Source organism: Pseudomonas grandcourensis (assembly GCF_039909015.1).
GTDB classification, from domain to species: Bacteria; Pseudomonadota; Gammaproteobacteria; order Pseudomonadales; family Pseudomonadaceae; genus Aquipseudomonas; species Aquipseudomonas grandcourensis.
Map to the genome: position 1 here is coordinate 3768114 of NZ_CP150919.1, position 56533 is coordinate 3824646.

Annotated in this window: 52 protein-coding genes, 1 tRNA gene and 2 pseudogenes (2 of these 55 only partly in view); 28 read left to right on the forward strand and 27 right to left on the reverse strand. The window is 60.7% G+C overall.

What is annotated here, in order from left to right; genetic code table 11:
- Together AABM52_RS16780 and sohB are read right to left on the reverse strand one after the other, a co-directional pair.
- Positions 1-2460 carry the 5' portion of a DUF6543 domain-containing protein gene (locus tag AABM52_RS16780; RefSeq protein WP_347906967.1) on the reverse strand. Its footprint begins 1428 nt before the window's first position, so only the first 2460 of its 3888 coding nucleotides appear in the window; the start codon lies at positions 2458-2460; its stop codon lies off the left edge, out of view.
- A gap of 185 nt (positions 2461-2645) precedes the next feature.
- Complete coding sequence (gene sohB / locus AABM52_RS16785) at positions 2646-3668, reverse strand: protease SohB (protein WP_347906970.1); 1023 nt, start codon at positions 3666-3668, stop codon at positions 2646-2648.
- Positions 3669-3869: 201 nt separating this feature from the next.
- Between sohB and AABM52_RS16790 the strand changes: the two genes are divergently transcribed.
- The 5 genes from AABM52_RS16790 (at position 3870) to AABM52_RS16810 (ending at position 8295) form a co-directional block, all read left to right on the forward strand.
- A complete protein-coding gene (locus AABM52_RS16790) occupies positions 3870-4580 on the forward strand; it encodes a histidine phosphatase family protein (RefSeq protein WP_347906972.1) in 711 nt (236 codons plus the stop codon).
- 64 nt (positions 4581-4644) lie between these two features.
- On the forward strand, positions 4645-4959 hold the full coding sequence (locus tag AABM52_RS16795; protein WP_007976511.1) for an SCP2 sterol-binding domain-containing protein: 315 nt from the start codon (positions 4645-4647) through the stop codon (positions 4957-4959).
- Positions 4960-5103: 144 nt separating this feature from the next.
- The gene (locus AABM52_RS16800; protein WP_347906974.1) at positions 5104-5967 is read left to right on the forward strand and encodes a LysR family transcriptional regulator; all 864 of its coding nucleotides are present in this window, start codon (positions 5104-5106) and stop codon (positions 5965-5967) included.
- 106 nt (positions 5968-6073) lie between these two features.
- Positions 6074-7219 carry an SRPBCC family protein gene (locus tag AABM52_RS16805; protein ID WP_347906976.1) on the forward strand — a complete coding sequence of 382 codons (1146 nt, stop codon included), beginning with the start codon at positions 6074-6076 and terminating at the stop codon, positions 7217-7219.
- Positions 7216-8295, forward strand: a complete 1080-nt coding sequence (locus tag AABM52_RS16810; protein WP_347906978.1) for an SMP-30/gluconolactonase/LRE family protein — start codon at positions 7216-7218, stop codon at positions 8293-8295. Before AABM52_RS16805 ends, AABM52_RS16810 begins: the two co-directional genes overlap by 4 nt.
- A 182-nt stretch (positions 8296-8477) precedes the next feature.
- On the opposite strand, the gene AABM52_RS16815 is transcribed toward AABM52_RS16810, so the two are convergent.
- Positions 8478-8711 carry a hypothetical protein gene (locus AABM52_RS16815; protein WP_223514375.1) on the reverse strand — a complete coding sequence of 78 codons (234 nt, stop codon included), beginning with the start codon at positions 8709-8711 and terminating at the stop codon, positions 8478-8480.
- Here AABM52_RS16815 and AABM52_RS16820 point away from each other — a divergent pair.
- A complete protein-coding gene (locus AABM52_RS16820; RefSeq protein WP_347906980.1) occupies positions 8710-8886 on the forward strand; it encodes a hypothetical protein in 177 nt (58 codons plus the stop codon). The two genes, AABM52_RS16815 and AABM52_RS16820, sit on opposite strands and share 2 nt — an antisense overlap.
- Here AABM52_RS16820 and AABM52_RS16825 read toward each other — a convergent pair.
- Together AABM52_RS16825 and AABM52_RS16830 are read right to left on the reverse strand one after the other, a co-directional pair.
- Positions 8876-10987, reverse strand: a complete 2112-nt coding sequence (locus AABM52_RS16825; RefSeq protein ID WP_347906981.1) for an ATP-binding protein — start codon at positions 10985-10987, stop codon at positions 8876-8878. The genes AABM52_RS16820 and AABM52_RS16825 overlap by 11 nt on opposite strands.
- A gap of 177 nt (positions 10988-11164) precedes the next feature.
- On the reverse strand, positions 11165-11854 hold the full coding sequence (locus AABM52_RS16830) for a GntR family transcriptional regulator (protein ID WP_007973313.1): 690 nt from the start codon (positions 11852-11854) through the stop codon (positions 11165-11167).
- A 140-nt stretch (positions 11855-11994) separates the two neighbouring features.
- Here AABM52_RS16830 and AABM52_RS16835 point away from each other — a divergent pair, with 140 nt between their 5' ends.
- From AABM52_RS16835 to AABM52_RS16865, 7 genes are all read left to right on the forward strand, one after another.
- Positions 11995-13080 (forward strand): ABC transporter ATP-binding protein, encoded by a 1086-nt coding sequence (locus tag AABM52_RS16835; protein WP_347906984.1) that lies wholly within the window; start codon positions 11995-11997, stop codon positions 13078-13080.
- 1 nt (position 13081) lies between these two features.
- On the forward strand, positions 13082-13999 hold the full coding sequence (locus tag AABM52_RS16840; protein WP_007995937.1) for an ABC transporter permease: 918 nt from the start codon (positions 13082-13084) through the stop codon (positions 13997-13999).
- Positions 13996-14784, forward strand: coding sequence for an ABC transporter permease (locus AABM52_RS16845; RefSeq protein WP_057714357.1), 789 nt, complete (start codon positions 13996-13998; stop codon positions 14782-14784). The genes AABM52_RS16840 and AABM52_RS16845 overlap by 4 nt, the downstream gene beginning before the upstream one ends.
- 16 nt (positions 14785-14800) lie before the next feature.
- Positions 14801-15871, forward strand: coding sequence for an extracellular solute-binding protein (locus tag AABM52_RS16850; protein ID WP_347906986.1), 1071 nt, complete (start codon positions 14801-14803; stop codon positions 15869-15871).
- A 131-nt stretch (positions 15872-16002) separates the two neighbouring features.
- Positions 16003-17199: an amidohydrolase family protein gene (locus AABM52_RS16855; protein WP_347906987.1), complete on the forward strand. Its 1197-nt coding sequence runs from the start codon at positions 16003-16005 to the stop codon at positions 17197-17199.
- Positions 17196-18683 carry an amidohydrolase family protein gene (locus AABM52_RS16860; protein ID WP_347906989.1) on the forward strand — a complete coding sequence of 496 codons (1488 nt, stop codon included), beginning with the start codon at positions 17196-17198 and terminating at the stop codon, positions 18681-18683. The genes AABM52_RS16855 and AABM52_RS16860 overlap by 4 nt, the downstream gene beginning before the upstream one ends.
- A gap of 12 nt (positions 18684-18695) precedes the next feature.
- Positions 18696-19358, forward strand: a complete 663-nt coding sequence (locus tag AABM52_RS16865) for a flavin reductase family protein (protein ID WP_150723605.1) — start codon at positions 18696-18698, stop codon at positions 19356-19358.
- 187 nt (positions 19359-19545) lie between these two features.
- Here the strand turns inward: AABM52_RS16865 and AABM52_RS16870 are convergent, their stop codons facing one another.
- Genes AABM52_RS16870 through lexA form a run of 4 tightly spaced genes read right to left on the reverse strand, consistent with a single transcriptional unit; the run spans position 19546 to position 25277 of the window.
- Complete coding sequence (locus AABM52_RS16870) at positions 19546-22644, reverse strand: error-prone DNA polymerase (protein ID WP_347906991.1); 3099 nt, start codon at positions 22642-22644, stop codon at positions 19546-19548.
- A complete protein-coding gene (locus AABM52_RS16875) occupies positions 22620-24035 on the reverse strand; it encodes a DNA polymerase Y family protein (RefSeq protein WP_347906993.1) in 1416 nt (471 codons plus the stop codon). Before AABM52_RS16875 ends, AABM52_RS16870 begins: the two co-directional genes overlap by 25 nt.
- 7 nt (positions 24036-24042) lie before the next feature.
- Positions 24043-24660 carry a translesion DNA synthesis-associated protein ImuA gene (gene imuA / locus AABM52_RS16880; RefSeq protein ID WP_056724376.1) on the reverse strand — a complete coding sequence of 206 codons (618 nt, stop codon included), beginning with the start codon at positions 24658-24660 and terminating at the stop codon, positions 24043-24045.
- Positions 24660-25277, reverse strand: coding sequence for a transcriptional repressor LexA (gene lexA, locus AABM52_RS16885; protein WP_347906995.1), 618 nt, complete (start codon positions 25275-25277; stop codon positions 24660-24662). The genes imuA and lexA overlap by 1 nt, the downstream gene beginning before the upstream one ends.
- Positions 25278-25904: 627 nt before the next feature.
- On the opposite strand from lexA, the gene AABM52_RS16890 reads away from it, so the two are divergent.
- Positions 25905-26648 (forward strand): ABC transporter permease, encoded by a 744-nt coding sequence (locus tag AABM52_RS16890; RefSeq protein ID WP_347906997.1) that lies wholly within the window; start codon positions 25905-25907, stop codon positions 26646-26648.
- Positions 26648-27367, forward strand: coding sequence for an AAA family ATPase (locus AABM52_RS16895; RefSeq protein WP_347906999.1), 720 nt, complete (start codon positions 26648-26650; stop codon positions 27365-27367). Before AABM52_RS16890 ends, AABM52_RS16895 begins: the two co-directional genes overlap by 1 nt.
- Before the next feature lie 69 nt (positions 27368-27436).
- Here the strand turns inward: AABM52_RS16895 and AABM52_RS16900 are convergent, their stop codons facing one another.
- The 11 genes from AABM52_RS16900 to AABM52_RS16950 form a co-directional block, all read right to left on the reverse strand.
- Positions 27437-27715: a DUF971 domain-containing protein gene (locus AABM52_RS16900; protein WP_347907001.1), complete on the reverse strand. Its 279-nt coding sequence runs from the start codon at positions 27713-27715 to the stop codon at positions 27437-27439.
- Positions 27712-28674, reverse strand: coding sequence for a HEAT repeat domain-containing protein (locus AABM52_RS16905; RefSeq protein WP_347907003.1), 963 nt, complete (start codon positions 28672-28674; stop codon positions 27712-27714). The genes AABM52_RS16900 and AABM52_RS16905 overlap by 4 nt, the downstream gene beginning before the upstream one ends.
- Positions 28671-29519, reverse strand: coding sequence for an ABC transporter ATP-binding protein (locus tag AABM52_RS16910; RefSeq protein WP_347907005.1), 849 nt, complete (start codon positions 29517-29519; stop codon positions 28671-28673). Before AABM52_RS16910 ends, AABM52_RS16905 begins: the two co-directional genes overlap by 4 nt.
- A complete protein-coding gene (locus AABM52_RS16915) occupies positions 29519-30301 on the reverse strand; it encodes an ABC transporter permease (protein WP_347907007.1) in 783 nt (260 codons plus the stop codon). Before AABM52_RS16915 ends, AABM52_RS16910 begins: the two co-directional genes overlap by 1 nt.
- A 135-nt stretch (positions 30302-30436) precedes the next feature.
- Entirely contained in the window at positions 30437-31843 is a 1407-nt protein-coding gene (locus AABM52_RS16920; RefSeq protein ID WP_347907009.1) for an ABC transporter substrate-binding protein, read from the reverse strand.
- Between the two features lie 169 nt (positions 31844-32012).
- Entirely contained in the window at positions 32013-32258 is a 246-nt protein-coding gene (locus AABM52_RS16925) for a ferredoxin family protein (RefSeq protein WP_008050632.1), read from the reverse strand.
- A 26-nt stretch (positions 32259-32284) separates the two neighbouring features.
- Positions 32285-34015 (reverse strand): fumarate reductase/succinate dehydrogenase flavoprotein subunit, encoded by a 1731-nt coding sequence (locus AABM52_RS16930; RefSeq protein WP_347907011.1) that lies wholly within the window; start codon positions 34013-34015, stop codon positions 32285-32287.
- On the reverse strand, positions 34012-34764 hold the full coding sequence (locus AABM52_RS16935; protein WP_347907013.1) for a GntR family transcriptional regulator: 753 nt from the start codon (positions 34762-34764) through the stop codon (positions 34012-34014). Before AABM52_RS16935 ends, AABM52_RS16930 begins: the two co-directional genes overlap by 4 nt.
- 212 nt (positions 34765-34976) lie before the next feature.
- Positions 34977-35945 carry a Gfo/Idh/MocA family oxidoreductase gene (locus tag AABM52_RS16940; protein WP_347907015.1) on the reverse strand — a complete coding sequence of 323 codons (969 nt, stop codon included), beginning with the start codon at positions 35943-35945 and terminating at the stop codon, positions 34977-34979.
- Between the two features lie 16 nt (positions 35946-35961).
- Entirely contained in the window at positions 35962-36849 is an 888-nt protein-coding gene (locus AABM52_RS16945; RefSeq protein WP_347907017.1) for a Dyp-type peroxidase, read from the reverse strand.
- Positions 36850-37100: 251 nt separating this feature from the next.
- Entirely contained in the window at positions 37101-38141 is a 1041-nt protein-coding gene (locus AABM52_RS16950; protein ID WP_347907019.1) for an AraC family transcriptional regulator, read from the reverse strand.
- Between the two features lie 208 nt (positions 38142-38349).
- Between AABM52_RS16950 and AABM52_RS16955 the strand changes: the two genes are divergently transcribed.
- A complete protein-coding gene (locus AABM52_RS16955; protein WP_347907021.1) occupies positions 38350-39294 on the forward strand; it encodes a transporter in 945 nt (314 codons plus the stop codon).
- Between the two features lie 105 nt (positions 39295-39399).
- Here AABM52_RS16955 and AABM52_RS16960 read toward each other — a convergent pair whose 3' ends face one another.
- The 3 genes from AABM52_RS16960 to AABM52_RS16970 all read right to left on the reverse strand — a co-directional run bounded on the left by AABM52_RS16960 (position 39400) and on the right by AABM52_RS16970 (position 42486).
- On the reverse strand, positions 39400-40608 hold the full coding sequence (locus tag AABM52_RS16960) for a DSD1 family PLP-dependent enzyme (RefSeq protein WP_347912640.1): 1209 nt from the start codon (positions 40606-40608) through the stop codon (positions 39400-39402).
- A gap of 74 nt (positions 40609-40682) precedes the next feature.
- Positions 40683-42071: a D-arabinono-1,4-lactone oxidase gene (locus tag AABM52_RS16965; protein WP_347912641.1), complete on the reverse strand. Its 1389-nt coding sequence runs from the start codon at positions 42069-42071 to the stop codon at positions 40683-40685.
- Between the two features lie 28 nt (positions 42072-42099).
- Positions 42100-42486, reverse strand: coding sequence for a c-type cytochrome (locus AABM52_RS16970; RefSeq protein WP_347907022.1), 387 nt, complete (start codon positions 42484-42486; stop codon positions 42100-42102).
- A gap of 264 nt (positions 42487-42750) precedes the next feature.
- Between AABM52_RS16970 and AABM52_RS16975 the strand changes: the two genes are divergently transcribed.
- On the forward strand, positions 42751-44376 hold the full coding sequence (locus tag AABM52_RS16975; RefSeq protein WP_347907024.1) for an NADP-dependent glyceraldehyde-3-phosphate dehydrogenase: 1626 nt from the start codon (positions 42751-42753) through the stop codon (positions 44374-44376).
- A gap of 44 nt (positions 44377-44420) precedes the next feature.
- Positions 44421-45461, forward strand: coding sequence for an FUSC family protein (locus AABM52_RS16980; RefSeq protein WP_347907027.1), 1041 nt, complete (start codon positions 44421-44423; stop codon positions 45459-45461).
- A 15-nt stretch (positions 45462-45476) separates the two neighbouring features.
- Here AABM52_RS16980 and AABM52_RS16985 read toward each other — a convergent pair whose 3' ends face one another.
- Positions 45477-46370, reverse strand: coding sequence for a DMT family transporter (locus tag AABM52_RS16985; protein WP_347907029.1), 894 nt, complete (start codon positions 46368-46370; stop codon positions 45477-45479).
- Between the two features lie 136 nt (positions 46371-46506).
- Between AABM52_RS16985 and AABM52_RS16990 the strand changes: the two genes are divergently transcribed.
- On the forward strand, positions 46507-46944 hold the full coding sequence (locus AABM52_RS16990; protein ID WP_007987480.1) for an Lrp/AsnC family transcriptional regulator: 438 nt from the start codon (positions 46507-46509) through the stop codon (positions 46942-46944).
- 56 nt (positions 46945-47000) lie between these two features.
- On the forward strand, positions 47001-47330 hold the full coding sequence (locus tag AABM52_RS16995; protein ID WP_347907031.1) for a YceK/YidQ family lipoprotein: 330 nt from the start codon (positions 47001-47003) through the stop codon (positions 47328-47330).
- Positions 47331-47390: 60 nt separating this feature from the next.
- Here the strand turns inward: AABM52_RS16995 and AABM52_RS17000 are convergent, their stop codons facing one another.
- Positions 47391-48062: a Bax inhibitor-1/YccA family protein gene (locus AABM52_RS17000; protein WP_223456995.1), complete on the reverse strand. Its 672-nt coding sequence runs from the start codon at positions 48060-48062 to the stop codon at positions 47391-47393.
- Positions 48063-48185: 123 nt separating this feature from the next.
- Between AABM52_RS17000 and AABM52_RS17005 the strand changes: the two genes are divergently transcribed.
- Positions 48186-48273 (forward strand) — tRNA-Ser (locus AABM52_RS17005).
- Between the two features lie 535 nt (positions 48274-48808).
- On the opposite strand, the gene AABM52_RS17010 is transcribed toward AABM52_RS17005, so the two are convergent.
- Positions 48809-49741 (reverse strand): AraC family transcriptional regulator, encoded by a 933-nt coding sequence (locus tag AABM52_RS17010; RefSeq protein WP_347907034.1) that lies wholly within the window; start codon positions 49739-49741, stop codon positions 48809-48811.
- A 586-nt stretch (positions 49742-50327) separates the two neighbouring features.
- On the opposite strand from AABM52_RS17010, the gene AABM52_RS17015 reads away from it, so the two are divergent.
- The 4 genes from AABM52_RS17015 to AABM52_RS17030 all read left to right on the forward strand — a co-directional run bounded on the left by AABM52_RS17015 (position 50328) and on the right by AABM52_RS17030 (position 54257).
- Positions 50328-51677: an MFS transporter gene (locus AABM52_RS17015; protein WP_347907036.1), complete on the forward strand. Its 1350-nt coding sequence runs from the start codon at positions 50328-50330 to the stop codon at positions 51675-51677.
- A gap of 98 nt (positions 51678-51775) precedes the next feature.
- Positions 51776-52468 (forward strand): fumarylacetoacetate hydrolase family protein, encoded by a 693-nt coding sequence (locus AABM52_RS17020; protein ID WP_347907038.1) that lies wholly within the window; start codon positions 51776-51778, stop codon positions 52466-52468.
- A gap of 40 nt (positions 52469-52508) precedes the next feature.
- The gene (locus AABM52_RS17025; RefSeq protein WP_347907040.1) at positions 52509-53267 is read left to right on the forward strand and encodes an SDR family oxidoreductase; all 759 of its coding nucleotides are present in this window, start codon (positions 52509-52511) and stop codon (positions 53265-53267) included.
- Positions 53268-53300: 33 nt separating this feature from the next.
- Entirely contained in the window at positions 53301-54257 is a 957-nt protein-coding gene (locus tag AABM52_RS17030; protein ID WP_347907042.1) for a 2-hydroxyacid dehydrogenase, read from the forward strand.
- A 45-nt stretch (positions 54258-54302) separates the two neighbouring features.
- Here the strand turns inward: AABM52_RS17030 and AABM52_RS17035 are convergent.
- Positions 54303-55373 (reverse strand): annotated as a pseudogene (locus AABM52_RS17035) (NRAMP family divalent metal transporter); the annotation flags it as partial.
- On the opposite strand from AABM52_RS17035, the gene AABM52_RS17040 reads away from it, so the two are divergent.
- The 3 genes and pseudogenes from AABM52_RS17040 to AABM52_RS17050 form a co-directional block, all read left to right on the forward strand.
- The gene (locus AABM52_RS17040; RefSeq protein ID WP_347907044.1) at positions 55351-55599 is read left to right on the forward strand and encodes a hypothetical protein; all 249 of its coding nucleotides are present in this window, start codon (positions 55351-55353) and stop codon (positions 55597-55599) included. The pseudogene AABM52_RS17035 and the gene AABM52_RS17040 overlap by 23 nt on opposite strands.
- Complete coding sequence (tnpB, locus tag AABM52_RS17045) at positions 55596-55931, forward strand: IS66 family insertion sequence element accessory protein TnpB (RefSeq protein ID WP_347907046.1); 336 nt, start codon at positions 55596-55598, stop codon at positions 55929-55931. Before AABM52_RS17040 ends, tnpB begins: the two co-directional genes overlap by 4 nt.
- A gap of 129 nt (positions 55932-56060) precedes the next feature.
- Positions 56061-56533: pseudogene (locus AABM52_RS17050) on the forward strand (group II intron maturase-specific domain-containing protein) (it continues 222 nt past the right edge of the window).

Here is a 56533-nt window from a genome sequence, read left to right on the forward strand (position 1 = left end):
CGTGTTCGGAAAGCCGCCACCGCGCAATCCCCCGGTTTCAAAGGGCAACCGCGAATCCATTCGATTCAAGCCGGGTATCAGCTCGGAGCGAGACAAGGCGTGCCCGCCGATGCGCAGGCGCAACTGGCCGGCCGCGTCGGGCGAGCCTAGCGACATCGCCGTGCGTTCCTCCCCTGACAACAGGTCCACCAGCGCGGCAAACAGATCCGAACCTTCACTGTCGGTAGCCGCCATCGTCGTATACCGATAGCGATCACCGACCTTGATCAAGCGCCGGCAATCCGCGGAATCAAGCGGGCCGCAGCGGTCCAGGACCCGGCCACTGATCGACCCGTCGAGCACTTCGATGCGCAAGCCTCTCGGCCAACCGGGCAGACGGCGCAGGGAATGCAACGCCAGGACATCGGAGTCGCGATGGCTGACCGAACGCAAGTACAGGCCCTCGTAGGCCCGGTTGAGTCGTACATGCTGCTGATACTCGCGTGCCTTGTTGTCGAGGCGCTTGAACAGTTGCAGCGCCTCGTCAGCATCGACGGGCCGATCTATGTCGACCCCGGAACGATCGAGGATCTGCTCCACGGCACTTTTCGGCAAACCCTGGTACTCGCGCTGAAACAGGCGAATCCAATCCTGGTCCGAGTGTTGGAGCGCTTGATAGCGGGCGTTGAACAATCCGGCCCGTGCTTGCGGATCGGTGACGGCTTCGAGTTCCTGATCGAGCTTGAAGCGAGTGATGGTGTCGGCAAGCGCCGGAGTTGGCGCGCGGCCGGCCTGCATCAGGCGCAACATATCGTCGTCGACCGCGCTGATCCGTGCGATTTGCGCCAATACCTCATCACTGAAGGCCGCACGCGGTGCGCAAACGCCTCGCATCAGCTCCACGCGTGTCGACACCGGTGCCGAAACCGATCCGGGTATGGGATCGATCGGCGTTTCGGGATGCGGCTCGCTCCCTGGCTCCCCCGGCTCGTGCAGCGTTCCGGCGATTTTCTCTTCGCCCTTGAGTGTCGCCACCGCCCCGACCAGGGGGAGCGCATTGAGCAAGCCGAACACCGTGCGCGTCACGCCCTCGGAGCGCTGCCCCGGTGTTTTACCGTTGACGGCCTGATCGAGGCCGTAACCGGCGTCGATCAGCCCGGCCAGCACCAGGACACCCTCACCTCCCGGAATGAACAATGCCAAAGGCCCCAGCCGGTTGATCCACTGCACGAGCGGCTCAACCACCGCGCTCAGGTTGTCGCGATTGACCTGGGCATCGTCGCGGATGGTTTTGACGCTGGCCATGGAAGCCTGCTTCATGGTCAGTACCAGTTGCGCGAACGGGTCGGTGTCGGTTGGTGCACGCTCAAGGTCGATGTAGTCCTGCGGGTCCCAGAAACCGTCGTTGTTGAAGAACCCCGCGTTCTTTGTCAGCCAGTGTTCCTTCGGGTAGGCCGCCATGCCTTCCAACGCCGTCGAAACGCCCGCATGGAAAGTGCCGTCTTCACGATCGTCCTCGGCAAAATGCGCGACCAACGTTTGCCGCGTGGCGGCAACCCGGCCTTGGGCCACGATCCATCGGCGCAGGTGCGGCCAGTCGGCGAATTCATGCAAGGGTGAGGAGTTGCCGGGAATATTCAACAAGACCCGGCCGCTGCGGCGGTGGCGGTAACACCAGATATCGTCCGAGGTGTAGCGATAGATCGTCAGCCGCCCGACCTCGATCGGCGCGCTGACGCGAGTGGACGCCTGCACCTGATCGATGGTCAACGCACTCCAGGCCTGCTCCGCTGGCAAACCGGCGGCCTGCATGGCCAGGGCCAGGCCTTCCTGACTCAAGCTGCCCTCCTGATGTTGCAGGCAGGCGCTCATGATAAAGGCGGCCTTGGCCGAGGTTCTCAGGTCAAAGGGCGCCATCTGGAGGATTCGCTTATCGGAGGGCCAGGCGTTATCAAGGTAAGCCTGATAGCGGGTTTGCAAATCCAGATCCCAAACCCACTGTTTGAACGCCGCCGGTTTCAGGGCAATTTGCGTTGCCGGCCCATACACCTGGGGGCTGGTCTGGCGATAGATGCCTTCGTAGGTATGGTGGTTGCCATTGCCGTGGTCGGCGAACTCATCGACATGTTCCACGATACGAATGGTCGGGCCGACATCGGGCGGTGTGAACAAGCCCAACAGGCTTTCGGCAAAACGCCCGTCGCCGACGGCCTGGTAGTTCGCCAGCAACGCCTGCACCAGGGTTTGCGAGTTCGCCACCTGGCCTTGCTCGATACCGTCCTGCGGCGGGTGCCCGCGGTAGCGGTAATCCAGGGTGACCAACAGGGCGTTTTGCGGGTCGATGTCTTGCCCCCACTTTTCCTTGATCAACTGTGCAGCGAACTGCTCGGGAGACTGCGGCAAAGCCGCGCTCACCACAGACTTCAGTGTTTCGCGCAGCGGCAGATGTTCGGTATCAAGCGGTGTCCAATGGTCGTTCATGTGCGTTCCATGGCAATTATTCCGGAACACCAACATAACCAGCCGCTGCCTTGCCGAAAGCAGGAAGGGTCGCCTGTTGCCTACAGAGATTTCGCCGGGCCATGGAGGACATCGGACAGGCATTCGCAGGCAAAAAAACCGGGGCAAATGCCCCGGCTGGATGTTTTGTTGTAGCTCCTGGTCCGTTACCAGAAACGCTGCTGGGTCAAACGGCTCCACCAGCTCAGCAGCACGCGATCGACCGAGCCGCTGGCGGCCATGCCGATACGTTCCGGCAGGCTTTTGCGTTCGGCGTAATGCAAGTGATAGAGCTCGGACTTGCTGGCCCGCTCGGCGAGGTATTCATCGCTGGTCTTGAGTTCGTCGACCAGTTGTTTTTCCAGCGCCGCGACACCGAGCCAGATTTCACCGGTGGCCACTTCATCGATCGCCAGTTGCGGGCGATAGCGCGACACGAAGTTCTTGAACAGTTGATGGGTGATGTCCAGGTCTTGCTGGAACTTCTCCCGGCCCTTCTCGGTGTTTTCGCCAAACACGGTCAGGGTGCGTTTGTATTCACCGGCTGTCAGCACTTCGAAGTCGATGTCGTGCTTTTTCAGCAGGCGGTTGACGTTGGGCAACTGCGCCACCACGCCAATCGAGCCGAGAATCGCGAACGGTGCACTGATGATCTTCTGGCCGATGCACGCCATCATGTAGCCACCGCTGGCCGCGACCTTGTCGATGCACACGGTCAAGGGCACGCCGGCCTCACGGATACGCGCCAGTTGCGAGGAGGCCAGGCCGTAGCTGTGAACCATGCCACCGCCGCTTTCCAGGCGCAGCACCACTTCGTCCTTCGGTGTGGCCAGGGTCAGCAAGGCGGTGATTTCGTGGCGCAGGCTTTCGGTGGCCGAAGCCTTGATGTCCCCGTTGAAATCCAGCACGAACACCCGGGGCTTGGCCTCGGGTTTTTTCTTCTGTTTCTTGTCGGTTTTAGCCTGGGTCTTGCGCAGGGCCTTGAGCTGGTCCTTGTCGAGCAAGGTCTGCTCCAGGCGTTCGCGCAGCCCTTTGTAGAAATCATTGAGTTTGCTGACCTGCAACTGGCCCGACGACTTGCGCCGCCCCTTGCTGCGCAAAGCCGCAAAACTGGCCAGGACCACCAGAATGGCGATCACCAGGGTCACGGTCTTGGCCAGAAAAATGGCGTACTCGGAAAAAAACTCCACAGGGACTCCTCAAACGATGCGCGGCTTGAACGCGCGCGGGATACCTCCAGCATACCCATGCGCCGACCTTGCGACCAGCCGTGAAACCTCTGGCAACAGGCCTGTAACATGCATTTCAAACAAGCGTATGTTTTTTCATTGACAGCACACCGTCATCCTCATAACCTCGCCAAACCTTCAACGTACCGGGAAGACGCGGACGTGGGCAGCATCTATTTGATTCGACATGGCCAGGCCTCCTTTGGTGCGGACGACTACGACGTCCTGTCGCCGACCGGTATTCGTCAGGCTGAAATCCTTGGCCGTCACCTGGCCGAACTGGGGATCAGCTTCGACCGCTGCCTGGCCGGCGACCTGCGCCGCCAGCAGCACACGGCCAACAGCGCGCTGGAGCAATTCGCCGCGGCGGGCTTGCCGGTGCCGCTGCTGGAAACCGACTCAGCCTTCAACGAGTTCGACGCCGACGCGGTGATCCGCGCGCTGTTGCCGGCCATGTTGCCCGACGAACCCGAAGCCCTGGACATCCTGCGCAACGCCGCGCAAAACCGTGGTGAGTTCCAGCGTATCTTCGCCCTGATCATCGAGCGCTGGCTGGCCGGCACCTATGACACACCGGGTCTGGAAAGCTGGCTGGGGTTTGTCGAGCGGGTCCAGGCCGGCTTGCATCGCATCCTCGACCAGGCCGACAACACCCAGAAAATCGCCGTGTTCACCTCCGGCGGCACCATCACCGCCCTGCTCCACCTGATTACGCAAATACCTGCCCGGCAGGCCTTTGAATTGAACTGGCAAATCGTCAACACCTCGCTCAACCAGCTTAAGTTTCGTGGTCGCGAGGTGTCCCTGGCTTCCTTCAACAGTCATGCCCACCTGCAACTGTTGAAGGCCCCGGAACTCATCACGTTTCGCTGAGTCCGGACTATTGTGACCCTGGCTGTAATCACCCAGCTCTTATTACCCAAGAAAGGATCGAACCATGACCTCCGTAGCTGATGCCGTACAAGCAATGAAAGCCAAGTTCAACCCAGCCGCTGCTGCCGGTCTGGACCTGGTCTTCGGTTTCCGCATCGACGACACCAAGAACTTCTCGCTGATCGTCAAGAACAGCACCTGCGAACTGCAGGAAGGCGAGAACCCGGACGCCCAGGTGACCCTGGTGATGGACGGCGAAACCCTGGAAGGCATCGTCGACGGTTCGACTGACGGCATGCAAGCGTTCATGGGCGGCAAACTGCGCGCTGAAGGCGACATGATGCTGGCGATGAAACTGTCCGAACTGTTCCCGTCGTAAGCACCCGGCTCCCGATCTTCGGGAGCGTGCCTGCTGCAAACGAATCCCGCCCTTAGTGGCGGGATTCGTCGTTTTTGCCTGCCCGCCGCTGAACCTTGTGGCAAGGGGGCTTACAATGCCTGAACCTCCCACACCGGCCACCCCATGGACATCGACCTCGCCCGCACCTTCCTCGAAATCGTTCGCCATGGCAGCCTGGCTGCCGCCGCGGAAAAACTCCATGTCACCCAGACCGCGATCACCGCGCGGGTGCAAAAACTCGAGAGCCATCTGGGCAGCACCCTGTTCGTGCGCAATCGTGCCGGTGCCCGCCTGACGCCCAACGGCGAAGCGTTCGTGGTGTACGCCAATCAACTGGTGCAAACCTGGGAAGCCGCGCGGCGTGACTTGCCGTTGCCCGAGGGGTATCGCAATGTGCTGCACATCGGCGGTGAGGTGAGCCTGTGCAACCCGCTGATGCTCGGCTGGGCCGGTGAAATCCGCAAGAACATCCCCAGCCACGCCCTGCGCATGGAAATCCGCGACGGCGAAAACCTGCTGCGGCAACTGGAACTGGGTGTTCTGGACGCCGCGCTGGTGTATCAGCCCGAGTATTGGCCGCGTTTGCAAGTCGAGCAGATTCTCGAAGAAAAACTGATTCTCGTGCGCCAGGCCGACAAGCCCGATCCTTATGTGTACATCGATTGGGGCGCTGATTTCCGGCGCCAGCACGACGCCGCCCTGCCGGAAAAAGCCAAGGCTGCGCTGAGTTTCAATCTCGGCCCACTGGGCTTGCAGTACCTTCTTGAAAACGGCGGCAGTGGCTACTTCCGCACCCGCGTTGTACAGAGTTATCTGCAAAGCGGCGCTTTGGAACGGGTGCCCAAGGCGCCGGAATTCAACTACCCGACCTATCTGGTCTACTCGCGCGATCGTGACTCGCCGACGCTGCAAAACGCCTTCGACCTGCTGCGCAAGGTCATCGACTCCGACGAAGACTGGTCACAGCGCTGGGATCCGCTGACCTGAGACCGGTTTGCACCGGATCATGGCCGTTGTGTCCTCAAGGTTCGGTCCGTCAAATCACCGGGATCGGCTAATCTGAAAGGGATAACAAAAACGACAGGTGATTGCAGTGAGGCAGACCACCGAAGGATTCCGCAGCCGTTACCGCGCCGACATCCATCCGCTCTACAACCCCTGGCTGCACGGCGCGTTTGTCCTGGTGTTCGGGGTGGTAGCGATCAGCGCTTTCTGGAGCAACGTACATCAGGTGCGGCCAGCGCAATGGCTGGCGGTGCCCGTCACGCTGCTGTTGTTCAACCTCGGCGTGTACATGGTGCATCGCCACCTGGGACATCAAAAAAAGAGCTTCGCCCGGCTGTTCTATGCTCGTCACGCAGTCGACCACCACAGCTTTTTCACCCCCGGCCACATGACCTACGACAGCGCCCGCGACTGGCGGGTGATCCTGTTTCCGGCGTGGCTGATCGTGCTGCACACCCTCGTCGTCGCCCTGCCCCTCTGGTGGCTGCTCAAGCACATCAATACCAATGTCGCCGGATTGGTCGGCGGCCTTCTTGTCCTCGGTTACCTGACTTACGAAGTGTTTCATGCCTGCGAGCACCTGCCGCCGCGTAACCCGCTCACACGGCTGCCGTGGATCCGCCAGATGCGCCGGCTGCACGAACTGCATCACCGCCGCGAACTGATGCAGGAGCGTAATTTCAACATCGTTTTCCCGCTGATGGACTACCTGTTCGGCACCCTCTATTGGGAGCCGGAACCTGCGCCGCTCAACCCGACGAGAACGCCCATGACCCGCATGCAGCATCAGATTGTCATTGCCGGAAACCCGGTCCAGGTACTTGCCTACGCCAGCACCGTGAGCCTTTGGCCGCAATGGCATCCGTCGTCGCTGCGCATCGATGGGCCAAAAGGTCCGCTGCATGCCGGCGCACGTTTCGAGGAAGACATCCGTGCCGGCGGGCGCGACGGCCACTTGCGCTGGGAGGTGGCGGAGTATCTGCCCGGGCGGCGCTGGAGCGCCGAGGCCCGGGGTGATCACGGCCTGTCGCTGGTAGTGACCTATGAATGCGAAGCCACAGGCCAGGACACACGCTTCGTCCGCACCCTGGAGTATCAATTCAGCGGCCTGGCAATGCGGATTGCCAACCGGTTGATGCTCAAGCGGCGCATCGATCGGGAATCGGCGGCGTCTATGCTGGCGTTGCGCGACATGGCGCAGAAGTATCTGGCCGCGACGGGGGTCGGCGCGTGAGCAGAATATTCAAATGTCTGTTGCTGGTCATCGTCGTTATCGGCGCCTTCCTGTTGCTGATGCCGACCAAAGTGCGACCGGTGGCCTGGACGCCACAACCTGCGCCGTCCCTCACCAGCGGAATCTACGCCGACAATCAGCGGCTCAAGGAAGTGGAACGCGTGGGTGCCGCCAACATTGATGGACCGGAAGCCTTGTTACTGGAAAATGACACGCTCATCACCGGCCTGCACGACGGTCGCCTGATCCGCACAAGCCTGGACGGCAAGACCACCAAAATCCTGACCGATACCGGTGGCCGGCCACTGGGCCTGGCCCGGCATCCCAATGGCCTGCTGGTGATCGCCGATGCCGTCAAAGGCTTGTTGTCCCTCGACGCCCAAGGGCGTCTGGTGGCCTTGACCACGGAGGCCGACGGCGTTCCCTTCGGTTTTACCGACGACGTGGCCATCGATAAACCCGGTCACTACGCTTATTTCAGCGATGCTTCGAGCCGCTTCGGCTATGGCCACGACGGTGAGGCCGTGATCGAACACGGCGGCGACGGTCGACTGCTGCGCTACGACTTCCAGACCGGCAAAACCTCCGTTGTGCTGGACAAGCTGGAATTTGCCAACGGCGTGACCCTGGGACCGGACGATGCCTATGTCCTGGTCAATGAAACCGGGGCCTACCGCATCAGCCGGTATTGGCTCAGCGGTCCGAAGGCCGGCACCCACGACCTGTTCATCGACAACCTGCCGGGGCTGCCGGACAACCTGTCGTTCAATGGTCACGACCGGTTCTGGGTGGCCCTGTATGCCCCCCGAAACGCCTTGCTCGATGGCACGGCCGCACATCCGTTCGTGCGCAAGATGATCGTGCGGGCCATGACCGTCTTGCCCAAGCCCGTGGCAAAACGCGGATTTGCCCTGGGCCTGGACCTTGATGGCAAAGTGATTTCCAACCTGCAGGACGGCAGCAGCGACAACTACTCACCGATCACCACCGTGCGCGAGTATGGGGACTGGTTGTATTTCGGTTCGCTGAAAGCGCAGAACATGGTGCGATTGCCGTTAAGCAAGGCGTTGCAATGAGCAGTACACCTGTCTGAACTCAACGCTCCCACAGGGACAGCGTTCAGTTCACCGGGATATTCGGGCTGGGTCATGAGGCACCTCGTTGAGAGCCGTAACAGCGGTCCCTGAACATTCGAGGTGCCGGTTCTGGTTGCCGTTCCAACTTTCCCGCCACCGATCGTCGGTGGCAGCACGCTGGGTCAGGACGACGCGCCAAGTTGCTTGACGATCTTGTCCTTGACCAGCAGGCGAGCCTCCTTGAGTTTCCTTACGGTGTCATCGTTGGACTTGGCCTCCTCTGCTTTCACCACTTCGGCATCCGCCTGGGAATACTTGTTAAGCAGTGAATCCAGTAACGGATCCTTGGTGCGTTTCTGCTGGACTTCTTCCTTTGAGCGTTTCAGATCCTGATAAAGGTCATGGGGCACCGGCATGGAACACCTCCGTTTGTTGATCGGCAGCGAAACGCGATCAATTGCGTTCACCAACTATCAGAATGGCCTCGGTTCGCCCGTTCTGTCGACCACCTGTCAGACCAGCGGTGCCCGTTCGTCGTCCGGTCCCACAGGCGCTAAAACCTTTGCCTGCACCAGCGGATTCAGCCGTTGAGCACCATGCGCACCATCTGCCTGAGCGCTTCGGGATTGTAGGGTTTGCTCAGCAGGTGGGTGTCGGAGCTGAGCTGGTGATTGCGCGAGATGATGTCGCGGGTATGCCCCGAAGTGAACAGCACGGCCACCGGTGGCTCCTGCACTTTCGCCCAGGCCGCGAGGTCCGAACTCTTGATCAGGCCGGGCATGACCACGTCAGTGAATATCAGGTCCACCGGCAGCCCTTCCAGCAACATTTGCATGGCGACGTCACCGTTGGTGGCCGTGAGGACCTGATAGCCCTCTTCGCGCAACAACTCCACCGCCGCCACCCGCACGGCCTCATTGTCCTCGACCACCAGGATCCGTTCGTGCCCGCCCCGTTGTGGCACATCAGGGCCCGGCGTTTCGCTGGGTGCCGCGCGCAAGGTGCGCGGGAAGTACAACTGCACCCGGGTCCCTCGCCCTACCTCGCTGGCGATTTCGATATGACCGCCACTCTGCTTGACGAAGCCAAACACCATGCTCAGGCCCAAGCCGGTGCCCTGCCCGTCGGCCTTGGTGGTGAAGAACGGCTCGAACGCCTGGGCCAGCACCTGCGGCGGCATGCCGACGCCGGTATCCGTCACGGACACCCGCACATAGTCCCCGGGGGCAATGCCCTTTGCAGCGCAAAATCTGCTGTCGAGGACGATGTTTTCCGCGCAAAGGTCAATCCTGCCCTCGCCTTGAAGGGCGTCACGGGCATTGATCGCCAGATTGAGAATGGCGTTTTCCAGTTGATTGCGATCGACAAACACATTCCAGGAGTCTTCGGGGGCCGTCATGCGAACCTGAAGGGTTTCACCCAGGGCACGCAACAACAGCTCCGCCAGGCCATCGAAAATCTGCCGCAACGTGAAGACCGCGGGCGACAACGGTTGGCGACGGGCGAATGCAAGCAATTGCGAGGACAGCTTGGCACCGCGCTCGACGGCGGCGATCGACGCCGAGACCCGGCGCTGCACATTGGCGTTGCCCGGCTCATGGCGCGCCAGCAGGTGCAGGTTGCCGGCGATCACTTGCAGCAGGTTGTTGAAGTCATGGGCCACACCGCCGGTGAGGCCGCCGATGGCTTCGAGTTTCTGTGACTGGCGCAGTTGTTCTTCCGCCGCCAGCCGCGCCTCGACCTCATCGGCCACCCGCTGTTCCAGGTTACGGGTGAACTTGAGCAGGGACTCTTCGGCGTTCTTGCGTTCGTGAATATCGATCAACACGCCGGGGAAACGAAACGCCTCGCCCTGCTCATTGAACTCGCAACAACCACTGGCGAGTACCCAGAGGTAGCTGCCGTCAGGCCGCTGGATCCGGTATTCGACGTTGTAGGGCTCGCCCGTCTCTACCGACAGTCTGACCCGCTCCTGAACCCAACTGCGGTCATCCGGATGGATCCGGCTTTCAGCAATTTCCTGAGACAGGTTTTGCAGGTCTTGCCCGGGTGGATAAGAGAACGTGCGGGCGTAGCGCTCGTCACCCGACAGCACGTTGGCCTTGATATCCCAGACAAAGGAACCGAGCAAGGCGCCGGCGTTCAGCGCCAGGCGTACCCGTTCGTTGTCGGCGCGGTAGGCGTCTTCAGCCACTTGTCGCCGTTGCTCGGAGATCACCCGCTCCGTGGTTTCCACCACCATGGACATGACCCCGGCCGGGCGCCCGTCATCATCAGCCACCGGGCTGTAATAGAGGTCCATCCAGACATCTTCCGGAACCCCGTCACGCAGCAGCACCAGCTCTTTGTTGCGATAGGACAAGGTGCCGCCCGCCAGGCAGGTGTCGACCACATGGCGATTGAATTCGGCGACTTCCGGCCAACCCAGTTCTACAGAGGAGCCGAGCAGATATGGATGACGCCCACCGGCAAACTTGGAGTAAGCGTCGTTATAGATCATGTACCCGGACTGGCCCCAGAGCATCACCATCGGCAGCGGGGACGCGAGCATCAACTGCACCGCGCTGCTCAGGCTCCTGGACCAGGAATCGAGCGGACCAAGTTCGGTCAGGCTCCAGTCGAACGCGCGAATGCGCCCGGCCATTTCGCCGTTCCACCCGGAGCACCCGTGGCTATCCTCTAGAAACTGCATCGGCTGGCTCTATTCCGGTAAGTTGCACCCGTTTGTTTCGAGCATCCTGCACGCTATTCGTTTCATAGAGGTATAGCTGATTCTGGCGGGCCACTGTAATGAGAAGGCCTCAGAGGTACGGGGTTAAAAATGTGGCGAGGGAGCAAGCTCCCTCGCCACAAAGTTTACCCGGGGAAACTACACCTCGATCAAGTGCTTTAGCGGGTTGTAACTGCTTTTCAGCGTGGCCGCGACGTCGAGAATGGCCTTCTCGATGCCATTCAAATGCATGCACGTCAGCTCGATGGCCGCGCTCTGGTTGCCCGCTTCGATGTATTCGATCAGCCGCAGGTGTTCGTCGTCGCGGCAGGCCTCGTGGCTGTCGTCATCCAGTGCGGCGGCATACAGCGACGCCCGGGAAATCAGCTTCTGGAACCAGTCCAGCAGCACCGGGTTGTTGAGGCTGCGGGCCAGTTTGATGTGGAACTCACCGAGCAGGTGAATCAGTCGTTCGTGATCACCGCTCTGATGCGCTTCATCTTCCAGCAGCAAATGATCGCGCAGGTCCTGGGTCACCGCCGTATCACGCCGACGGCACAGTTCGCTGACGATACCGATCTCGACCAGACGCCGGGTTTCGAACAGCGAACGGATCTCTTCGTCACTCGGCAACGACACCGACGCACCTTTATTGGGCTCGGTGGTGACCAGTCCGTCGGCCTCCAATTGCTTGAGCGCGGCCCGGACAGACGTGCGGCTGACATTGAACAGCTCGGCCAAAGAGGCTTCGCCGAGTTTCATGCCCGGACGCAACGAGCGTTTGCTGATCGCCTCGTAAACCCCTTGGTAGACGCGGTCGACCGTGGTTTCCAGTTTCTTTTCCGTCATTCATCAACTCCTTGCGCCCTGTGCAACCAACCCTGGCGAATGAACAGCCATTGAAAAAGGGGCTTGCACGGGCAGATTAATCCAGGTATTTCTAAATTGCATCCAGAATTTGCATACAATAATTAGAGGAATGCACCATAATGGGTCATCCAACAGCAATCGAAGTGCGAAACGTCTCAAAGCGCTATTCCGACGATCCGGGACTGGCGCCAGCCCTGGACAACGTCTCGGTCGACATTGCCGACAACGAATTCTTTACCCTGCTCGGCCCCTCCGGCTGCGGCAAAACAACCTTGCTGCGCACCATCGCCGGCTTCGAGCACGTCAGCGAAGGTGAGATCCGCCTTGCGGGCGAGCCGGTCAACGATTTGCCGCCGTTCAAGCGTCGGGTCAACACGGTGTTCCAGAGTTACGCGCTGTTTCCGCACATGAGTGTTGCGCAGAATATCGCCTTCGGCCTCGAGATGCAGGGTCTTGATCGCAAACTGATTCCGCAGCGTGTCGACGAGATGCTGGCGCTGGTGCAAATGCAGCACCTGGCCAGGCGCAAACCGGCCGAACTGTCCGGCGGCCAACAGCAACGGGTGGCTCTGGCCCGGGCCTTGGCGCCAAAACCCAAAGTGCTGTTGCTGGACGAACCGCTGTCGGCCCTGGACCTCAAGCTGCGCAAGGAAATGCAGGTCGAACTCAAGCGCGTGCAGAAAGAAGCCGGGATCACCTTCATTTTTGTCACCCACGATCAGGAAGAAGCCCTGACCCTGTCCGACCGCATCGCCGTGATGTCCGCCGGCAAGATCCTGCAAATCGGCTCGCCCAACGAAATCTACGAGCGTCCGCAACACCAGTTCGTCGCGCAGTTCATCGGCGACATCAACTTCCTTCCCGGCCACCTCAAGCGCGGCCAGCAGAACGAAAAGCTCTTCGTGCCCAACGGCATGCCCGTGGAAATCCCCTGCCCGGCCCAGGGCTTTGACGGCAGCAAGGTGCAACTGGCGTTCCGTCCCGAGCGCTCGCAACTGGTGGAGCCGACGCAGCCGCATCACCTGCGCGGTGTGATCGAGGCTGTGCTGTATGTCGGCACGGCCACGCTCTATCAATGCCGCCTGAACAACGACATCAAGGTCATGCTGCGCGAGAACAACGAAGGCCTGAACCACGGGCGGGTGGTGGGCGATCGCGTCGCGGTCAACCTGCCGCCCCACGCCTGCCTGTTGATGGAGGCCTGAGATGAGCGTCAGCAGCACTTCCCCGGCCCTCAACCGCGCGCTGTTGCTCAGCCCAGTGGTTCTGACCCTGCTGGCCCTGATCGCCATTCCGCTGGGCATCATGGGCTACATCAGCCTGTTGCCGCGCAACGTCTACGGTGGCGTCGACTGGCAGGCAAACTGGCAATTGCAAAGTTACGTGCAGCTGTTTTTCCAGGAAGGTTTCGACGGCGAACTGGAACTGAACTGGGTCTACGCCCAGGCGTTGCTGCGTTCGGTGTTCCAGGCCGGTGGCACCACGGTCCTGTGCTTCCTGTTCGGCTTCCCGGTGGCGCTGTGGATGTCGAGTCTGACACCGCGCCGGCGCAACCTGATGGTATTGCTGATCACCATCCCGTTCTGGACCAACCTGCTGATCCGCAACTACGCGTGGCTGATCATCCTGCGTGAACACGGCTGGGTCGCCCAAAGCCTCAATGCGCTGTTTCCCCAGGCCGGTGGCATCACCCTGCTCTACAACGACTTCGCGGTCAGCGTCGGCCTGGTCTACAGCTTCCTGCCGTTCATGATCCTGCCGATCTATTCGACCCTGGAAAAACTCGACTGGCGCCTGGTGGAAGCCGCTTACGACCTGGGCGCCAACCGCTGGCACGCATTGCGCCGGATCATCCTGCCACTCTCGATGCCGGGTGTGATCGCCGGTGCCTTGCTGGTGTTCGTGCCGAGCCTGGGCGCCTTCATTACCCCGGCAATCCTCGGCGGCGGCAAGACGCTGATGATCGGCAACCTGATCCAGCAGCAGTTCGGCACCGCGCGCAACTGGCCGTTGGGCAGTTCGCTGTCGTTCCTGTTGCTGGGGATCATGTTGCTGTCCCTGGTGCTCTACGCCCTCTATAGCCGCAATGCCGCCAAGACCCTACGTCGGGGAGCCCAAGCATGATCGCCCTGCACCTGAAAAAACTGCCCCTGACCCGTGAAGTCAGCCTGTTGATGCTGGCCTATCTGTACCTGCCGATATTCGTGCTGATCGCCTACAGCTTCAACGCCAACCGCTCGGCGACGGTGTGGACCGAGTTCTCGTTCGACTGGTATGGACGAATCCTGGCCAACCCGTCGATCCAGACTGCTGCGCTGAACTCGATCATCGTCGCCAGCATCGCCACGGTCTGCGCCACGGCGATTGCCCTGCTCGCGGCGCTGGCGACGTACCGTCCGTTCTACGGGCAGAAGATGGTCGAGGGCGGAATCAACCTGCCGCTGATCCTGCCGGAGATCGTCACCGCCGTGGCCACCCTGCTGCTGTTCATGGCACTGGGGATCAAGCTCGGTCTGCTGACAGTGATCGTCGCCCACATCGGCTTCTGCATCCCCTTCGCCTACCTGCCGATCCGCGCGCGGCTCAACGACCTGGACAAGAGCCTGCTGGAAGCGGCGAACGACCTGTACGCCAACCCCTGGCAGGTGTTTCGCCGGGTGACCTTGCCGCTGCTGTGGCCGGCGGTGCTGTCCGGCTCGGTGCTGGCGTTCGTGGTCAGCCTCGACGATTTCATCATGACCTTCTTTGTCGCCGGGCCCGGCTCGACGACCCTGCCGGTGTACATCTTCTCGGCGATCAAGGCCGGGGTGACGCCGGAAATCAACGCGATTTCGACCCTGATGCTGGTGATTTCCATCGTGCTGGTGGTGCTGGCCTTCTGGCTGGGACAGCGCGGCAAACAACAATAAGCCTGGAGACTTCCATATGAGCAAGAAAGTGAAAAGCACCCGTTTCGCTGCTGCCAGTTTCGCCGTTGCCGGTCTGGCCTTGAGTTGCTTCACCGCGTTCGCCCAAGCTGCCGAGCCCAAGGAGCTGTTCTTCTACAACTGGACCGACTACTACCCGGTCGAGCTTTTGGCCAAGTTCGAAAAGGAGACCGGGATCAAGGTCACCATGGATGGCTACGACAGCAACGAAACCCTGCTGGCCAAGCTGCAGGCCGGCGGTGCCGCGTATGACGTGATCGTGCCGTCGCAATCGATCATGCGCACCCTGATCAACCAGGACCTGCTGCTGGAAATCGACGCCTCGGCCCTGCCCAACTTCCAGTACGTCAAACCGGCGTTCCGCGACCCGAGCTTCGACCCGGGGCGCAAGTTCTCGGCACCGTACCTGTGGGGCACCACCGGGTTCTCCTATGACAGCGCCCGAGTGCCCGGCGGCAAGCTCGACGACTCGTGGAAAGAGTTCTTCGAGCCGCGCAAGGAACTGCAAGGCCAACTCGCCGCCCTCGACACCTCCAGCAGCGTGATCAACGCCGCCAGCCATTACCTGAATGTCGACGAATGCAGCGAAAACCCCCAGGACGCCAAGCGCATCCTCGAACTGCTGCAAAAACAGAAGCCCTTCCTGAAGATGTACAGCTCGGACAACACCGTCGACCGCATGGCCTCCGGTGAAGTGATCATGATGCAGAACTGGAACGGTTCTACAGCGCGGGCCACCTTGCAGAAGAGCACCATCAAATACGTGTATCCGAAGGAAGGCCTGGCGATGTTCCAGGACAACTTCGCCGTGCCGAAAAGCGCGCCGCACCCTGGCAACGCGAAGATTTTCATCGACTGGATGATGAAACCGGAAAACGCCGCCGCCGTGTCCAACGCCATCGCCTACGACAACGGCATCCAGAGCGACAAGCTGATCGACGCCAAGTGGCGGGTGATGGACGCCATCAACATGCCCGACGAATTCGCCTCACGCCTGCGCCCGGAAAAGGAATGCAGCAACAAGGCGCGGGAGCTGCAGGACCGCATTTGGGCCAAGCTCAAGGGCTGATCCGAGACCGAGTCGCGGCCTTCGCGAGCAGGCTCGCTCCCACAGGGATTTTGTGAACGCCGAAGATCCACTGTAGGAGCGAGCCTGCTCGCGATGAGGCCCTCTCACACAACACTGAATTTGAGGTTTGTATGACCCAACCCCGCTGGCTACGCAACGTGCGCCCCTACGGCTCAACCGCCGAAGACCTGCTGATCGAAAACGGTCGCTTCAGCCAACGCCGCCCGGCCTCGACCACCGAGCTGCTCGCCACCGACATCGACGGCCAGAACCAGTTGCTTACCCCCGCCCTGGTGGAAAGCCACGTGCATCTGGACAAAACCCTCTGGGGCCAACCCTGGCGCCCCAATAGCGCCGGCCCGACCCTCAAGGACTACATCGCCAACGAACGGCGCATCCTGCGCGAAGTCACCACCCCCATTGCGCAACGGGCTGGCGCCCTGCTGGAAAACTGCATCGCCCGCGGCTCGCTGACCATGCGCTGCCACGTCGACATCGATCCTGAATTCGGCCTGCGGCATGTCGAGGTCATGCAGCAACTGCGTGAAAACTACCGTGACCTGATCGACCTGCAACTGGTGGTGTTCCCGCAAACTGGCTTGATCAGCCGCCCCGGTACCGCCGAACTGATGCGCGAAGCCATGGCCCTCGGCGTGGAGAACGTCGGTGGTCTGGACCCGTGCGGTATCGACAACGACCCCATCGCACAACTGGATTTCGTGTTCAAACTGGCCAGCGAGTTCGACCGGGGCGTCGACATTCACCTGCACGACAAGGGTGAGCTGGGCCTGTGGCAGATCGCCCTGATCGCCGACTACACCGAGCGTTTCAACCGCCAGGGCCAGGTGATGATCAGCCACGCGTATTGCCTGGGGATGTTGCCGTGGAGCCAGGTCAAACCGGTGGCCGAGCGCTTGGCGGCACTGGGTATTTCGCTGATGAGCTCGGCCCCGGCCGATTGTGCGGTGCCGCCGTTCCTGGCCTTGCGCGAAACCGGTGTGAATGTGTGCCTGGGCTCCGACGGCATTCGTGATGCCTGGTCGCCCATGGGCAACGGCGACATGCTCGAACGGGCGATGCTGCTGGCGTTCCGTTTCGATTTGAACAAGGACGAAGAACTGGCGGCGGCGTTCGAGGCGGCAACCGTCAACGGCGCCCAGGCGCTGGGTTGCCAAGCCACCCGCCTGGAAATCGGCCAGCCGGCGGATTTTCTGCTGATGCCAGTACAAACACTGGGTGAAGCGGTGGTTTCGCGGCCGTTGCGTCAGGTCTATCGCGCGGGTCAATTGATTGCTGCGGGTGGCCACTTGCTGGAAAGCCGTCTGTGAAGCGCATCGGCTTGCGGGCCAGCTGCGTGGTCGGCTTCGACGGCACCCGGCATGTGCTGTGGCGCGACGGCGAAGTGGTGTTCGAAAGCTCGCGCATCGAGTTTGTCGGGCGCGGTTATCCGGGGCCGGTGGATCAATGGATCGATTACGGCAACGCGCTGATCGGCCCCGGTTTTATCGATCTGGATGCCCTCGGCGATCTCGACTCCACGGTGCTGACCCTCGACAACGGCGACGAGCGCGACATGGGCCGGATGTGGTCGGCAGAGTATCTGGCGCGTGGATCGCGGGAAAGCTACAACCCCGAAGAAGAAGTCTTCAAATACCGCTACGCCTTCACCCAACTGATCCGCAACGGCATCACCACGGCCATGCCGATCACCTCGATGTACTACCGCGAGTGGGCCGAGACCTACAACGAATTTGCGGCGGTGGCAGGTGTGGCGGCCGAGCTGGGGCTGCGCACCTACCTCGGCCCCTGCTACATGAGCGGCATGAGTTACTGGCAGGCCGATGGAACCCTGGCGCACCACTGGGACGAAGCCCGGGGTATGGCCGGCCTCGATGCTGCCGAATGGTTTTTCCGGGATTTCGATGGCGTGAACAACGGCCTGATTCGCGGCGCGCTGCTGCCCGATCGCATCCAGACCTGCACCCCGGCGCTGCTGCAACGCACCGCCACACTGAGCCGGGAACTGAACGCACCGATGCGCCTGCACTGCTGCCAGGGCCTCGGCGAAGTGGCGATGGTCGAACAACTGCGCGGCACCTCGCCACTGGGCTGGCTGCAGCAGCTTGGGCTTTTGACACCGCGCAGCCTGCTGCCCCACGGTATCTACACCCGAGGCGATGACGACCTGCAACGGCTGGTGGATGGCGGCGCCAGCCTGGTGCATTGCCCGGTGGTGTTTGCCCGGGACGGCGAGGCGCTGAATTCGTTTGGCCGCTATCGGGCCAAGGGCATCAACTTCGCCCTGGGCACCGACACCTGGCCGGCGGACTTGCTGGACAACATGCGCCAGGGCTTGAACATCGCTCGCCTTATGGAGGGCGGTAACGAGCTGACCAGCACGCTGGATATGTACAACGCCGCGACCCTTGGCGGCGCCAAGGCACTGGGGCGCGACGATATCGGTCGCCTCGCGCCGGGCTGCAAGGCCGACATCACGGTGTTCAACCTGCGCGGAATGCACCTGGGACCACTGTTCGATCCGCTGAAAAATCTCGTCCTGGCCGGGCGTGGCGACGACTGCATCGCCAGCTATATCGACGGCCGCTGCGTAATGCAGGACGGCCAGGTCGAGGGCGTCGACTACCCCGCCCTGCAACGCCAGGCCCAACGCCAATTCGAAAAACTGATGCGCAGCCACAGCGACCGGGCCTTCGGCCAACCGGACTGGAAAAGCCTGTTCCAGCCAGCCATCCCGTTCGCCGACGACTACAGCGCCCACGCGCCACTGAGCGCGATTGATCCACTTCTCTAGAGATTCCTGCCCATGCAAAGCTTCGACTTCAGCACATTGAGCCCACGGGACAAATACAAGATTCTGATCGGCAGCGTCGTGCCACGACCGATTGCCCTGGTCACCACCGTCGACGGCGAAGGCCGGATCAACGCGGCGCCGTTCAGCTTCTTCAATGCGCTGTCCGCCGACCCGCCCATCCTCGCCCTGGGCGTGGAAAACTACGGCGACCAAAGCCCCAAGGACACCACCCGCAACATTCAGCTCAACCAGGAATTCACCGTGAACATCGTCAGCGACGCCCTGGTGGAAGCCATGAACGTCTGCGCCGTGCCCTTCGCCCCCGGTTTCGACGAACTGACCGCCGCCGGCCTCACCGCCATCCCCGGCACCACAGTCAAATGCCCACGCATCGGCGAAGCCCCGGTGGCGCTGGAGTGCCGACGGATGATGGCCCTGTCCATCGGCCAATCCAGGGAGATCATCTTCGGCGAAGTGCTGATGGCCCATGTGCGTGACGAACTGATCGATCCGAAAACCCTGTACATCGATCAGCTGGGGCTGGATGCGATTGGACGCATGGGCGGGCATGGCTATGCACGCACGCGGGATTACTTCGACCTGCCGACACGCTCGTTGCAGGCCTGGACGGATGCGCCGGGGGGTGGGGAGCGGTTTTGGCCGATTGCCAAATAGCAGGCATCAACACAAACCCTGTGGGAGCTGCTTTTGTGGCGAGGGGGCTTGCCCCCGTTGGGCGGCGGAGCAGCCCCCAAACCAATCACCGCAATAATTTCAGGCACACTGCATTCACCGATTTTACGACGGCTTCGCCGCCGAACGGGGGCAAGCCCCCTCGCCACAAAAGCTCTCTCGCCGTGGATCAGTGGAAATCCCGGCTCCGCACAGTAATGCCATCCAGCAACTCACTCAGGTCACTCAAGCGTCCGGCAATCAAGTGCCGCACTTCGCCCTCTTTCTCCCAACGCCCATCGACCTTGAGCAGCTGCGAGCCGACCAACACCTGGCGCTGCCGCTCGGCCAGGTCGCGCCACACCACTACATTGACGTTGCCGAACTCGTCCTCAAGGGTGACGAAGGTCACGCCGCTGGCGGTGGCCGGGCGTTGTCGGCCGGTGACCAGCCCGGCAACGCTGACTGGCCGACCGTGCTCGACGTCCAGCAACTCCTTCGAACTGCGACAGCGCCGCGCCTTCAACTCACCGCGCAACAGGGCCAGCGGATGTGGCCCGAGGGTGGTGCCGACACTGGCGTAATCGGCTTGCAGGTCCTCGCCCACGGTGGGCTTTGGCAACGACACCGCGTCCTCCTCCTGGCTCGGCACGCCGGCGAACAAACCCAGCTGCTTTTGTACCCCGGCCACCTCCCAGCGTGCCCGATGCCGGTCGCCGGCCAGGCCACGCAACGCGCCGGCATCGGCCAGTTGCTCCTGGGCGCGGGCATCGAGTCGCGCCCGTTCGCCGAGGTCGGCGATGTCGGCAAACGCGCCTTTGGAGCGTGCCGCCTCGATGCGTCGGGCATCGTCCTCGCGAAAGCCCTTGATCATGCGCAACCCCAAGCGAATCGCCGGTTGCGCACCGGCGATCGGCTCCAGGCTGCAATCCCAGTCACTGGCGCGCACGTCCACCGGACGAACCTGCAAATGATGACGCCGAACGTCCTGCAGAATCTGGTCCGGGCTGTAGAACCCCATCGGCCAACTGTTGATCAGCGCACAGGCGAAGGCCGCCGGCTCGTGGCATTTCAACCAGCAACTGGCGTAAGTCAGCAAGGCAAAACTGGCCGCGTGGGACTCGGGAAAACCATAGCTGCCAAAGCCCTTGATCTGCTCGAAAATCTGCGCGGCAAACTCGGCGGTGTAGCCGTTTTTCTTCATTCCGGCGGCCAGCCGTTCCTTGTGCGGTTCTAGCCCGCCGTGGCGTTTCCAGGCGGCCATGGAACGACGTAGCTGGTCGGCCTCGCCGGGGCTGTAGTCGGCAGCGACGATGGCGATCTGCATCACCTGTTCCTGAAACAGCGGCACGCCGAGGGTGCGTTTGAGTACCACTTCCAGCTCCGGCGACGGATACGCCTCCGGTTCTTCCTTGTTCCGTCGCCGCAGGTACGGATGCACCATGCCGCCCTGGATCGGCCCCGGCCGAACGATGGCGACCTCGATCACCAGATCGTAAAACGTCTTCGGCCTGAGCCTCGGCAGCATTGACATCTGCGCCCGGGATTCGATCTGGAACACGCCGATGGTGTCGGCCCGACCGATCATTTCGTAGGTAGCCGCATCTTCGGACGGGATGGTCGCCAGGCTCAAGTCCAGCCCCCGGTGCCGGCGCAGCAGATCGAAACATCGGCGAATCGCGCTGAGCATGCCCAGCGCCAGGATATCGACCTTGAGCAATCCGACTGCATCGAGGTCATCCTTGTCCCACTGGATGATGGTGCGCTCGGCCATGGCGGCATTTTCCACCGGCACCAGACTGTCCAGCGGCTGCTCGGAAATCACGAAACCACCGGGGTGCTGGGACAAATGCCGGGGGAAGCCGATCAACTGCCCCGTCAGGCTCAACACCCGGTGCAGCACCGGGCTCTGCGGGTCGAAACCGCCCTCGCGCAGACGTTCAACGGGAGGCGTTTCATCGCTCCAGTGCCCGCAACAATCGGCCAGTGCGTTGATCTGGTCCGGCGGCAAGCCCAGTGCCTTGGCCACATCCCGTACCGCTCCGGCGGCGTGGTAAGTGCTGACCACCGCCGTCAATGCGGCCCGGGTCCGGCCATAACGCTGGAACACGTACTGCAAGACTTCCTCGCGGCGCTCATGCTCGAAATCGACGTCGATGTCCGGCGGTTCGTTACGTTCCTTGGACAGAAAGCGCTCGAACAGCAACGTGGTGCGATCCGGATCGATTTCGGTGATCCCCAGGGCGAAGCACACTGCCGAGTTGGCGGCCGAACCACGACCCTGACAAAGAATCTGTTGCTGGCGGGCAAAGCGGACGATGTCGTGGACCGTCAGGAAATAGCTTTCATAGCCCAGCTCCGCGATCAGTTGCAGCTCCTTGTCGATCTGCACCAGCACTTCGCTTTTCGGCCCTTTTGGCCAGCGCCACTCGATGCCTTCCTCGGTCAAATGACGTAGCCACGAGGTGGCCGAGTGCCCTTGCGGCACCAGTTCACGGGGGTACTGGTAACGCAACTGACCAAGATCAAAGCTGCAGCGCCGGGCGATGTTCAGCGTTTCGGCCAGCAAGCCGGGCGGATAAAGTGCCTGCAGCACGTCGAGGCTGCGCAGATGGCGTTCGCCGTTGGGGTGCAGGCGCAATCCGGCATCGGCCACCGGCAGGTGATAACGGATCGCGGTCATGGTGTCCTGCAAGGCACGCCGGCCGCGCGCGTGCATGTGCACATCGCCACTGGCCACGGCCGCAATGCGCAACTCCCTGGCCAGGGTCAGCAGATCGTTCAGGCGCCGGGCATCGTCCTGACCGCGATGCAACTGCACCGCCAGCCACAGGCGCTCGGCGAAGACCTGTTTGAGCCAGCAGCCCTGTTCAAAGGCATCGACAGCGTCCGGCACCCACAACGCCAGCAATCCCGGCAAGGGTTCGCTGAAGTCTTCGCGCAGCACCTGATACTGGCCTTTCTGCGTGCGGCGCCGGGCGCGGGTGATCAATCGGCACAGCGCCTGATAGCCCTCGAGACTCTCCACCAGCAGCACCAGTTTCGGACCGTTCTCGATGCGTATTTCACTGCCGATGATCAGCGGCAACTCCACGGACTTCGCCGCTTGCCAGGCGCGAACGATGCCCGCCAGGGTGCATTCGTCAGTGATGGCCAGGGCCTGATAACCCTGCTTTTTCGCACGCTGGAACAGCTCGAGGGCACTGGAGGCACCACGCTGGAAGCTGAAGTTCGACAGGCAGTGCAGTTCGGCATAGTCGATGTTCATGCGAACCAGCCCTGCAACCATAGCGGGCCGTCCTCACCGACCGCCCGGTAGGCCCAGCCCTGTTGGCCGGCACGGGTTTCGATCAGGTAATAGTCACGGCGTACGTCGTCGCCGTCCCACCAACCGGACTCGATACGCTCCGGCCCCATGAGGATGCGCGCCGAGCCCTGATGCACGGCCAGCGGTTCAGTCAGCAGCCAGCCCGGCCGCTTCACCGCGGCCGGCACCGCGCAAGGCTGGCTGTCGGCACTGGCCTGCCACGCACACTCGGGGCGGTGATCGGCCTGGAAGCGCAGGCCATGCACCGCGTCATCCCCCAGCCGTGCACGCAGGCGTTCGCGCAGTTGCTCCCAGGGCAAGGACTGCTGCGGGCGATCGTCGAACAGCTCCTGATGCTGGGGCACGAAGGTCGGCAAATCCTCGGCGCGCAGGCGAAAGCCACGCGCCGGCGCCTCGACCTGGACCTGCTCCAGCCGCCCCCGGGCCAGTTCGAAGAGCATCGCCGGATCGCGCTCGGCGCTGAGCAGGCCGACCTTGATGAGCGTATCCGGCAACCCGGTGTGTTCCAGATGCAGGTCGAAACGCTGGACGCCGCTGTCGCGACCGCAGAGGAACGCCGACAGGTCGCCGGTCAACCGGCGCAACGGAAACAGCAAGGCTTGATGGGACTGCACATCGAAATTGAGCTCGATACGCACATCGAAGCGGTCCGGCGGCAGGTAAAACGCCAGCGCCAGCCGCCGCGACCCCGACAGGGCATCCAGATGCTTGAGCACCTGGGCCTCGAAACGCCGGGCCAGGCTATGCCGGGGCAGCGCCTGCACCTGGCTCAAGGTACGCAGGCCCATGCGCGACAAGGCCGTGGCAACCGGTGCTTCGAGGCCGATCCGGTCGACGGGCATTTGCCCCAGGTGATACTGCAAGGCTTGATCGTCCGGGACCACCAGACCGTCATAGGCGTTGGCCAGCACCCGCGCCGCCACCGGGTTGGGCGCGGCCACGATGCGGTGCCGAAACCCCAGTTCGCCGAGCTCACGGCGCACAAGCGCTTCGAATTGCGGCCAGGCGCCGAACAGGCCGAGGCTGGATTCGATCTCGAACACCAGGGCCCGGGGGTAGTGCACGCTGACCTGGGAACTGAAGCGATAGGCCCAGGCGGCGAGAAACTGCTGCCAGTGTTCGATTTCAGCGGCGTCGTATTCGGCCGTGACAAAGCCTTTGCTCAAGGCCTGTGCCGCGCTCATGGACTGGCCGGGACGCAAGCCCAGCGCCCGCGCCGTACCGTTGACGGCCTGCAGCACCCGGCGCTGGGCCGGGCCGGTCAGCAACGCCAGGGGTTCATCGGGATCGGCGCGCTGACGCAATACCGCGTCCAGCGCCAATTGCGGGAAAAGAATGCAGACCCAGCGCATGGCAACCTCAATGCCCCACGGCGAAGGCAATCGGCGCCGAACGGGCCAGGCCGCCGCGACACTTGAGCACGCGCAGTTGTGCCGGTCGGGCATCGATGGCAATGCGCAAGGCTGCCGGCGAAGGGTTGATCGCTTCACCGAGGGGACGATAGGCGAAGGCCAGGGTCTGGCCGGTTTCCGCCGCCACCTGCAAGCGGCGCAAGGCGCGGTCATCGGCCTTGTGCGGCCAGCACAGCACCGCACCGCAACTGCCCGAACGCAGGCATTGTTCCGCGGCCCACAGCGCATCGCGCTCGCTGGCCTGGATGATCGACAACTGACGCAGATCGACCCCGGCGCCCTGCCACGCCTGGGGGTACGGCACATAAGGCGGCGCCACCAGCACGATGCGCTCGCCCGCCGCCGACAGCCGTGCCAGCGTCGGCCACACCAGTTGTAGCTCGCCCACGCCCTGCCCGGCCAACAGGATTTCCGTCAGCGCCGCCTCCGGCCAGCCACCGCTGGGCAACGCGGCGTCCAGCGCGGCATGCCCGGTGGGTTGCGGGCTGGCGGCCGGTGGCGCAGGCCGGCCCTTCCAGACCTGGCCGCCATTGAACAGCGTATCCAGCGCAACGACGGCGCCCATCAGCCTTGCCTCACCAGGCCACAGAACACGCCTTCGATGGCCAGGTCCCGGTCGGCCTCGACAATGATCGGCTGGTAGGCCGGGTTGCGTGGCAGCAGGCGAACCACATCGCCGACCCGCTCGAAGCGCTTGATGGTGACTTCGCCGTCGAGCCGCGCCACGACGATCTGGCCATTAACGGCCTCGGGGCTGCGGTGCACGCCCACCAGATCGCCGTCGAGAATGCCGTCCTCGATCATCGAATCACCCCGCACCCGCAACATGTAGTCCGGCACCCGCGAGAAGATCGACGGATCGAGCAGCAAGCGGCTGTGCACCTCGGCATCGGCACCGATCGGCGCACCAGCCGCCACCCGGCCGAGCACCGGGATGTCCAGCAACTCGGGACGCGGCGGCTGCCCGAGCAGGCGAATGCCCCGGGCCTGATGCGGGTTGACCTCGATAAACCCGGCTTCGGTCAACGCCAGCACATGCTTGCGCGCCACGCTGCGGGAGGCGAAACCGAACGCCTCGCTGATTTCAGCGAGGCTCGGAGGCTGACCGTGCTCTGCGATGCGATCGCGGATAAAGGTCAGGATGGCGGTACGGCGGGGAGTCAGAGTCGTCATGGAGTACATTTGTACTCTTTTGGCTTTTTCCTGGCAAGGACTTGTAGGAGCTGTCGAGTGATACGAGGCTGCGATCTCTTGAGGCCAGAGCAAAAAGATCGCAGCCTGCTGCAGCTCCTACAGGAGGCCGGTTCAAACGTAACGTCCAGCGCTCCTTGCTCGAACAAAACGGACGATCAAAAAACAGGGTCTACCGTTCGTCGCCTTTCTAAAAAAATTAGTATCTGAAGAAAATAAAAATCCATAAAAAAAGTGCAAAACGCACATTTACTCCTACAGAAATATTTTACTCAACATAGCAAGATTATTTCTGCTTACCGAAAACTAAAACACAGTTTCAAAAAGGATTTTCACAGTTCCACGCCAGAAACTAGCCACACTAGAATCGAACCAAACCACTAAGGCTCCCAACATCATGTAGGACGCACCTTAAAACCTTATAGGAAAAGTCTTACAACACAAAAAAAAACCTCGCTTGCACCAAACACTAAAATCAACTAATTCTTGCAACACCTCTTAATATCAAACGACAAACCACACGAGCAAAAGCAAAATGAAAAACAACAAACCTGGAAAACGCCATTCAATTAACGATAGAAAAGAAGCAACAACCCCACCCTCATAGAGAAATCAATCATGCCTAAAAATATTCTGCCCAGAGTTCTCGCCCTAACGTCCATATTCATAAAAGAACAACTAAAAGAACCCATCGCCTTGTTCTGGATCATGATATCACCTTGTGCGATGTTCTATTTTTTTGCAATAACCAGACAAGACCCCAACTACTTTTCGAGCAATTACATTACGATTTCAGCATGGTTTTATGCTTATATCTCTTCTAGTGTCGCATTATTTGGATTCGCCTTTTACATAATCGGAAGAAGGGAAAGCGGATTCACTCGATCGTTTATTTACTCCAAAGAATCAAAACTGATTTTTCTTTTGTCGCACTTCATAGCTTACTCATTAATATCGATATCTTATTGCACAGCCTTTTACTTAACAACCAAGTTCCCATTCGGAAACCACGACCTCAATGAACTACTAAATATCGCACTACGCTTTTACATCTGCTTTATCATGTTTTGCGCGATCGGGGCTGCTTTCTCATTGTTACCGATCAACTTCCAGAACTCGAACACTTTGCTTTCCATTTTTTCGTTCTGCATGCTGATTCTCGGCGTAATGAGTGCCAGCAGATCAAACCACATTACCGACGCTTTGAACCTCGCAAACCCACTGACACTTGCAAGCCAGATAATGGAACAAGGCCTTGAATCCAACAAACTCATCACGACAGCAATAATTATTTTATTTATTTCAGTACTGCACAAAACCTTCAAACACCTAAGAATCAATCCCGTATGGAGTCGATACTGATGAAAAAATTCACGGCGCAGAGCATTGACTTCTCCTATACGGACAAGCCCCTCTTGACCCAGGCATCTCTTGAGGTTGCTCAAGGCGACATTGTCGGTATTCTGGGGCCGAATGGATCTGGCAAAACAACTTTTTTCGATATCGTTTGTGACCTTAAAAAAGCAAAGTCCGGCTTCATAAAAAACGACTTCAGTCACTTTTTATACCTTTCTCAAATCATCTCCACTCCCCCACCGTTGCGCATGCGTGACATCTTTAAAATGGTGACCGCGCTGTCATCAAGCGAACGCATGACGCAAGATAAAACCCTGAAAAAACTAAGCGCGTGGAGCCCTGCGATAGTTGACCGATATCAAGACATATGGAACAAAAAATCATCGCTATGCAGCTACGGAGAGACACGCTGGTTCTTTACTCTCTCTCTTCTTTCAATTTCTGCAGACTTCGTGATTCTCGACGAACCTACTGCCGGTATAGATCCAGAATTTCGTCGCTATATTTGGCAATGCCTTCACGGCGCCGCCAGGGAGGGCACCGCTATTCTGGTTTCCTCGCATAATGTTGATGAGGTAATTAACCACTGTGATTATTTTTTCATGATTAGCCAGCAACGCTTCAATCGCTTTGCCAATGCTAGTGAGTTCATGCATCGGTATGGCGTAAAGACTGTGGACGATGCATTTATCCGAGCCGTTACTGAACCTGTATTCGCAACATAAGCAACGGGAAGCGCACACGGGGGAGCTGCCTCAGACCGCGACAGCTCCCGATGAGGAATGGAGTTCGATTCAGTCGGTAAGCCCAGCAAGATAAGCCCACGGATAAATCCCCCGCTCATGCCCATCGCTGAAGACCAGTTGCAAACCATAGCCCTGCGAGTGCAACTCGATCACCTGAACCCGCGCATCCACCATCGGCGCCATCCCCCGCAACCGAAACGCCCGGCACTGCGAGCACGGGCACTGCCGGCGCAGTTCGGCGTGTTCGAACACCTGTTCGCGACCATCCGGCCAGTTCAGTCGCAACTGCTGTTTGCTGCGGGAATTGCCAATCGCCAGCGGGTTCATTGCAGTTGGCTCAAGGCAATACGCACGGCTTTGCGCACTTCAGGGTCACCGTCGTCTTGAGCGGCCTGCAATGCCGCAATGGCCCCAGGGTCGTTCAATTCGCCCAAGGCCAACGCGGCTTCCTTGCGCAGGTTGCTGATGCGGTGGCCGAGGGTGTCGATCAACGCGTCCAGGGCAGGTACAAAACGCAAGCGACCGAGGCTGCGGGTGGCGCGCAGGCGCACTTGCCAGTAATCGTCGCCCAAGGCGTCGATCAGGGCCGGGCCAGCGTCGAGGTGGCCGACCTTGCCCAGGGTGGTGGCGGCTTCTTCGCGGACTTGCCAGGCATCATCGCGCAAGGCCTGGCGCAGGGCCGGCAGCACCTGTGCGTCAGACGCCAGGCCCAAGGCCCCGGTGGCGGCACGCCGAACTTCAGTGTCCGGGTCGGTGCTGGCCAGCCGCGCCAGTGCCGGCAAGGCATCGAGTTGCTTGAGCCAGCCGAGCACGCCCACCGCCTCGCGGCGTACGCTGGCGCTTTCATCGTCCAGTGCCCGGGCCGCCGCATCGGCGGCATCGGGGCAACGCAACTCGCGCAGCGCCCTGAACGCGGCAATACGTACGCCGCTGTCGGCGTGCCCGGTCCACGGCAGGATGACCCGGCCCGCCGCTTCACTCTTGAGCAGGCTGAGGCTTTGCGCAGCGGCCACCTGCACCGCCGGGGATGGATCCGTCAGCGCCTGGCACAACGCTTCGACCACCGGCTCGTCCTCCCAGGCTTCCAGCAGGCGTGCGGCTTCGGCGCGAACGTCTGCAATCGGGTCTTCGGCCAGGCGATTGATCAACCACTGCAGGCCGTCCGGCTCCTCGAGATCGGCCAGTTCGATCAGTGCGATCCGGCGCACGCCGGGGTCGTCATCGGTCAGGCGCGGTTGCAGGGCAAGAATGTCGTCGTTATCGGTTACATCGAATAATGAGGTCATAGGGCAAATCGCGGCAGTTTGTTTTCAAGGGGAAGTCCGAGCGGGTTCAGGCGCGGCAGTTGCCGGCCGTCTTCGTGCCGCAGGAGTTCGAGGCAATGGCGCTTGAGGTGCGAGAACTCAGGGCGGGTCACCAGTTCCGTGCTGCGCGGCCGGGGGAAGTCCAGGCGCAGGTCTTCGATGATTCGTCCGGGGCGCGAGCTCATGACCAGCAGGCGATCGGCGAGGAACAGCGCTTCGTCGATGTCATGGGTGACAAACACCACGGTGGTGCGGATGCGCGTCCAGATGTCCAGCAGCAGTTCCTGCATGTTCAATCGGGTCAGGGCATCGAGGGCACCGAAGGGTTCGTCCATCAGCAACAGGCGCGGACGGTTGACCAGCACCCGAGCGATTTCCACTCGCTGCTGCATACCGCCGGACAGTTGATCGGGCCAGCGCTCGGCGAAACCTTCAAGGCCCACCAGCGCGAGGATTTCATCCGCCGCCTTATGCCGTTCGGCCTTGCCGATGCCTTGCATTTTCAAGCCGAACGCCACGTTGTCGCGCACCGTGCGCCACGGAAACAGTGTGTGCTGCTGGAACACCATGCCGCGCTGGGGCGATGGGCCCGACACCGCTGCGCCATCGACATTCAGCGTGCCTGTGCGCGGTTGCAGGTGGCCGGCCAGGGCGCCGAGCAAGGTGGACTTGCCGCAACCGGACGGCCCGAGAATGCACACGAACTGCCCCGGCTCGATCTGGCAGTCGAGGCCCTGCACCGCTTCGAAAGCAGTGTCGCCCTCGCCCAGGCTGATCGACAGCCCGCGAATATCGATACGCCCTTCCAGGTGTTGAAAAACGCTCATCAGGCTTTTCCTCGTGGTCGATGCCAGGGCGTGAACAGCCCGCCCAGACGCTTGATCAACAGACTGCTGCCCATCCCGAGCACGCCGATCAGCAACATACCGACCACGATGTCGGCGTAGTTCTGGATGGTGTAGGACTCCCAGGTGTAATAGCCGATGCCGAATTGGCCGGAGATCATTTCCGCCGTCACCAGGCAGAACCACGAGGTGCCCATGCCGATGGCCAGGCCGGTGATAATGCTGGGCGCGGCACCCGGCAGAACGACCTCCAGCAGGATTGCCCGGCGCCCTGCCCCGAGGCTTTTCGCCGAGGCGATCAGCCGTGGGTCGACGCCCTCGACGCCGTGCACGGTGTTGAGCAGGATCGGGAACAGTGCGCCGGTGAAGGTGATGAACACCATCGACAGTTCCGAGGAGGGAAACATCAGGATCGCCAGGGGAATCCACGCCACCGCCGGGATCGGGCGCAGCACTTCCAGGGGTGGCAGCAACAGATCTTCGGCCCATTTCGAGCGGCCGATGGCCAGGCCCAGGGCCACGCCGATGATCAGCGCCGCGAGGTAACCGGCGAACACCCGGCCGAGGCTGCTACCCAGGTGCTGCGCGAGTTTGCCCGAGTCACCGAGGCCGAGGGCGGCTTCAATGACCGCCACGGGTGTCGGGACGTTGGCGAAGGTCACCAGGCCGAGGTTCCAGTGGTGGCTGGCGGCGAGTTGCCAGAATACGAGGCAGAGCAGCAAGGATACGGCTCTGAGGATCCAGCGTGAATATGATCGGTACACAAATCCTCCTCTCGACCCAAACCTTGTAGGAGTGAGCCTGCTCGCGATAGCGGTTTCACGTTCAACATTGATGTCGACTGACCCACCGCTTCGCGAGCAGGCTCGCTCCTACAGGGGGCTGTGGTGTTTCGGCTGTTAGCGAACAGCCACGGCCTGCGCAGTGGCATCAGTGAAGTCGAGGACCTTGCCGCCCTGCGCCGTGGCGAACTGTTGGGCCTGGCCTTTGAGCAGGAACGCACTCAGTTGCCCTTTCCCATCGGTGGCAAACCACGCCTGATCCGCCAGCAGCTTGATCCCGCTGTCGCTGGCCTGGGCGTACACCGCGCGGATGCTCCTGCCTTCCTGCTTGAGGCTGGCCAGCGCGGTAAACGCCGCTTGCGCCGAGGCGTACTGGCGGACTTTCGGCTCACCGCGTACCCAGATTTCCGCCACGTGGCTGAAGTCGGTGATGGCCTGGCCGCTGGTGGCATCGACGGCCTTGAGCGGCGCCTGCCCATAACTGGCCAGTTGTGCGCTGTAATCCAGGTTCGAAGCCTTGAAGGCGGCGCGGATGTATTGGTCGTCGATGAAGGTGTTGAGATCCAGACCTCGATCGGCCTTTTTCAACAACTTGAGGGTGTCGATGGCGGTGCCCACGGCCTGACGGTATTCCGGCTTCCAGCTCAGGTCGCGAGTCTGCACACCGAGGGGGCCATGGAACAGATAATTGACCTCGGCATCGACCCCGGTGACCTTGGCGATCAACTCGCTGTATTTCTCCGGCTCAGCCGCCAACAGCTGGTTGGCTTCGATACTCGCCCGCAGGTAAGCGACAACGATTTCCGGGTACTTTTTCGCATAGGCCTGATCGACCAGCGCACCGTGGAAGGTCGGCGCGTTGGCTTGGGCGCCGTCATAAATCTTGCGGGCGAAACCACGGCTGGGGAAAAGTTCGGCGAAGGGCACGAAGTCAGCGTGTGCATCGATCTTGCCGGCCTGCAACGCGGAGCCGGCGACTTCCGGCGGCTGGGCGATGATGTTCACGTCTTTGAGCGGGTCCCAGCCCTGGGCCGCGACGGCGCGCAGCAGCATGCCATGGGCGGTGGAAGCGAACGGCACGGAAATGGTCTTGCCCTTGAGCTCTGCCAGGGACTGCACGCCCGATGCGCTTGGCACCACGATGCCGTTGCCGCTGCCCTTGATGCTGCCCGACAGCACGCTGATGAACAGGCTGTGCTTGCCCGCCGTTTCGAACGCCACGCCGTTGAACGCGCCGGGGAAGTCGGCCATGGCGCCGAAGTCGAGTTTGCCGGCCACCATTTCGTTGGTCAGGGGAGCGCCGCTGGTGAAGTTTTTCCACTGCACTTCGTATTGGGCGTCTTTGTAGGGGCCATCGTGGGGCAGGTATTTGTCCAGCAGCCCGAGTTCGCGAATCAACAATCCGCCAGCGGCGCAGTTGATGGTGGTGTCCTGGGTGCCGATGGCAATGCGGATGGTTTCGGCCGAGGCCGACAGGGTGAATGAAGCCAGTACCAGACCGGCCAAAGCTGCACGCAACATCATGAGTGTTTCCCCTCGAATCATTTATTGGATGTTCGTCTCCGCCACGATCAGGGCGTGGTGGGAAACGAGGGGTGTCTTGAATCAGGCGTCCGGTGGTGCCGGATGGCGTTTTAGCGTTGTTTGGGCTGGCCTCTTCGCGAGCAGGCTCGCTCCTACATTGATTTGTGTTTCAGCGCAGCAGATATGGGATCTCGACTTTCACAGCGCCCGTCGGGCAGTCCTTTTCACAGGGCATGCAGTACCAGCATTCATCGAATGCCATGTAGGCCTTTTGCGTGGCCGGGTTGATCGCCAGCAGGTCCATCGGGCAGACGTCGACGCACACGGTGCAGCCTTTGTGGGCGATGCATTTGTCCTCGTCGACGGTGACGGGGGCGTTGGAACGGAAGAAGATTTCCTGGGCTTGATAGGCCATTTCACGGTCTCTCTCTTGGGTGATGCTCAGGCGGCATCCGCGCCGACCCGCAGCCGGTCGTAAGCCTGCATCTCGTCGGCATCCAGCGGGATGATGTAAGGCTCGACGGCTTTCTTGAAACTGCTCATCAAACCGTTTTCGTCTTTCTTCAGGTGGCAATGGCAGAACCAGTCGCGGTCGTTGCGTTGCGGGTGATCGACGCGGTGGTGGTAAAGCCCCCAGCGGCTTTCGGCGCGGAACAATGAAGCACGGGCGGCCATTTCGGCGCAGTCGCGGATCATGCTGACTTCCATGGCGCGCATCAGCTCGTGGGCGTTGTGGGCCTTGATCTGGTCGAGATCGCGCTGGATATCGCTGAAGCGTTGCAGGCCGATCTGCATCTTCTTGGTCACTTTCGGCGGTTGCAGGTAGTCGTTGACGAAGCGCCGCAGCTTGTATTCGACCTGAGCCGGTGGCAGGCCGTGCTCACGATCCAGCGGTGCGTAAACCCGTTGTTTTTCGGTTTCGATCTGCCGGGCATCCAGGGCCGAAAACTCACGCCCGGCGACAAAATCCGCCGCGTTGTTGCCGGCGAACCAGCCATAGGTGAACGCGCCGAGCATGTAGTTGTGCGGCACGGCAGCCATGTCCCCGGCTGAGTACAAGCCCTTGACCGAGGTCTCGGCTTTCTCGTTGACCCACACCCCCGACGCCGAATGCCCGCTGCAAAAGCCGATTTCCGAGATGTGCATCTCGACCATCTGCGTGCGGTAGTCGGTGCCGCGATTGGCGTGGAACTGGCCGCGACTCGGACGCTCGTTGCTGTGCAGGATCTCTTCGATGTTCTGGATGGTTTCCTCGGCCAGGTGATCGAGCTTGAGGAACACCGGGCCATTGCCGCTTTCCAGCTCCTGGTGGAATTCCCACATCATCTGCCCGCTCCAGTAGTCGCACTCGATGAAGCGTTCGCCCTTGTTGTTGGCGGTGTAGCCGCCCAAGGGGCCGGTGACGTAGGCGCAGGCCGGGCCGTTGTAATCCTTGATCAGCGGGTTGATCTGGAAACACTCCAGGTTCGCCAGCTCGGCTCCGGCGTGGTAAGCCATCGAGTAGCCGTCGCCGGCATTGGTCGGGTTTTCATAGGTGCCCATCAGGTAGCCCGAGGACGGCAACCCCAGGCGTCCGGCGGCACCGCAGGCGAGGATCACCGCCTTGGCCTTGATCACATGGAAGTCCGCGGTGCGGCAGTCGAAGCCCATCACGCCGTTGACCGCGCCCTCCTCATCCGTCAGCAATCGGGTGCAGACCAGGCGATTGGTGATGCTCACCCGCGCGCGCTTCAACTGCCGATAGAGGACTTTCTTGATGTCGTGCCCTTCCGGCATCGGCAACACATAAGCGCCCATGTGGTGGACCTTTTTCACCGCGTAGTCGCCGGTTTCGTCCTTCTCGAATTTCACGCCCCAGCGGTCCAGTTGCTCGATGGTCTCGAAACTGTGGGTGGCATAGGCGTACACCGCAGCCTGATTGACGATGCCGTCGTTGGCGATGGTGATTTCCTTGGTGTATTGCTCAGGCGTCGAGTGGCCGGGAATGATCGCGTTGTTCAGGCCGTCCATGCCCATGCTGATCGCGCCGCTGCGCTTGACGTTGGCCTTGTCGATCAACAACACCCGCAGGTCGCGGTTGCGTTCCTTGGCCTTGATCGCCGCCATCGGGCCGGCGGTGCCGCCGCCAATGACAACGATGTCGTATTCCTGCTCCAACGTGCTGCGCGTCATGCCTGCTCCCCTTTTTGCCGGTCGATCCGCAGGCGGTACTGGAAGGCATCGCCACGGTAGTAAAGGTGTTCGAAGTCCAGCGGCCGACCCTCGACATCGTGGGTCAGGCGCTCGATGCGCATGATTGGCGAGCCAGGTTCGACATTCAGCGCCCGAGTCAGGTCGCTGTCGGCCAGTACCGCATCGATGGCCAGGTCGGCGTGCCCCAGGGTCAGGCCGCAGTCGTTTTCCAGGATCTGGAAAATGTCGCGGGTGACCAGGTCGGCTTTTTCCAGGCGCTCACCAACGGCCTTGGGCAGGTAAGTGATTTCCAGGGAAATCGGCTCGCGGTTGATCAGGCGCACCCGTTTGATCTGCGCCACGACCTCGCCTTCGGCCACCTGCAAACGCTCGGCGACGAGCTTGTCGGCGGCAATGAATTTGAAACTGCGCAGGCGGTTGATCACCTCATAGCCGCGACCAGTCATGGACTCAGCCAGGCCTTGCAGGGTGCTGACGTTCTGGAAGGTTTTCGGTTTGGCGACGAAGGTGCCTTTGCCGTGGATCTTGAAGATCAGCCCTTCCTTTTGCAGGTCACCCAAGGCCTGGCGCACGGTGATGCGGCTGACCTTGAACAACGTGCCAAGCTCGCTTTCGGAAGGCATCTGGCTGTCTTGGGGGTATTTGCCGTCGAGGATGCGGGCACGCAGCACGTCTCGCAGCTGGGTGTGTAACGGGACGCTGCTCAGGGATAGAACGTTATCGGTCATGGCAGATCACTTGTTATAACGAGTTATGACGTGATCTTAGAGAAGTTATGACAGGCTTGAGAAATACCGAATGCGCATAAGGTTAGAAGTGCGAAGCAACCAAAAACTGTAGGAGCGAGCCTGCTCGCGATGGCGGCGGGTCAGTCGACTTCAATGTTGAATGTGAAACCGCTATCGCTCGCTCCTACAGGGGATTTGTGTGGTCTGAAGAATCAGTGCCGCTTGAGGATCTGGTCCATCACCCAATCGGTCTTCAGCGCCTGTTCGGCCACGGCCGGGTGCTGCGCCTCGCCGCGAATATGCGCATTCATGCCCAATACGTGGTGCCACTGAATGTGGGCGTGATGCTCGATGGTCAGGCTGAGGTGTTCATCGGCGTGCAGTTCGACCGGGTGCTCATCGAATACTGAAAAAGTGATCCGGCCTTTGCTGCCAATCACTTCGACCCGGTCTTCGCGACGGTCTGCTACGAAGTTCCAGCAGCCCATGCCCAGCGCCCCGCTGGCAAACCGCCAGGTGGCGCTGACGGCATCTTCGGCCGCGTACAAACCCGCCTGCCGCGCGGTGAACCCAGCGACTTCGACGATATCGCCGAACAGGTACTGAAACAGGTCCAGGCCATGGCTGGCCAGATCCGCAAAATAGCCACCACCGGCAATCGCCGGGTCCGTGCGCCAGTTATCACTGCCGTTTTGATCCGCTGCCGACGGGGCTTTGGTGAGGGTCCAGCTCAAGTGCCGGACCTCGCCGATCCGTCCCTCCTCCAGCCATTGCCGCACTTGCCGGAAGCGTGGCAGCGAACGCCGGTAATAGGACACGAACAGGTGCAGCCCGGCATCGGCAAACACCTGCTGCATCTCGCGGCTTTGCCCGGCATTCAGCGCCATCGGTTTTTCGACGCAGCAATGCTTGCCGGCGGCGGCCACCTGCAAGGCATAGGCGTGATGGCTGTCGGGCGGCGTGGCGATGTACACCGCGTCGACCTCGGGATCGTTGATCAGCGCCTGCGCATCGGTGTAGACCCGCGCGATGCCGTGGCGCGCGGCGTAGTCGGTGACGGCTTCCAGGCGCCGGCCCATCACCGCCACCAACGCCGATCCGGGCGCCTTGTAGAAGGCCGGCGCGCTTTTGCGTTCAGCCACACTGCCACAACCGATCATGCCCCAGCGCACCAGGTTCATAGGCACTCCTTGCTGCTCAGCCGACGCGCAATGCGCGCAGGTCCAGTCGACCATCCTTGAGCGGCGGGCACCAGTAGTAACCACCGGTGATCGGACGGCTGATGCGGTACAGACCGTCGGTGATGCCGTCTTCCAGGCCACTCATGCGGCGCAGTTGGGCTTCGAAGGCGTCGAGGGAAAAACCGAAGGCCAGGAACATCAGGCCAGCGCGGTCGCCTTCGATCCATGGCATCGAGCGGCGCACCACGAAGGCCTCGGGCGCAAAGCTTTCCTGGGCGGTGCGTTTGACGTGGGCGGAAACCGGCGCGTCGTCGATCTCTTCGTTATCGCTCAAGCGGCGGCCCATGATGTTGTCTTTCTCATCCGCCGACAGCCCATGGAAACCTTTCAAATCATGCTGCCACTGCTGGATCGCGGCGAAGCTGCCACCCACCGTACCGTCCGCGCCCTCACCCACCAGGGCTGCGGCCACAGCGGCTGCGTCGTGGGGGTTCTCGGTGCCGTCTTCGAAACCGGTCAGGTCATGGCCGGTCATGTGGCGGAAGGTTTCGTTCATCTGCACCAGGCGCAACGCCGGGGCCAGTGCCGCTTCGATGGCGTTGCTGCGGTTGAGCAACTCACCACGGTCTTCACCGTGCAGCCAGCACCAGAGCGCGTGCTGGGTTGACGGGTTGTCGACGCCGACCCCAGTCAGTGCCGGGAAAGTACGCAGGCCTTCGATCTGCCCATTCAGCGCCTTGACCAGGGATTCGCCGAAGCCGACGACAGCCGATTTCCCGTCCACCAGTTGCATCAAGTTGTCGAGTGCGACTGGCAATGCTTCGGCGGATTCGAGGGCGAAGAACATATGGCGGGCTTGAGGCGGAACGGGGGTGGCGAGAATGCCCGGCTGGTAATGGCTCATATGAACTCCTTGAAAAAGAGCACAGAGTTTAACCGGAGTACGAGAGTTTGTGTGTCGTCAGAGGCCAGGAAACTGTGGCAAGGGGGGGCTTGTGTGGCGAGCGGGCTTCTGTGGCGAGGGGGCTTGCCCCCGTTGGGTTGCGAAGCAGCCCCAAAACCTGCCGACTCGGTATGTCTGAAAATGTAGGGGAGCGCTACGCGCTCCAACGGGGGCAAGCCCCCTCGCCACAGAAGCCACTCGCCACAAAAGGATCAGACCACGCCGGTGCTTTCGTTGCGGAACGCACTCGGGCTCATGCCGGTCCAGCGCTTGAACGCCCGGCGAAAGCTGCGCACGTCGCTGTAGCCGACTTCCTCGGTGATGCGCTCGATGGACATGTCCGGGTTGGCCAGCAGGCTCATGGTGCGGGCCTGGCGCACTTGCTCCAGCAGCGTTTCGAAGGTCAGCGCGTGTTCGGTGAGGCGGCGGCGCAAGGTGCGGCTGCTCATGTTCAGGTCGCCGGCGATTTTCTCGATGTGGCTGCCTTCGGTCAGGTCCCGGGCAATCGCCCGTTCCACGGCCTGGATCAGGTCCATTTTCTGGTGCACCTGCGCGGCTTCCAGCTCGAGCAGTTTCACGGCCTGACGCAGGGCCAGGGAATGGTGATTGGGCAGGTGAACGCCCAGCCAATGCGCATCGATCACCATGCGGTTTTGCAGACAACCGAAACGCACGTCCGGCCCCAGCAGGCGCGAATATTCGCCGAGGTAGTCCGGCGCGGCATGCATGAACTCCACGGCCATCGGCTTGAAATCCGCCCCGACCAGCGCCCGGCCGTACACCAGCAGGCTGGCGAAAAACTCCTCGACCGCGAACAACTGCACGTCGGCGAACGGCAAGCGGCATTCAACGTCGATAAACACCCGATCCGCCGCCTCCTCCACACTCGACACGACAATGCCGCCAGAGGTGTGTTGATGGCGAATGCCCAGTTCAAAGGCATCGCGCAGGGTCTTGCACAGCGACAACACATGCCCCAACAACCCCAGCGTACCAAGCACATTCTGCGCACCGACCCACAGGCCCAACCCCTGATTGGGCAAGGCCTTGAGCGCGCGCTGAATCATGGCCACGGCCTGGCGATAGGAAATGCGCTGCGCCGGGTCCTGCAGGTCCTCAAAGGTAAAACCCAGCCCTCGGCACAGGCTCTGTGGGTGGATGCCTTTTTGCTCGGCGACTTCGGCCAGGGTCTGCAGGAGAAACGGCGACACCAGCGCCAGTTCAAAGGTGGGATCGGTCACTTTCATTTGCATGGGGCTATACATTCCGGGTCGAGCTGCATTCTTATTTTTGTAACCGGTTATGTCGAAGGAAGTTAGCACAGGGTGCAAAGGCTGTCCGCAGAAGTCCCCCTAAATGGCCGCCAATACCCTGCCTTGCAGGGCGCAGACAGCTTATTTCTATGTTGCGGCCCTCGTATGGATGCCGGACAGCCCGCTAACAATAATAATGAGAACACCCATGATCCCGACCCGCACGACACTTCCCCTACTGGTCATTGGCCTGGCCGGCGTCTGCGCCCTGCAACCGGCACTGGCCACCGAGGCTGGCGTGGACAACATCGGCACCGGCACCGACGGCTTTTTCATGTTGCCGCTTTCGCCCGACAGCCTTCCGGACAACATGGTTGCGTTCAACCTCTACTACAACCACTACAAAGCCACGAAGCTCAATATCAGCTCCCTAGGCGGCAAGGTGCCGAACGTCGAGATCGAGTCCACGGCGGTCATTCCGCGCCTGGACTACCTCAGCCCGGTGCGAGTGTTTGGCGGCCGGCTGGCGGGCTATATCGCGCAGCCCTGGCTCAAGCAGGAAGTCTCGGTGTTCGGCTTGCAGGACACCCGCGAAGGCATGGGCGACACCACGGTCGCGCCGATCATTCTCTGGGACATGGGCCCAAACCTGACCCTCGGCGCCGCCATTGAAGTCACCGTGCCGACCGGCGAATACAGCGTTGATCGCCTGGCCAACACCAGCAACAACTTCTACACCTACAAACCACTGTTTTCCTTCACCTGGCTGCCGACGGACAGAACCGAGGTGTCGATGAAGACCACCTACAGTTTCAACGGGAAAAACAAGGACACCGATTACAAGTCGGGGCAGATCTTCCACTTCGACTATTCGGCCAGTTTCAAGATCACCGACGACCTGATGCTCGGGTTGAACGGCTACTACCTCAAGCAAACCACCGACGACAAACAGTTCGGCCACACCGTTCAGTTCAATGGCCAGGACGTGAACGACGGGGTGCGCGGGCAGGTGTTTGCCATTGGTCCAGCGCTGCACTGGACCTTTCTCAAATACGCCAGCGCGGAGATTCGCTGGGCCAAGGAGTTCGACGTGGAAAACCGGCCTGAAGGGGAAATGCTTTGGGCGAAGGTCAGTATTCCCTATGCGTTCTGACTGAGTTGACGCTATCGCGAGCAGGCTCACTCCTACATTGGAATGCATTCCAAATGTGGGAGTGAGCCTGCTCGCGATAGCGGTTTAACAGACTCAGAATCTTCTTCAGGAATACACCGGCCAGCTATCCACAATCTTCCCACCCCGAACCGCCAGCAAATCCCCGAACTGCAACAGCACCGACTCCGTCTGGGCAGGCCGCAAAAACACCTGATCCTCAACCGTCAGCCCCACCGCCGCCGACCCATTGACCATTTCCTGATTCGAGCTGCGGCCATACACGCCATTGCTCTGCAACCCCGCGGGCGATTCGAACTGCGCCATCCAGTTACCGCCATAGATGAAATACGTCTCGCGCTGATTGGTGTCCCACCAGGAAAACAGCCTGGACTTGTCATCCAGCGCCGGAATATTCACCGCCCCGGTGCTTTTCAACACCGGCGTGGCGATGTAGGCGGCCGGCACATGCTCGGCCAGTGACGGCAAATCATAGTGAGTGGGCTTGAGCATCGCCGTTCCCACCGACACTTCGCTGCTGAGCTGTTCGTGCTCATGCATGCGATAGCTCGGGCTGCCGGCCGTATTGAGGGTCAGCCCTTCGCGCCACAAACCAGGGTATTGCTGACGGGTGAAATCGACGCAGCGGTGGTAAATCACCATCACCTTGGCGAACAGCTCCTCGGGCGAGCCCAGAATCCCCGGCACGCCCATACCCACGAACGGGTCGTAGCCCATGAACCCGGCGAACTCCAGGTGCTGCGGGTGCTGGCTGATCAGCGCCAGCATCTGCCCGAGTACACCAAGGTCGCTGATGCCACCGCGATGCAGCCCGACATCCAGTTCGATGTTGACCCGCATTCGCGTGCCCAGCCCTTGAGCCAGGGCGAGGTATTGCTGCAGGCGTTGCGGTGTATCGAGCAACCACTGCAATTGCTGCGAAGGGTCGAAAGGCCCCTTGTGCAATTGATAGAACAACTCGGCCGAACGTACCGGCAGCGGCTTGCCCAATAGAATGTCGGCCTCGGCAAACTGCACCGCGTCATGGTTGAGAAAGGGTTGGTGAAACGACATCAGGCGTTGGGTGCCGGCGCGCTGGGCAATGTAGGCCAGGAGCCCCGGCGCCGGCAGTGATTTTTCCACCAGGCGCAGGTGTTTGCCGGCGCGCTTGACCGATTGCATCACCACATCGATGTTGTGATCCAGCCGATCAAGGTCGATCAGCATCACCGGTCGCATCGGGCCGTGGTCCTTGAGTTCGCGGTTCAGCGTACGGAAATAATCGCTGTACGGCGCGCCTCGGTCACCCGGCCGCAGCCACGCCCCGACACCCACCAGCAAGACGCCGACACCCGCGGTGCCGAGCAAGAAATTGCGGCGATTGACGGCCATCAGCTCACCCCCAGAATGGAAGACAGATGCGCGTTGAGAAACTTGCCGCTGGGGTCGAGCGCCTGCCGCACCTGGATGAATTCCTGCCAGCGCGGGTACAGCGGCTGCAGGTTTTTCGCGTTCAGCGTGTGCAACTTGCCCCAATGCGGTCGGCCGTTGTACTTCCAGAAAATCGGCTCGATGGCGGCGAAGAAGTTGTGATGATCCATCTGGTAATGCTGGTGGACCGAGATCGAACAGCTGTCGCGGCCTTCGAACATGCTCAGGGGAATGTCGTCGGCCTTGACGTACCGGTACTCGATCGGAAACCAGGTGCGCAGGTCCTTGTCCTGGATCAGCTTGAGGATCTCGCGCAAACAGGCTGGGCCGTATTCGGCCGGTACGGAATATTCCATTTCATTGAAACGCACCGTGCGCACGTTGGCGTAGATGTCGAACGAGTCACCCACCCGGTCATCGAAACTGGCCAGGTGACGCAGGTTATTGAGCAGGGTGCGGCGCAGGTCCGGGAAGTCGCTGGCGTATTTGTCGATCTTCTCGATCAGCGTGACAAATTCGTTGCCGCCCTCCTCATCCGCCGGCACCGGCGGCGTGGCCGGGTCGGTGGTTTCGTTCAGGGCGATCGACAAGGCGTAGTCGGAATGGGTCACCACCAGCATTTCCCAGTGCTGGTTTTCCCGGGTGTTCTTGTCCAGGTCTTCCAGCAACTCTTCGGTCTTGGCGATCCATTGCCTCTCCCGCAAGCGATACGCCGGGCGGTTTTGCAGGCGCACCTTGCTGGCCACGCCCAACGCCCCCAAGGACACCCGGGCCGCGCTGAACACTTCAGGATGGCGGCTGGCGTCGCAGTCCAGCACCTCGCCGCTGGCGGTCACCAGCTGCATGCCGCAGACATGGGCCGAATAGGATTGAAAGTGCTTGCCGGTACCATGGGTCGAGGTCGAGATCGCGCCCGCCAGGGTCTGGTAATCGATGTCGGCCATGTTTTGCAGGGCCTGGCCGATGTCCTTGAGCGGCGTGCCCATGCGTGACATCGGCGTGCCGGCGGCGAACTCGGCCTGCAGGGTTTTCGCATCGTGATCGAGCAAACCTGTGAAATAGCTCAGCGACAGCAAGGTGCCGTCGGTGGGCACCAGCGCGCTGAAGGAATGCGCCGAGCCCACCGGGCGAACCCTCCCGGGGGCCTGGCGCACCACTTGCGTCAACTCATCCAGGTTCTTGGGTGCCAGCCGCGCCGCCGGCAGGCAACTCTGGCCGCCCGACCAGTTGCGCCAGGGAATCAGGCGTGGCGCGCGCAGCAGTTCGGCCAGTGCCGGCGTCGAGCCGAGCGCGGTAAAGGCGCCGATGACGCTCGCCCGTTGCAACAACTGACGCCGTGTCAGGTCCATCGTCATGAATCGCACCCTGCCGTTCTTGTTATTGGATTTGCTGGCCGGACATAAAGGCAATCAGCGCCAGGAACTGTTCTTGCGAACACTGCATGCACATGCCCATCGGCGGCATGCCGTTGTAACCGTTGATCGCGTGGTCGAGCAGCGTGTCGGCACCCTGTAATACCCGTGGTTGCCAGGCCTTGATGTCACCGGTCAGCGGCGCCCCGGCCGCCGGATTCGCGTGGCACAGCTTGCAGCTGTTGTCGTAGACCTGCGCCAGCTCGGCGTCGGCGGGCCTCGCTGCGCCTGCTTCGCTGCGGGTCGGCGGGTTGTTCGGCTCCTCGCCGCACCCTGCAAGCAACGCCGCAAAGACACACCCCGCCAAGGCCAAACAAAGGCTAGGCTTTTCAGTTAACCGGCTTGCCCGCATGGCTGCCCTCTCATTGGCTGCCCGGCCAACCGGGTGCAGCTCTTTTTGTTGTGATCAAGGAGAGTCAACATTAAGGCACCCCGCACGGGCGGGTTGAGGGCATTGGGGGCCAACAAGGGGAGCTTCTGAGGCCATGACGCAAGGCCCGATAAATCCCCGGACAACACGCTGTGCGGCAAAACGCTGAGATGAGTCATGACAAGCGTTGCTGAGGTCTGCTAAAACGATTCATCAGTGCATCACCCAATCCAGAGGGGTAGCGACATGACCACAGCCAATATTCTCCAGAACCTGTTCCCTAGCCCCGCCGACATCCCGGAAAAGTACCGTCTAGATGGTCAGACCGAGCAGCGTGAGTACCTGGTCGATGGCGAACTGAGAACCTGGAACGGGCCGCTGGCCCAGGTCCGCAGCCCGGTGTATCTGGCAGGCCCGAATGGCGACGAGCAAGTGATCCTTGGCAGCACACCGCTGCTGGATGCCGACACCGCGTTGACCGCCCTGGACGCCGCAGTCCGCGCCTACGACCGTGGCCAGGGCCTGTGGCCGACCATGCGCGTGGCTGAACGCATCCAGCACGTCGAAACCTTCCTCGGGCGCATGCGCGAGCAGCGCGACGCCGTGGTCAAGTTGCTGATGTGGGAAATCGGCAAGAACCTCAAGGATTCGGAAAAGGAATTCGACCGCACCTGCGACTACATCGTCGACACCATCAACGCGCTGAAGGAACTCGACCGCCGCTCCAGCCGTTTCGAACTGGAGCAGGACACCCTCGGCCAGATCCGTCGCGTGCCGATGGGCGTGGCCCTGTGCATGGGGCCTTACAACTATCCGTTGAACGAAACCTTCACCACGCTGATCCCGGCGCTGATCATGGGCAACACCGTGGTGTTCAAGCCGGCCAAGCTCGGCGTGCTGCTGATTCGCCCGCTGCTGGAGGCCTTCCGCGACAGCTTCCCGATTGGAGTGATCAACGTCATCTACGGCAGCGGCCGCGAGACCGTCAGTGCGCTGATGGCCAGCGGCAAGATCGACATCTTCGCCTTCATCGGCACCAACAAGGCCGCCAGTGACCTGAAAAAACTCCATCCGAGACCCCACCGCTTGCGCGCGGCGCTGGGCCTGGATGCGAAAAACCCGGGTATCGTCCTGCCGGAAGTGGATCTGGACAATGCGGTCAGTGAAGCGGTGACCGGCTCGCTGTCATTCAATGGCCAGCGCTGCACCGCGCTGAAGATCCTGTTTGTCCACGAAGACGTGGTCGAGTCCTTCATCGAAAAATTCAATGCCAGGCTCGCCAACCTCAAACCCGGCATGCCCTGGGAAAGTGGCGTAGCCCTGACACCGCTGCCGGAATCGGGCAAGGTCGACTATCTGCATGCACTGGTGGCCGACGCCGAGAGCAAAGGCGCCAGGGTGGTCAACCCCAACGGCGGCGAGGCTCGTGCGTCGTTCTTCTACCCGGCGGTGCTGTACCCGGTCACGCCGCAGATGCGGGTTTATCAGGAAGAACAGTTCGGCCCCGTCATCCCCATCGTGCCGTACCGTCATCTGGATACCGTGATCGACTACGTGCTGGAGTCGGACTTCGGCCAGCAATTGAGCATCTTCGGCACCAACCCGGTGGCGGTCGGCCGCCTGGTGGACACCTTCGCCAATCAGGTCGGGCGCATCAACCTCAATGCCCAGTGCCAGCGCGGCCCGGACACCTATCCCTTCAATGGCCGCAAGAACTCGGCCGAAGGCACCTTGTCGGTCCATGACGCACTGCGGGTTTTTTCGATCCGCACCCTGGTGGCCACCAAGTTCCAGGAGACCAACAAGGACCTGATCAGCGAGATCATCAGCGGCCGCAGTTCGAGCTTCCTGACCACCGACTACATCTTCTGAGGAGAGCCAGCCTGAGTACATCCAGAGCCCATCGGCTGCCACCCTTGCTGCGCCGACTGCTGCGTCCGCTGCTGGACCCGTACCGGCGCTACCGACATGCCCGAGTGATCCATGCGGTGCGGGTGTCGCTTGGGTTGCTGGCGACGATCCTGCTGACCACCGGGATCAATCTGCCCCACGGTGAGTGGGCGTCGGTGACGATGCTGGTGGTGATCGGCGGCTTGCAGCACCACGGCAACATCGGCAAGAAAGCCACCGAGCGCGCCATCGGCACCCTGATCGGCGCCGGTGTCGGCCTGGTGTTGGTGGCACAACAGGCCTGGCTCGGGATGCCTTGGCTGACCTATTTCGCGATGTCGGTGGTCTGCGGGTTTTTCTCGTATCACGCCATCGGCAAGGGTGGTTACACGGCGTTGCTGTCGGCGATTACCGTGTTCATCGTTGCCGGGCACGGCGATAACCCGGTCACCGATGGCTTGTGGCGCGGGGTGGATATCCTGATCGGCATTGCCCTGGCCCTGGCGTTTTCCTTCGCCCTGCCGCTGTACGCGGTCTATTCCTGGCGCTACAACCTGGCCGATGCGCTGCGTGATTGCGCGAAAATCTACGGGCGCATCATTGACGGCCAGGCCATCACCGCCGAAGAACACCTCAAGCTCATGACCCGCCTGAACGCGGTGATGGTACAACTTCGCTCACTGATGCCCTCGGTGTCCAAGGAAGTGAAGATTTCCATGACCGACCTCGATGCCCTACAGCGCAACCTGCGTATGTGCGTCAGCACCCTGGAAATCCTCGGCAATACCCGACCGGATGCCAATGACCCCGAGGCGATGGCGCTGATGCAAACGGCATTGAAAGCCGAACATCGACAGATTCGCGTGCAATTGATCGGCATGGCCCGGGCGTTGAAATCAGGCGCTGCCCAGCGGCTGAATCGCCCCGTGGATGTGCCGCTTGTCAGCCTTGATGCGCCGGTCTACAACACCCTGGACGGCTATCGCTTGCTGACTCAACAACTGGCCGCCAACGTCGGCGAGATGCGCCAGCGCCTGGCCAAGAGTGCGCCGCGCTGGAACATCTGACGCCTGGGTCGCGGGTTACGGCGTCACCGTGCGCCGGAACTTCAGTGACCAGCCTTGTTGCATGCCGGCAGCGGCCAGCAGAATCGCCGCGACGCCAATCCATTGCAGCGGCTCCAGGCGATGGCCGAAAGCAAACCAGTCGACGAAAATCGCCGCGAGGGGGTAGATGAAGGACAGCGCGCCCGTCAGCGCAGTCGGCAGCTTCTGAATCGCGCCGTACAGCAACACGTACATCACACCGGTGTGCACCATGCCCAGCGTCACCAGGCTGGCCCACGCGCTCGGTGCCTGCGGCAATACGGAAAGATTCGCGAAAGGCGCGAGCAACAACACGCCGGTGCTGACCTGGATCAGCGCGATCAAGTGCGGCGGCGTACCCGTCAAACGCTTGATGATCAATGCGGCAATCGCATAGAGAAACGCCGCGCCCAAGGCCAGGGCAATACCCATCAGGTAATCGCTGCCGCTCTCGCCCTGGCTGCCATGGGCGCTGACAATCGCCAGCATCCCGAGAAACGAAACGCCCAGCCAGGTCAGTTTCTGCGCGGTGATCTTTTCGTTGAGGAACAACGCCGCCAGCCCGACCAGCATGAACGGTTGGACGTTATAGACGGCGGTGCCGATGGCAATCGATGCCCGGGAATAGGACGCGAACAACAGCACCCAGTTACCGACAATCGCCACACCGCTGAACACGGCGAGCAGGAACGTGGTGCGGGTCAGAATGCCGGGGCGCAGAAAGCCGAAGGCCGCGCAAATCAGCAGCAAGGTGCCAGCACCGAACAGGCAGCGCCAGAACACCACGTCCAGCACCGGTTGCCCGGACACCAGCACGAACCAGCCGATGGTACCGGAGATCAGCATGGCGGCCGTCATTTCGAACGAACCGCGGCGTAGGGATTTGTCCATCATCAGACTCCTGTGTTTGTGACCAAAGTATGCCAATACACCCAGGGGCTACTCCAGAGCAAAAAGCAGGCTAAACTCGGAATCTGCCTTTTTTATAAAGGCCGTTTCGAAAAAACGCCTAACAGAGGATTTTGCCATGACGGATGACATCGACCAGGTGCTGATCACGGCCCTGATGGAAGACTCGCGGCGCTCGCTCAAGGCCCTGGCGCAAATCAGCGGCCTGTCCTCCCCCAGTGTTGCCGAGCGTTTGCGCCGCCTGGAGGAACGCGGCGTGCTCAAGGGCTACACCGTAGAAATCGACCCGAAATGCTTTGGCTATCAACTCCAGGCCATCGTGCGCATTCGCCCGTTGCCGGGGCAATTGCAGGAAGTGGAACGGCAAATCATGGCCATTCCCGAATTCACCGAGTGCGACAAGGTCACCGGCGACGACTGTTTCATTGCGCGCCTGCATGTGCGCTCGATGGAACAACTGGACACCCTGCTCGACCGTCTCAACACCCACGCTGAAACCAATACGGCGATCGTCAAGAAAACCCCGGTCAAGCGCCGGTTGCCGCCCATGGCGTGAGTGATATTTATTTCAGCCTGAAGTAGATTGATGGTTTCCGGCGAAGGATTGACGGCATGAAAACTCAGGCAATGCTTCTCGCCGCAATGATGCTGGCGGGTTGCGGCACGATTCAGACGGTTGTGCGCAGTGACGAAGCGGCCGCAAAAAGCCTCAAGGACCAAAAGAGTTATTGCGGCGCGGTACCGCGAATCTACAGTGGCGTGACCTACGACTTTTGCACGCTGAATGCGCCGCTGAAAAATGGCCGCGATGAGCAGGTACATGATAGTGCCCCTGCCATTGTGCTGATCGACGTGGTCATCTCCGGCGCTCTCGATACCCTGCTGCTGCCCTATACCATCTACCGCCAACAAGCCGATGGCAGCATTGTCATTGCGGAGTAATCCTGAATTTCCGGTAATAAAAAACCCGCCTGAGCGGGTTTTTTAGTTCAAGGCCGAGGATCAGTCATCGCGGCCCATGATGCCGAACAGCTGCAACAGGCTGATGAACAGGTTGTAGATCGATACATACAGGCTGATGGTAGCCATGATGTAGTTACGCTCGCCGCCATGAATGATGGCGCTGGTCTGGAACAGAATGCAGACCGAGGAGAACAGCACGAAACCTGCGCTGATCGCCAGTTGCAGGCCGCTGATCTGGAAGAACATGCCCGCCAGCGTCGCACCCAGCAGCACAAAGAAGCCTGCCGTGATGAAACCGCCGAGGAAGCTCATGTCCTTGCGGGTAATCAGCACATACGCCGACAGACCGCCGAACACCAGCGCCGTCATCGCGAAAGCCGAGCTGACCACTTCAGCGCCGCCCTGCATACCCAGGTAACGGTTGAGGATCGGGCCCAGCAGGAAACCCATGAAACCGGTCAGGGCAAATGCCGACACCAGGCCCCAGGCCGAATCACGGAGTTTGTTGGTGAGGAAGAAAAGACCGTAGAAGCCGATCAGCACCACGAACACGTTCGGGTAGCCAACACGCATCTGCTGGGCAACGAAAGCCATTACACCGCTGAATGCGAGGGTCAGGGCGAGCAAGCCGTATGTGTTGCGCAGGACGCGGCTAACCTCTAGCTGCTCAGCCTGCACGCTGTTATTAACTGCGTAATCCTGTTCGCGCATGGCGACACTCCTGTTGGTTTGAAACGTTCAGTCGCAAAGATCATAGCAGACGCTCTGTAACAAGCTACGCAGAGAGTTTGACAGTGTGTTTCATTCAGGTATTATGGCGCCCGCAACGCAAACGGAGGTGTGGCCGAGTGGTTTAAGGCAACGGTCTTGAAAACCGTCGACTGTAACAGGTCCATGAGTTCGAATCCCATCGCCTCCGCCATCTTTAATACGACAAAGCCCTGATTATTCAGGGCTTTGTCGTTTCTGGCCTTTGGCAAAACCTCACAGCCCACACTCCAGCCCACACATTGGATGAAGTCTTGACTTTCGACCGGCGGCTGGTTTTTTGAATGCTTATTGCCTGCACCTGCATTCCTGAGACACGGGCTCCGGGGTGGTTCTCGTAGAAAGCGCCGGAATGGATGTAGAAGAATATTGTTATCAAACTGAAGACATCAGTTACGCAGGTTCAGCCTCGAGAAGCGTCCGCTGAACGATTTAGCCAATCTGTTGCATGGACTGGTTGAATCCACAGCCAAAAGCAGCCACTCACCGTCATTGATAGCCGCAATGACACTCCGAATAGCGAGAAGGCAGAGTTCTCAGTCAACAGCTTTTGCTGTCTATCAAAATCTGCGTGAACGCAAGGTAGTGGTCGCCGTTGGCCCGCGCGAACCTGCAATCCCCGTCCGGGGCAGCCGATCCGCTGCGCCCAGGTCGACCTCGGTATCTACCGCATCACCTACAGCTGTCGATCACGTGTTGGACGGTGATTGCGGAGTATCGGGATTGAGTTGCTGACGTCTGAATTGCCCTGGAGGCTGGCCGTGGATCTGGCGAAAGCGTCGGGAGAAATAAGCCTCGTCAGCGAAACCGCACAATCTCGCCACCTCCCCCACCGGCCGGGTTCCATTGAGCAGATAATTGCGTGCCGCGTGCATCCTGCGCTCGAGCACCAGCTCAGTGAAGGTCTTGCCGATTTCCTTGCGCAACCAGTGCGTCAGATACGTTGGTGACAGGTAAGTCGCAGCAGCCACCTTGATCAGGTTGAGATCGGGGTCGGCAATATTCTTGCGCAAGTATTCGGACATCCTGCTCAGCGCATCGCGTCGACTGACTTCGGCGGCATTCTCTTCGGCCAACCGTTTGAGCGGCTCGGCATACAAGGCACAAACGCTCCCCACCAGTTGAAGCAACAACCCCTTGAGTATCTCGCGAGTGCCAAACTGACGGTTCTCATCCAGCACGCGCATCTGTTCGATCAGGGCACAGACTTTGCCGAAATCTTCATCGGCCAGAATGAAATCCAGATGCTCCTGAAAGCGGAACGGCGACAACTCCGGCGCCAGGAGAATCGAGACTTCCTCCAGGTCCATCGGGTCGCACTGTAAATGCGGCAGCAGAAAGGTCTGGGAAAAATTGATCACTATGAAATTGCTGTCGGCCGGATGCGGAATCACGTGCACGCGATGCGGCAGGATGAAGGCCAGCGTATTGCGCGGAAACGGACGTTCGACGTTGCCGATGTGCTGCACGGTATCGCCACCGAGGTTGACCTGGATCTGGAAATACTCATGGCGATGCGGGCTGGTTTCGGCACGCCGTCCCTTTTTGTCGCGGATGTAAAAATCCGTCAATTCGCTGCGTTGCTGCATGACGTAAGTGGGTACTCGACTCGGTGACGACATCGCCTGAGGATCCTCGACAGGTACATGGACAGGTTGTCGTCGCGCCGCGATGCAGGCGGCGACCGCGGTGATTGTGAAGGCAGACACCGCTGGCTTCAACACGTCATAGGATGACAATGAGATACAGAGAATTAATTGTATCCGTGTGTGATGTTTGGTCTGTCCAAAAAACCATGAGCACACAAAAAATAATTAATCCTTTAAAAACATCTACTTATGAAACACATAAAGCACAACGAAGGAAATGAGCTGATTTGATTTTTCTTGGACACCTGCATTAATCCCCTTTTTTAGAAGAAAAAACGATCTAACGCCTCCGTTGATTTTGAAAGGTTGTACGACCACTGTGATAGCCAATGCAGCCCGACCCTTCCAAAAACAATCAAAAGGTGCGCACGTGATGAACCTGTTATTCCCCCTCGCCAACCCTCCCCCGATCGAGCCAGTCCAAAGGCGTACCTGAGCGCCTGACAGCGGCTGTCCGCGCCTCTCATTCAAGTAGCGATTGCTCTGCCCCGACACTGGGGGCATCGGCTTCGGCTGCGCGCGAACATCTCGATTCTTCTAACAATAAAAAGGTCTACTCATGTCGAACTCGCAAACCTCCCCGTCCACCGCGCCGTCGGTGAGCGCCGGCGCCAGGGACGCCCTGTTGCCTCAGCGACTGCCGACGCGTCGGCGCTGGTTCATGCTGTCGTTGCTGCTGATTGCGACCATCATCAACTACATCGACCGCGTAAACATCTCGATTGCCGCACCGTTCATGGCCAAGGATCTGGGCCTCGACAAGATCGAAATGGGCCTGATTTTTTCCGCGTTTGCCTGGACCTACGCACTCGCCTTGGTCCCCGCCGGGTTCATTGCCGATCGCTTCGGTTCCCGGTTCACTTACGGGGTGTCGCTGATCAGTTGGTCGACTGTCACCGTGTGCCAAGGCTTTGCCACAGGGTTCGCTTCGCTGTTCGGGCTGCGACTGGCCGTCGGTGCCATGGAAGCTCCAGCGTTTCCGGCCAACAGCCGAGCGGTCACGGTCTGGTTCCCGGCCCGCGAACGGGGCCTGGCCAGCAGCATTTACGTGTGCGGCCAATATCTGGGCACGGCACTGTTTACCGGCGTGCTGTTATGGCTGGCCACGACCTATGACTGGCGCCATGTTTTCTACAGCACCGGGATACTCGGCATTGTGTTCGGTGTGATCTGGCTCTACTTGTACCGCGATCCGCTGAGCTGCAAGAACGTCAGCCAGGAAGAGCTGAAGTACATCGAAGCCGGGGGTGGACTGGTCAAGAGCAGTCAGGAGCGCACCCGGTTCAACTGGCGGCAGATCGCCGAGCTGTTCAGCTATCGGCAGATCTGGGCGATTTGCATCGGCAAGTTCGCCAGCACCTCGGCGTTGTACTTCTTCCTGACCTGGTTCCCGACGTACCTGATCGAAGAACGCAAGCTGACCATGATCAAGGCCGGAATCTTCGCGGTGCTGCCGTTCGTGGGTGCAACAGTCGGCATTCTGCTGGCCGGCATCGTCTCCGACTTGCTGATACGCCGTGGTTACTCAATGTCCTTCGCTCGCAAGTTGCCATTGGTGGTCGGTTCGATGCTGGGTATGTCGATTGTGCTGGTGAATTTCACCGACTCGAACGTGATCTGCATTGCCGTGCTCACCATTGCCTTCTTCGCCCAGGGAATCGCTTCGTCGTCGTGGGCGGCCGTATCGGAAGTCGCGCCCAAGGAACTGATCGGCCTGACCGGCGGGGTCACCAGCCTGGCCGCCAACATTGGCGGGATCGTCACCCCGATCGTGATTGGCGGCATCGTCCACGCGACAGGCTCGTTTGCCTACGCCTTCTGGTTCATTGGCGGCGTGGCGCTGATGGGGACCTTGTCCTATTCGTTGCTGCTCGGTCGCTTGTATCGCATCGAACTCAAGGCGCGCTGAGCCAAGACACCGTTTTTCTCCAACACGAAGCGGCATTCGTCCAACTTCGCAAAAGATTGCCGCCGTACGCTGAAGCTTCTAACAGGACGACTACAAAAATGACGATGACCGAATATGTGTTTACCCCGGATCTGCCCGTGACCTTGCCGGTTGCCGGCAGCCAGCAGCGTTTCCCCGTTGGCCGGGTATTTTGCGTCGGCCGCAACTACCCTTGGCCAGACACCCAAGGCCAGTCCCGCCAACCGCCAGTGTTCTTCATGAAACCGGCGAGCAACGTGGTGGATGCGGCGGGTGAAGTGACTTTCCCGCCGTTGACCGAAGAGTTTGTCCACGAAATCGAATTGGTCGTGGCCATCGGTGAAGGAGGCGCCAATATTCCGCAGAGTCAGGCGCAGGCCTATGTCTGGGGCTATGCCGTCGGTCTTGATCTGACCCGTCGTGATGTCCAGCGCGCGGCCAAAAGCAATGGTTTGCCGTGGGAAGGTGCCAAGGTGTTTGACGGCGCCGCGCCGATGACCGCCATCGTGCCGGTGACTCGCGCCGGACACCCGGACGGCGATTTGTGGCTGAACGTCAACGGTGAAGAGCGCCAGCGCGACAGCCTCGACAGCCAGATCTGGTCGATCAGTGAAATCATCAGCCGCATCTCGCAATCAGTAGCGCTGCGGGCCGGTGACTTGATCATGACCGGCAGCCCGGCAGGCGTCGATGTGCTGCAACCGGGCGACATCATTAACGCCGGGATCGACGGCATCGGCCAACTGGAAATGCGCGTCGGCCAGCGACCTTGACCCTGCATACGCCCTCTCGAATTGAACAAGGAGAAACCCTATGAACAGTCCTTTGAAAGTGGCCCTGGTCACCGGCGCCGGTAGCGGAATCGGCCGTGCCGTGGCCCTGGCTCTGATGGCCGACGGATTCACCCTGGTATTGGCCGGACGTCGGCCGGAGCCGTTGCAGGCCTTGGTCGAATTGGCGCTCAACGAAGGACACGAAGCGCTGGCGGTGCCCACTGATGTGCGCGACCCTGCCAGTGTCGATGCGCTGTTTGCCACCATCACCGAGGTATACGGACGCCTAGACGTGGTGTTCAACAACGCCGGAGTCAACGCCCCTGCCGTGCCGCTCGATGAGCTGACGTTTGAGCAGTGGCGCAACGTCATCGACACCAACCTCAACGGCGTTTTCCTCTGCGCCCGTGGTGCCTTCGCACTGATGCGCCGGCAACAGCCACAGGGCGGACGCATCATCAATAACGGCTCGATCTCGGCGCATACGCCACGACCGTTCAGCAGCGCCTACACCGCCAGCAAACATGCGGTGCTGGGGCTGACCAAATCCCTCGCCCTGGACGGGCGCGAATTCAACATCGCCTGCAGCCAGATCGACATCGGCAACGCCCTGACCGACATGTCGGTGCGCATGACCAAAGGCGTGCGCCAGGCCAACGGCACCATCGCCGTGGAGCCAATGGTGGACGTCAAGCATGTGGCCGATGCCGTGCGCTACATCGCCGGCCTGCCGCTGGAGGCGAACGTCCTGAACATGACCGTCATGGCCAGTGCCATGCCGTTTGCCGGTCGCGGTTGAACCGGCCTTTTTATTCCGTTACGCGAGGTTTACATGAAGCCAGAAGTCTTGCAGCTCAGCCCGATCCTGATCCCTGAAATCAACGCGCGGCTCGATGAGTTGTTTACCGTCAGACGTTACTTCCAGCAGGCCGACAAGCAGGCTTATTTGCAGGAACACGGCGCGAACATTCGCGGGGTGGTCACCGGCGGGCATACCGGGATCAGCCAGGCGCTGATGGCGCAGCTACCGAAACTGGAAGTGGTGGCGGTCAACGGCGTGGGTACCGATGCGGTGGACCTGGCTTACGCCAGGGATCGCGGGATCCGCGTGACTGCAACCATCGGAGCGCTGACCGAAGACGTCGCCGACCTGGCCATCGGATTGTTGATTGCCGTGTGCCGGGGTCTGTGCACCAGTGATCGTTATGTGCGTTCGGGGCAATGGCCCCATAGCCCGACACCGTTGGCACCGTTGCCGTTGGCGCGTCAGGTGTCGGGCATGCGCATCGGGATCGTCGGCATGGGCCGGGTCGGCCGTGCAGTGGCGACCAGGGCCGCAGCGTTCGGCTGCCCGATCAGTTACACCGATCTACAGCCGATGAGCGATGTGAACCACACTTTCATCGCCGACCTGAAGCAGCTGGCCAGCAACAGCGATGCGCTGATTCTCGCGGCCGCTGCCGACAAGGCTGAAGCCATCATCAATGCCGAGGTGCTGCAGGCGCTGGGCAAGGACGGGTATCTGATCAACGTGGCGCGCGGCAAGCTGGTCAACGAGGTCGATCTGGTGACGGCACTGGCCGCTGGAGAGATCGCGGGTGCGGCACTGGATGTGTTTGTCGATGAACCGAACGTGCCCGAGACACTGTTCGGTAACGAGAACGTGGTGCTGCAGCCCCATCGCGCCAGTGCGACGTTGCAGACTCGCACGCGAATGGGAGAGATGGTGGTGGCGAGCCTGGTGGACAGTTTCGCCGGGAGAATACCGCAGGGGTCTGTGACTGACTGAACGCGGGCCGCCGAGGAGACGTTGCGTCCCCTCGGTGGCGCGGTGTCAGGTAAACAGATCGACGCCCAACTGGAAGGCGACCCAAAGCGCGAGGCCTGTAGCAAAGAGCAGCGCGATGTTTTCAAACAGGTTGTTGCGATATTTCTTGTCCAGCAGCGACTTCTGGTTGGACATGATCAGCAGGCCCAGGGAAATGACCGGCAAGCCAATGATGTTCAACGCGCTGACACCAATGGTCAGGGTCACGAAATCCGGCATGCCTGGCAGCGACCAAACCAACGGCGTCACGAGGATGAACAGCATGAACCATTTATGCATCGGATCATGATGAAACTCCTTACCGTACTTTTCGCGACGTTCAGGACGAACGTGTTGGAAGGCATCGGTAATCAACATCGGGAACGCGGTGGTCTTGCCTGAAATACTGGCAAACAGTGTCGCGAACACGCCGATGAAGAACACATACCAACCCATCGGGCCGAAGAAAATTTCCAGCGCCTTGCCCAGATCGCCCAAGGTCTTCACCTCGATGCCGTTGGGCCGCAGGATTTCCGCGCCGACGATCCAGATGGCCAGGTTGATGACGATCCCGACGAACACTGCAAACAGCAAATCGTTACGTTGAACACGCTTGTGCTGCGGCCCTACCCAACCCTTTTGACGCATGACATACGGATGCACGAAGTTGGCGATGGAGCCTGCAACTGCGCCGATAACCGATACCGCCACCAGCAGCGCGCCATGCACGCCTTCATCCGGCGGGATACTGAAGCCGATGGTGCCTTTGACGATGCCGACGACATCGGGACCGGACATCACGGCCAAGGCAATAAAGGCCAGGGTCATGATCGCCAGCAGCACCTTCATCACGCCTTCGATCATCGAATAAATATTACGCCCCACCAGCATCCACACAGCGAGTACCACTGCCAGTGAACACAGCAGAGGCTGGTCGATTTTCAACAGCATCGCAAGCGACTCACCCGCCCCCTTGATCATGTAGGCGTTCATCAAGTGCCCCATCAGCAGGGCGTAGACGAGCATGAACCAGGCGAAAAAGGGATTCAGCTGCGCATAGCCTTGCAGGATGGTCATGCCCTGGTTATTGCACAACTGGAGTCACGGCATCAACGCTAACGTCGTGCACAAATGGTTGCCGCTTTACCGCGATCACCAGCTCACTGACTTGCCCGCTTTCTTGCCGGTGAAGCTGGAGCCAGACATTCCGAACGAGCAGTTCGTCAGCATCGAGTTGCCATGCGGGCAAGGAACGATGACCGTGAAATGGCCGGCTTCCGATCCTGATGGCTGTGCCCGATTCGTTCGCGGACTAACTCAATGATCCGCATCGACTCCATCTGGCTCGCCACCGAGCCCATGGACATGCGAGCCGGCACTGAAACCGCGCTGGCGCGGGTCGTGGCGGTGTTCGGTGCGGCGAAGCCGCACTGTGCATATCTGTTCGCCAACCGCCGCGCCAATCGTATGAAAGTGTTGGTGCATGACGGTGTGGGGATTTGGCTTGCAGCCCGGCGCTTGAATCAAGGGCGCTTCTTTTGGCCGGGGGTGCGGCACGGCTCTGAAGTCGAGTTGGACGTCGAGCAACTTCAAGCCTTGGTGCTCGGCTTACCTTGGCAACGCGTCGGTTCCGGAGGAACCATCACGGTGCTCTAACTCGCCTGCCATGGCCTGCTTGCCAGCGCAATTGGCCCATCAGTCTATCGTCGCCACCAGCCCTCTCTGACAAAATTGGCAATATGACTTCGCATCCAAATCTCGACCAATTAAACCCTGAAGAACTGCGTGCCCTGGAACCTGCGCAAGTACAACGGCAAGCTCCTGATCAAGCCGTCCAAGGCGAACATCGGAGCTTTACTTGCCAAGCTGCGAGAGTTGATCAAGACCAACAAAACGATACGGCAGGCTAACTTGATAGGTTTGCTCAACCCGGTTCTACGGGGCTGGGCGAACTATCACAGTCATGTCGTCGCTTCAACCAGGTGGACAGCGCAGTGTGGGAAATGCTCTGGCGATGGGCGGTACGTCGCCACCCTCGCAAGACACGCCGATGGGTGAAGGATCGGTATTTTAAAGTACAAGGGGCGCGCCGTTGGGTGTTCTCGTGTACTGAAAAATCCGCCGATGGTCGGAAGCGTCAGTACACGTTATTGGACGCCTCGGACACGCCAATTGTGCGACATATCAAGATCAAGGCTGCTGCCAACCCTCACGACCCTGAATGGGATGAGTACTTCGAATCCCGATGGGGCAAAAGA

What these genes read in the sequence shown, in the direction of transcription:
- AABM52_RS16985 (WP_347907029.1), bottom strand. Translation starts at nt 46,370, where the DNA reads ATGGACAAATCCCTACGCCGCGGTTCGTTCGAAATGACGGCCGCCATG.
- AABM52_RS16950 (WP_347907019.1), bottom strand. Translation starts at nt 38,141, where the DNA reads ATGCAAATGAAAGTGACCGATCCCACCTTTGAACTGGCGCTGGTGTCG.
- AABM52_RS17025 (WP_347907040.1), top strand. Translation starts at nt 52,509, where the DNA reads ATGAACAGTCCTTTGAAAGTGGCCCTGGTCACCGGCGCCGGTAGCGGA.
- AABM52_RS16990 (WP_007987480.1), top strand. Translation starts at nt 46,507, where the DNA reads ATGACGGATGACATCGACCAGGTGCTGATCACGGCCCTGATGGAAGAC.
- AABM52_RS16900 (WP_347907001.1), bottom strand. Translation starts at nt 27,715, where the DNA reads ATGAACCCGCTGGCGATTGGCAATTCCCGCAGCAAACAGCAGTTGCGA.
- AABM52_RS16965 (WP_347912641.1), bottom strand. Translation starts at nt 42,071, where the DNA reads ATGGACCTGACACGGCGTCAGTTGTTGCAACGGGCGAGCGTCATCGGC.
- AABM52_RS16875 (WP_347906993.1), bottom strand. Translation starts at nt 24,035, where the DNA reads ATGCGCTGGGTCTGCATTCTTTTCCCGCAATTGGCGCTGGACGCGGTA.
- AABM52_RS16850 (WP_347906986.1), top strand. Translation starts at nt 14,801, where the DNA reads ATGAGCAAGAAAGTGAAAAGCACCCGTTTCGCTGCTGCCAGTTTCGCC.
- AABM52_RS16865 (WP_150723605.1), top strand. Translation starts at nt 18,696, where the DNA reads ATGCAAAGCTTCGACTTCAGCACATTGAGCCCACGGGACAAATACAAG.
- AABM52_RS16815 (WP_223514375.1), bottom strand. Translation starts at nt 8,711, where the DNA reads ATGCCGGTGCCCCATGACCTTTATCAGGATCTGAAACGCTCAAAGGAA.
- lexA (WP_347906995.1), bottom strand. Translation starts at nt 25,277, where the DNA reads ATGTACTCCATGACGACTCTGACTCCCCGCCGTACCGCCATCCTGACC.
- AABM52_RS16890 (WP_347906997.1), top strand. Translation starts at nt 25,905, where the DNA reads ATGCCTAAAAATATTCTGCCCAGAGTTCTCGCCCTAACGTCCATATTC.
- AABM52_RS16825 (WP_347906981.1), bottom strand. Translation starts at nt 10,987, where the DNA reads ATGCAGTTTCTAGAGGATAGCCACGGGTGCTCCGGGTGGAACGGCGAA.
- AABM52_RS16940 (WP_347907015.1), bottom strand. Translation starts at nt 35,945, where the DNA reads ATGAACCTGGTGCGCTGGGGCATGATCGGTTGTGGCAGTGTGGCTGAA.
- AABM52_RS16945 (WP_347907017.1), bottom strand. Translation starts at nt 36,849, where the DNA reads ATGAGCCATTACCAGCCGGGCATTCTCGCCACCCCCGTTCCGCCTCAA.
- AABM52_RS16845 (WP_057714357.1), top strand. Translation starts at nt 13,996, where the DNA reads ATGATCGCCCTGCACCTGAAAAAACTGCCCCTGACCCGTGAAGTCAGC.
- AABM52_RS17000 (WP_223456995.1), bottom strand. Translation starts at nt 48,062, where the DNA reads ATGCGCGAACAGGATTACGCAGTTAATAACAGCGTGCAGGCTGAGCAG.
- AABM52_RS16840 (WP_007995937.1), top strand. Translation starts at nt 13,082, where the DNA reads ATGAGCGTCAGCAGCACTTCCCCGGCCCTCAACCGCGCGCTGTTGCTC.
- AABM52_RS16800 (WP_347906974.1), top strand. Translation starts at nt 5,104, where the DNA reads ATGGACATCGACCTCGCCCGCACCTTCCTCGAAATCGTTCGCCATGGC.
- imuA (WP_056724376.1), bottom strand. Translation starts at nt 24,660, where the DNA reads ATGGGCGCCGTCGTTGCGCTGGATACGCTGTTCAATGGCGGCCAGGTC.
- AABM52_RS16870 (WP_347906991.1), bottom strand. Translation starts at nt 22,644, where the DNA reads ATGGTTGCAGGGCTGGTTCGCATGAACATCGACTATGCCGAACTGCAC.
- AABM52_RS16820 (WP_347906980.1), top strand. Translation starts at nt 8,710, where the DNA reads ATGGAACACCTCCGTTTGTTGATCGGCAGCGAAACGCGATCAATTGCG.
- AABM52_RS16895 (WP_347906999.1), top strand. Translation starts at nt 26,648, where the DNA reads ATGAAAAAATTCACGGCGCAGAGCATTGACTTCTCCTATACGGACAAG.
- AABM52_RS16935 (WP_347907013.1), bottom strand. Translation starts at nt 34,764, where the DNA reads ATGACCGATAACGTTCTATCCCTGAGCAGCGTCCCGTTACACACCCAG.
- AABM52_RS16920 (WP_347907009.1), bottom strand. Translation starts at nt 31,843, where the DNA reads ATGATGTTGCGTGCAGCTTTGGCCGGTCTGGTACTGGCTTCATTCACC.
- AABM52_RS17015 (WP_347907036.1), top strand. Translation starts at nt 50,328, where the DNA reads ATGTCGAACTCGCAAACCTCCCCGTCCACCGCGCCGTCGGTGAGCGCC.
- AABM52_RS16855 (WP_347906987.1), top strand. Translation starts at nt 16,003, where the DNA reads ATGACCCAACCCCGCTGGCTACGCAACGTGCGCCCCTACGGCTCAACC.
- AABM52_RS16835 (WP_347906984.1), top strand. Translation starts at nt 11,995, where the DNA reads ATGGGTCATCCAACAGCAATCGAAGTGCGAAACGTCTCAAAGCGCTAT.
- AABM52_RS16830 (WP_007973313.1), bottom strand. Translation starts at nt 11,854, where the DNA reads ATGACGGAAAAGAAACTGGAAACCACGGTCGACCGCGTCTACCAAGGG.
- AABM52_RS16975 (WP_347907024.1), top strand. Translation starts at nt 42,751, where the DNA reads ATGACCACAGCCAATATTCTCCAGAACCTGTTCCCTAGCCCCGCCGAC.
- AABM52_RS16905 (WP_347907003.1), bottom strand. Translation starts at nt 28,674, where the DNA reads ATGACCTCATTATTCGATGTAACCGATAACGACGACATTCTTGCCCTG.
- AABM52_RS16910 (WP_347907005.1), bottom strand. Translation starts at nt 29,519, where the DNA reads ATGAGCGTTTTTCAACACCTGGAAGGGCGTATCGATATTCGCGGGCTG.
- AABM52_RS17010 (WP_347907034.1), bottom strand. Translation starts at nt 49,741, where the DNA reads ATGTCGTCACCGAGTCGAGTACCCACTTACGTCATGCAGCAACGCAGC.
- AABM52_RS17030 (WP_347907042.1), top strand. Translation starts at nt 53,301, where the DNA reads ATGAAGCCAGAAGTCTTGCAGCTCAGCCCGATCCTGATCCCTGAAATC.
- AABM52_RS16930 (WP_347907011.1), bottom strand. Translation starts at nt 34,015, where the DNA reads ATGACGCGCAGCACGTTGGAGCAGGAATACGACATCGTTGTCATTGGC.
- AABM52_RS16925 (WP_008050632.1), bottom strand. Translation starts at nt 32,258, where the DNA reads ATGGCCTATCAAGCCCAGGAAATCTTCTTCCGTTCCAACGCCCCCGTC.
- AABM52_RS16995 (WP_347907031.1), top strand. Translation starts at nt 47,001, where the DNA reads ATGAAAACTCAGGCAATGCTTCTCGCCGCAATGATGCTGGCGGGTTGC.
- AABM52_RS16970 (WP_347907022.1), bottom strand. Translation starts at nt 42,486, where the DNA reads ATGCGGGCAAGCCGGTTAACTGAAAAGCCTAGCCTTTGTTTGGCCTTG.
- AABM52_RS17040 (WP_347907044.1), top strand. Translation starts at nt 55,351, where the DNA reads ATGCCCTGGTTATTGCACAACTGGAGTCACGGCATCAACGCTAACGTC.
- AABM52_RS16795 (WP_007976511.1), top strand. Translation starts at nt 4,645, where the DNA reads ATGACCTCCGTAGCTGATGCCGTACAAGCAATGAAAGCCAAGTTCAAC.
- tnpB (WP_347907046.1), top strand. Translation starts at nt 55,596, where the DNA reads ATGATCCGCATCGACTCCATCTGGCTCGCCACCGAGCCCATGGACATG.
- AABM52_RS16955 (WP_347907021.1), top strand. Translation starts at nt 38,350, where the DNA reads ATGATCCCGACCCGCACGACACTTCCCCTACTGGTCATTGGCCTGGCC.
- AABM52_RS17020 (WP_347907038.1), top strand. Translation starts at nt 51,776, where the DNA reads ATGACGATGACCGAATATGTGTTTACCCCGGATCTGCCCGTGACCTTG.